At 74.8% G+C, this 44,982-nt stretch carries 36 protein-coding genes, 1 tRNA gene and 1 pseudogene; 10 read left to right on the top strand and 28 right to left on the bottom strand.

Translation table 11 applies throughout. The features are described from left to right. Window positions 1-180 (top strand): hypothetical protein (locus ACH9EU_RS09585; RefSeq protein ID WP_396413705.1); only part of this gene is annotated, 180 nt, incomplete at its 5' end. A gap of 450 nt (window positions 181-630) precedes the next feature. On the opposite strand, the gene ACH9EU_RS09580 is transcribed toward ACH9EU_RS09585, so the two are convergent. The 8 genes from ACH9EU_RS09580 to ACH9EU_RS09545 all read right to left on the bottom strand — a co-directional run bounded on the left by ACH9EU_RS09580 (window position 631) and on the right by ACH9EU_RS09545 (window position 13,926). Further along, a complete protein-coding gene (locus tag ACH9EU_RS09580) occupies window positions 631-882 on the bottom strand; it encodes a DUF6458 family protein (RefSeq protein ID WP_396413704.1) in 252 nt (83 codons plus the stop codon). 108 nt (window positions 883-990) lie between these two features. Beyond that, a complete protein-coding gene (locus tag ACH9EU_RS09575) occupies window positions 991-2,619 on the bottom strand; it encodes a stealth family protein (protein ID WP_396413706.1) in 1,629 nt (542 codons plus the stop codon). Between the two features lie 82 nt (window positions 2,620-2,701). Then, window positions 2,702-3,541: a DNA-formamidopyrimidine glycosylase family protein gene (locus tag ACH9EU_RS09570; RefSeq protein WP_396413703.1), complete on the bottom strand. Its 840-nt coding sequence runs from the start codon at window positions 3,539-3,541 to the stop codon at window positions 2,702-2,704. 21 nt (window positions 3,542-3,562) lie between these two features. Then, on the bottom strand, window positions 3,563-8,593 hold the full coding sequence (locus ACH9EU_RS09565; protein ID WP_396413702.1) for an Lhr family ATP-dependent helicase: 5,031 nt from the start codon (window positions 8,591-8,593) through the stop codon (window positions 3,563-3,565). Continuing rightward, a complete protein-coding gene (locus ACH9EU_RS09560) occupies window positions 8,583-9,278 on the bottom strand; it encodes a DUF4232 domain-containing protein (RefSeq protein ID WP_396413701.1) in 696 nt (231 codons plus the stop codon). The genes ACH9EU_RS09565 and ACH9EU_RS09560 overlap by 11 nt, the downstream gene beginning before the upstream one ends. A 268-nt stretch (window positions 9,279-9,546) precedes the next feature. Continuing rightward, on the bottom strand, window positions 9,547-12,597 hold the full coding sequence (locus ACH9EU_RS09555; protein ID WP_396413700.1) for an FAD-linked oxidase C-terminal domain-containing protein: 3,051 nt from the start codon (window positions 12,595-12,597) through the stop codon (window positions 9,547-9,549). A gap of 84 nt (window positions 12,598-12,681) precedes the next feature. Continuing rightward, window positions 12,682-13,008, bottom strand: a complete 327-nt coding sequence (locus ACH9EU_RS09550; RefSeq protein ID WP_396413699.1) for a 2Fe-2S iron-sulfur cluster-binding protein — start codon at window positions 13,006-13,008, stop codon at window positions 12,682-12,684. Between the two features lie 93 nt (window positions 13,009-13,101). Then, window positions 13,102-13,926: an acyl-CoA thioesterase domain-containing protein gene (locus ACH9EU_RS09545; protein WP_396413698.1), complete on the bottom strand. Its 825-nt coding sequence runs from the start codon at window positions 13,924-13,926 to the stop codon at window positions 13,102-13,104. Window positions 13,927-14,250: 324 nt separating this feature from the next. Here ACH9EU_RS09545 and ACH9EU_RS09540 point away from each other — a divergent pair, with 324 nt between their 5' ends. Beyond that, window positions 14,251-16,905, top strand: a complete 2,655-nt coding sequence (locus ACH9EU_RS09540) for a BTAD domain-containing putative transcriptional regulator (protein WP_396413697.1) — start codon at window positions 14,251-14,253, stop codon at window positions 16,903-16,905. A 76-nt stretch (window positions 16,906-16,981) separates the two neighbouring features. Here ACH9EU_RS09540 and ACH9EU_RS09535 read toward each other — a convergent pair whose 3' ends face one another. From ACH9EU_RS09535 to ACH9EU_RS09450, 18 genes and pseudogenes are all read right to left on the bottom strand, one after another. Further along, a complete protein-coding gene (locus ACH9EU_RS09535) occupies window positions 16,982-17,194 on the bottom strand; it encodes a hypothetical protein (protein ID WP_396413707.1) in 213 nt (70 codons plus the stop codon). A gap of 507 nt (window positions 17,195-17,701) precedes the next feature. Then, window positions 17,702-17,767, bottom strand: a pseudogene (locus ACH9EU_RS09530) (zinc-ribbon domain-containing protein); the annotation flags it as partial. 10 nt (window positions 17,768-17,777) lie between these two features. Further along, window positions 17,778-18,338: a phage tail protein gene (locus ACH9EU_RS09525; RefSeq protein WP_396413696.1), complete on the bottom strand. Its 561-nt coding sequence runs from the start codon at window positions 18,336-18,338 to the stop codon at window positions 17,778-17,780. Between the two features lies 1 nt (window position 18,339). Continuing rightward, entirely contained in the window at window positions 18,340-20,289 is a 1,950-nt protein-coding gene (locus ACH9EU_RS09520) for a putative baseplate assembly protein (protein ID WP_396413695.1), read from the bottom strand. A 4-nt stretch (window positions 20,290-20,293) separates the two neighbouring features. After that, on the bottom strand, window positions 20,294-20,701 hold the full coding sequence (locus ACH9EU_RS09515; RefSeq protein WP_396413694.1) for a GPW/gp25 family protein: 408 nt from the start codon (window positions 20,699-20,701) through the stop codon (window positions 20,294-20,296). Between the two features lie 78 nt (window positions 20,702-20,779). Continuing rightward, on the bottom strand, window positions 20,780-22,612 hold the full coding sequence (locus ACH9EU_RS09510; protein WP_396413693.1) for a VgrG-related protein: 1,833 nt from the start codon (window positions 22,610-22,612) through the stop codon (window positions 20,780-20,782). Beyond that, window positions 22,599-23,423 (bottom strand): CIS tube protein, encoded by an 825-nt coding sequence (locus ACH9EU_RS09505; RefSeq protein WP_396413692.1) that lies wholly within the window; start codon window positions 23,421-23,423, stop codon window positions 22,599-22,601. The genes ACH9EU_RS09510 and ACH9EU_RS09505 overlap by 14 nt, the downstream gene beginning before the upstream one ends. 29 nt (window positions 23,424-23,452) lie before the next feature. Further along, window positions 23,453-23,896 (bottom strand): phage tail protein, encoded by a 444-nt coding sequence (locus tag ACH9EU_RS09500; RefSeq protein WP_396413691.1) that lies wholly within the window; start codon window positions 23,894-23,896, stop codon window positions 23,453-23,455. A gap of 10 nt (window positions 23,897-23,906) precedes the next feature. After that, window positions 23,907-26,582: a hypothetical protein gene (locus ACH9EU_RS09495; RefSeq protein WP_396413690.1), complete on the bottom strand. Its 2,676-nt coding sequence runs from the start codon at window positions 26,580-26,582 to the stop codon at window positions 23,907-23,909. Between the two features lie 3 nt (window positions 26,583-26,585). Then, a complete protein-coding gene (locus ACH9EU_RS09490) occupies window positions 26,586-26,744 on the bottom strand; it encodes a DUF6760 family protein (RefSeq protein ID WP_396413689.1) in 159 nt (52 codons plus the stop codon). Continuing rightward, entirely contained in the window at window positions 26,741-27,193 is a 453-nt protein-coding gene (locus tag ACH9EU_RS09485; protein ID WP_396413688.1) for a hypothetical protein, read from the bottom strand. The genes ACH9EU_RS09490 and ACH9EU_RS09485 overlap by 4 nt, the downstream gene beginning before the upstream one ends. 26 nt (window positions 27,194-27,219) lie before the next feature. Next, the gene (locus ACH9EU_RS09480) at window positions 27,220-27,663 is read right to left on the bottom strand and encodes a phage tail protein (protein WP_396413687.1); all 444 of its coding nucleotides are present in this window, start codon (window positions 27,661-27,663) and stop codon (window positions 27,220-27,222) included. Between the two features lie 22 nt (window positions 27,664-27,685). Continuing rightward, window positions 27,686-29,245, bottom strand: a complete 1,560-nt coding sequence (locus ACH9EU_RS09475; protein ID WP_396413686.1) for a phage tail sheath subtilisin-like domain-containing protein — start codon at window positions 29,243-29,245, stop codon at window positions 27,686-27,688. 125 nt (window positions 29,246-29,370) lie between these two features. Further along, window positions 29,371-30,117 carry an eCIS core domain-containing protein gene (locus tag ACH9EU_RS09470; protein WP_396413685.1) on the bottom strand — a complete coding sequence of 249 codons (747 nt, stop codon included), beginning with the start codon at window positions 30,115-30,117 and terminating at the stop codon, window positions 29,371-29,373. Window positions 30,118-30,274: 157 nt separating this feature from the next. Continuing rightward, complete coding sequence (locus ACH9EU_RS09465; protein WP_396413684.1) at window positions 30,275-31,750, bottom strand: hypothetical protein; 1,476 nt, start codon at window positions 31,748-31,750, stop codon at window positions 30,275-30,277. 13 nt (window positions 31,751-31,763) lie between these two features. Continuing rightward, entirely contained in the window at window positions 31,764-33,842 is a 2,079-nt protein-coding gene (locus tag ACH9EU_RS09460; RefSeq protein ID WP_396413683.1) for an AAA family ATPase, read from the bottom strand. Next, on the bottom strand, window positions 33,839-34,516 hold the full coding sequence (locus ACH9EU_RS09455) for a DUF4255 domain-containing protein (protein ID WP_396413682.1): 678 nt from the start codon (window positions 34,514-34,516) through the stop codon (window positions 33,839-33,841). Before ACH9EU_RS09455 ends, ACH9EU_RS09460 begins: the two co-directional genes overlap by 4 nt. 123 nt (window positions 34,517-34,639) lie before the next feature. After that, window positions 34,640-35,263 (bottom strand): LuxR C-terminal-related transcriptional regulator, encoded by a 624-nt coding sequence (locus tag ACH9EU_RS09450; RefSeq protein ID WP_396413681.1) that lies wholly within the window; start codon window positions 35,261-35,263, stop codon window positions 34,640-34,642. Window positions 35,264-35,486: 223 nt separating this feature from the next. On the opposite strand from ACH9EU_RS09450, the gene ACH9EU_RS09445 reads away from it, so the two are divergent. The 3 genes from ACH9EU_RS09445 to ACH9EU_RS09435 all read left to right on the top strand — a co-directional run bounded on the left by ACH9EU_RS09445 (window position 35,487) and on the right by ACH9EU_RS09435 (window position 38,864). After that, window positions 35,487-36,794, top strand: coding sequence for a hypothetical protein (locus ACH9EU_RS09445; RefSeq protein WP_396413680.1), 1,308 nt, complete (start codon window positions 35,487-35,489; stop codon window positions 36,792-36,794). 184 nt (window positions 36,795-36,978) lie between these two features. Next, on the top strand, window positions 36,979-38,496 hold the full coding sequence (locus ACH9EU_RS09440; RefSeq protein WP_396413679.1) for a COG1470 family protein: 1,518 nt from the start codon (window positions 36,979-36,981) through the stop codon (window positions 38,494-38,496). A gap of 50 nt (window positions 38,497-38,546) precedes the next feature. After that, window positions 38,547-38,864, top strand: a complete 318-nt coding sequence (locus ACH9EU_RS09435) for a PAAR domain-containing protein (RefSeq protein WP_396413678.1) — start codon at window positions 38,547-38,549, stop codon at window positions 38,862-38,864. Window positions 38,865-38,930: 66 nt separating this feature from the next. On the opposite strand, the gene ACH9EU_RS09430 is transcribed toward ACH9EU_RS09435, so the two are convergent. Both ACH9EU_RS09430 and tadA read right to left on the bottom strand, forming a co-directional pair. Next, window positions 38,931-39,020 (bottom strand) — tRNA-Ser (locus tag ACH9EU_RS09430). A 29-nt stretch (window positions 39,021-39,049) separates the two neighbouring features. Next, the gene (tadA, locus tag ACH9EU_RS09425) at window positions 39,050-39,601 is read right to left on the bottom strand and encodes a tRNA adenosine(34) deaminase TadA (RefSeq protein ID WP_396413677.1); all 552 of its coding nucleotides are present in this window, start codon (window positions 39,599-39,601) and stop codon (window positions 39,050-39,052) included. Window positions 39,602-39,775: 174 nt separating this feature from the next. Between tadA and upp the strand changes: the two genes are divergently transcribed. The 5 genes from upp to ACH9EU_RS09400 all read left to right on the top strand — a co-directional run bounded on the left by upp (window position 39,776) and on the right by ACH9EU_RS09400 (window position 44,654). Then, window positions 39,776-40,411 carry a uracil phosphoribosyltransferase gene (upp, locus tag ACH9EU_RS09420; protein ID WP_396413676.1) on the top strand — a complete coding sequence of 212 codons (636 nt, stop codon included), beginning with the start codon at window positions 39,776-39,778 and terminating at the stop codon, window positions 40,409-40,411. A gap of 501 nt (window positions 40,412-40,912) precedes the next feature. Continuing rightward, the gene (locus tag ACH9EU_RS09415; protein WP_396413675.1) at window positions 40,913-41,740 is read left to right on the top strand and encodes a winged helix-turn-helix domain-containing protein; all 828 of its coding nucleotides are present in this window, start codon (window positions 40,913-40,915) and stop codon (window positions 41,738-41,740) included. 87 nt (window positions 41,741-41,827) lie between these two features. After that, on the top strand, window positions 41,828-42,367 hold the full coding sequence (locus ACH9EU_RS09410) for a histidine phosphatase family protein (RefSeq protein WP_396413674.1): 540 nt from the start codon (window positions 41,828-41,830) through the stop codon (window positions 42,365-42,367). A 100-nt stretch (window positions 42,368-42,467) separates the two neighbouring features. Next, complete coding sequence (locus tag ACH9EU_RS09405; RefSeq protein WP_396413673.1) at window positions 42,468-43,454, top strand: aldo/keto reductase; 987 nt, start codon at window positions 42,468-42,470, stop codon at window positions 43,452-43,454. 12 nt (window positions 43,455-43,466) lie between these two features. Then, complete coding sequence (locus ACH9EU_RS09400) at window positions 43,467-44,654, top strand: FAD-dependent oxidoreductase (RefSeq protein WP_396413672.1); 1,188 nt, start codon at window positions 43,467-43,469, stop codon at window positions 44,652-44,654. Window positions 44,655-44,982: the final 328 nt, after the last annotated feature.

Raw genomic sequence — 44,982 nt, 5'->3', positions numbered from 1 at the left:
TGGACCTCCCCGGCCGGACGCATCCACGTCACCTACCCCCAGCACCACCACCACCCCCTGCTCAGCCCCCTGCGCCTCCCCGACCACCTCACCGAGGACCGGTCCAGCCACGACCCGCCGCAGGACCCACCACCCCTGCCCCCCGGACCGCCGCCCCTCGACGAACCACCACCCTTCTGAGCCCCACCCTGCTGAATCCCCACGGGCAGGCCACCGACGCCGGATGCCCCGGTCGCGCAGGCAGACGACGTATCACTCACGCGACGGGGTTCTCGGACCGTCATTTTTCCCCGGGGGCGCTGCCGGCGCTCAGGCCGGCGAGGGCCTTACGGCCGGATCGGAGCTCGGAGAGGTTCCCCGGTGGACAGCCCCGGCCGGACAGGAACGGCGATCAGCTCCTTCCGACCGGACGGGGTCACGCCGGCCGCCGCCGTTGCCAGTGCTTCCCACCGCGCATCGTGCCCACGGAAAAGGTGCCCTTGCCGAATCCGGACCTGGGAGTCCTGACAGACCCCAGTGCCTCGAGCCGGAGGACACCTCTTCGCACTGCACCGTTCCAGCCGACACCTACCGTCCGCGGATCCGGGTCCTGACCCGTCGCCGAGGACGCGGCGTCCAGCGGGGACAGGCTCAGGTCAGATCCGTCTCGGAGCGCTCGATCCGCTCCCCGGTGCCGGGATCCTGCACGGTCCGGCGGGTCGAGCGCCGCCGGGACGGCGCCGCGGCGGCGATGAGGACGATCACCAGGTACACGACGCCCACCCAGAAGATGATCTGGCCGATGAGGTCCACGTTCACGGGTCCGACGGCGTCCGGCACCGCGAGCCAGAGGATCAGGCCGGCGGCGATGGTGATCAGGGGTCCTGCGAAGCTGTAGCGCATGGGGGGTCCTCTCCCGGGTTCGGACAGTGCACTGACGGCTTAAGTATCGCAAATTCCCGGCGCTGATGGGCGGCCGGTGCCGATCACCGCCGTCGGCCGCCCATCGGGTCAGCTCTTCGGGGGCCCGGCCGCAGGGTTCTCCTGCGCCTCCTCGGGATCCTTCTCCCACGGCGCCCTGACGGGGAAGTACCGTTCCAGGAACTGGCGGATGCGCTCTGCCCGCTCGGCGGCGGGGACCTCCGGGAAGCTTCCGTCGTTGAGGCAGAACATGTCCAGGTTGCGCCGTGAGAGGAGCTTGTCCATCTGCTTCAGTCCCGCGCGCGTCGTGGTGTCCACGTACTCGGTGCGGGCCGTCTCCTGGGTGACCGCTCGGCCCGTGAGCAGGGCGTAGTAGTGGTACAGGGAGTTGGTCACCGAGATGTTCTCCGCGGCGCGGAAGCGGCTGGCCGCTGTGCGCTCGAACTCCCGGGGGAAGTCCTGCTCCATCCTGGCCACGACGCTGCGGCGCAGGGGCGCGGCGCAGTGCTCCAGGTGCCGGGTGGTGATCCGCCCGAAGCGCTCCCGGAGCAGCCTGCGGTTGACGCGGGCCGCGTTCTCGAATCCCGATCGCTCGGGGTGGCCCTCGCCGAGGCCGATCCGCGTGCTGGCCTCCACGAACTTGGTGACCCCACCGGGGGAGAAGAACAGTCCGGGGCCGATCTGGCGGCCGAAGAACATGTCGTCGTTGGAGTACAGGAAGTGCTCGGAGAGCCCCTCGATCCGGTGCAGCTGCGCCTCGACGGCCTGCGAGTTGTACACGGGCAGCACCGAGGTGTCCGCGAAGAAGTCCTCGCTGCGCGCGATCCGCACGCGCGGGTGCTCGGCCAGCCAGGCCGGAGGCCTCGAGTCGGTGGCGATCCAGATGGTCCGCACCCACGGCGCGAACATGTGCACCGAGCGCAGGGCATACTTCAGCTCGTCGACCTGCCGGAAGCGGGCCTCGTGGTCGTCGCCCTCGCCCAGCACCGCATTCTGCTGGTACGACGCCCGCACCCGCCGGTACTCGGCATCGGAGCCGTCCACCCAGGAGAAGACCATGTCGATCTCGAAGTCGATGTCGCTCGCGTGGTCCGCGAACATGTTCTCGATCGTGGGCCACTGCAGGCCGAACCGCTCCACGGTGCCCGGCACCGCCTCTGTGCGCGAGACGCTGCGGCGGGTCAGGGAGTTCTCCATGGGCAGCGTGAACTCCTGCTCCCCGAACTCCCACAGCTCGATCTGCACGCCGGTGGCGGCGCCGTAGTAGAGCTTGGACTCCTTCGAGTAGTGGGGTCGGTACAGACGCAGGACGCGGGAGTTGCGGCGGTGGGAGAGCTCGCCGTCCGCGAGCAGCTCGGACGTCTTCTTCTTCGTGTCCATCGGTTTGACGTAGTACGGCTCGCCGGCGGCCGCTTCGACGAGGGCCTCCCGCAGGCGCGGCCGGTCCTTGAGGTCGACGGCGATCACCGGCCGCTCGTCGTTGCCGCGGACCAGGAGGTAGTCGACCTCGGCGCGGTCCAGGACCCCGCGCACGAACAGGAGGTTCTCCACCATGACGTCGTAGGGCGTCCGGTCGCGCAGCCGCACGGCGAAGCGGTCCTTGTAGCGCACCACGTCGTCGCGCTGGGTCAGGGCCGTCGCCGACTCGCGCGACGGGCTGCGGACGTCGTCGCCGTCCGCGCCGTCCTCGGGTGCGGGGAAGTAGGTGGGGTCGAGCAGGGTCGAGTTGATGGTGCCTCCTCAGGGTGCCGGACCGCGCGCAGGCGGCGATCTCATGATACGGCCGGAGGTGGCGAACGCGTCAGGGGAGGGGCTGGCAGCGGGCGCAGAACCACACGGCCCGGTCCCTCGACGGCCCGGCGTGCGGTTCGCCGGGGACGAGCTCGGCGTCGTCGATCCTGCTCTCGGTGACCGGCGTCCCGCACCGACGGCACGGCTGCCGGCCCCGCCCGTAGACCCACAGCTGCGCGCCGCGGCGGGCCGGCCCGCCCACCGTGGAACGCTGCGCGCGGTCCCGGTTGACGTGGAGCAGCCGCTGGGCCAGGTCGACGAGCGCCCCGGGGTCCGGGACGTCGGCCACCGGGGTGAAGGGGTGCAGGCGCCGCAGGAACAGCACCTCGCTGCGGTAGACGTTGCCGATCCCTGCGAGGTTGCGCTGGTCCATGATCGCCGCCGCGACGGCCCTGCTCGGGTGGCTGGCCAGCCTGGCGAGCGCCTCCCCCCGGTCCCAGTCCGGCCCGAGGAGATCGGGCCCGAGGTGGCCCACGACGTCGTCCTCCTCGGCGGTGGGCAGCAGGTCCAGCATGCCGAGGTCGAAGCCCACGGCCTGGGCGGCCGCGGTCTCCAGCACCGCCCGGGCCTGGTGGGCGGGCCGGCGCCACCGGACCCCGCGCGGGTAGACGTGCCACAGGCCCTCCATGAGCAGGTGGGAGTGCAGGGTCAGCGGGACCAGGCCCTCGGGGCCGCCGTCGACGCGGATCAGCAGGTGCTTGCCGCGTGGCACGACCTCCGTCACGGTGCGCCCGGACAGGTCCGCGGTCGCGACCGACGGGAACCGCAGGTCGCTGCGCTCCAGGACCTTCCCGGCCAGGGCACGGCGCAGCAGCGCGGCCTGGCGGTGGACGGTGTCACCCTCCGGCACGATCGCCCCCTCGCCCGCCGGTCACCGGCGCATCCTGAGCCCGCGCGGGGTCGAGTAGAAACCGCCCGCGACGAGGGACTCCCGCACGGCCGCCTCGAGGGGGCCCGCGCCGAGGACCTCGGCGCCGTTGACCTTCTCGACCGTCAGCTTGTCCACGGCGCCCCGGCGGACCGTGTCGGCCACGGCCGGTCCGGCCGCGGCCAGGGCTTCGGGGTCCTCCGTGAAGGCGAGGACCGTGCGGCCTCCGCGTTCCACGTACAGGACCAGCGCCCCGTCCACGAGCACGACGACGGCGCCCGCCTTGCGCCCGGGCCGGTGCCGGCCCGTGGTGCCGGACCCGCCGGCGGGGGAGGCCGCAGGCTCGGGCCACTCGAGAGCCGCCCCGTACGGGTTGGCGGGGTCGGTCGCGGCCAGGGCGAGCGCCACCGGTGCCTCGGCGCGCACCTGGTCGTCGGTGCCGAACGTGCGCAGGTGGTCCACCGTGGCGGGCTGCGCGAACTGCGCCGCGCCCAGCCCCTCGACGAAGTAGCCGCGGCGGGCCCTGCCGGAGTCCTCCAGGGTGGACAGCACCTTGTACATCGTGGCGAAGCCGCCGGGAACCTCCTCGACGGCCACGGGGCCTCGGGTCACCACGCCGTAGCGGTCCAGCAGCAGTTCCGCGGTCGCGGAGGCGCGGAGGGTGGGGTCCAGCGGATCGGGCCGCAGGGCGGACCAGCGCCCGGCCACGAGCGGCGAATCGTGGCGCTCGAGGGTCACGGCGGCCGTGCGTGGGCCGGGGCGGGATTCGGCGCCGCGCAGCCGGGCGGCACCGCGGCGGACGGTGGAACGGCCGCGGGGCGTCCGTGGCCGGTGCCGGTGCGCGGCCTGGCCGCCCGCCAGCAGGGAGCGCACCGGGTGGAAGGTGTCGTTGGTGATCAGCCCGGCCCACACGAGGTTCCACAGGGCCGTGGTCAGCTCGGCGGCCGGGACGGGCTCGTCCCCGAGCAGGCCCTGCAGCTGCGGGAAGAACCACGCACCGCCGGAGGCCATGGCCTCGAGGACGCGCCGCTCCAGGGCGGAGTCCAGGGCCACCGCGCGTGCGGCCAGGTCCTGGGCCGGCGGCAGGGTGAGCTGCGCGGCCTCGCTCAGGTGCAGCGAGACCCAGCCGTCGTCCCCGGCCAGGGAGCCGGCGCCGGACCAGAGGAGCTCTCCCGAGGCGGTGAGCTCGTCGAGCAGCTCCGGGCGGTAGTCGGCCACCCGGGCCGCGAGCACGAGCGGCTCCCAGGCCGAGGCGGGGACGGCCACGCCCGCGAGCTGGTCCACCACGGTGAGGACGCCGTCCTCCCCGCGCAGCTGGTTGCCCCGTCCCACGTGCTGCCACGCGGGGAGGAACCGGGCGTAGACCTGCGCGGGGACCGGCTCGACGTCGCGGCGCAGGGCGGCCAGCGACCGACGGCGGATCCTGCGCAGCACCTCGGTCTCGCACCACTCGGAGGCGGCGGGACCGCGTCCGCCGGAGTCGGGCCGCACCGGCCGGAACTCGCCCTCGACCACGCGCCGGTCCGCGGCGAGCCGCTCCAGCGTGGTGCGGACCACCGCCACGCCGAGTCCGAGGTGCGCGGCGGCCTCGTCCACCGTGAAGGGTCCGTGGGTGCGGGCCCACCGGGAGACGAGATCGGCCAGCGGGTCCTCGACCGGTTCCACGAACGCGAGCGGCACGCCCATGGGCAGGGGGACGCCCAAGGCGTCGCGCAGCCGGGCGGCGTCCTCGATCGCGGCCCAGTGCTCGACGCCGCGCAGGTGAACCCGCAGGGCGCGGTTGGCCGAGACGAGCCGGCCGAGCCATCCGGCGGCGACTCCCTCGGGGCACGGGGCCTCGGCGTCCTCGGGGTCCTGGAGCCTCCGGGCGGCCTCGGCGGCGGTGAGCGGGCCCAGCAGTCGCAGTAGGTCGGCCGTTCCCTCGAGCCCGCGCAGCCGCCGGTCGGGGGCGAGCCGCTGCAGCTCCGCCTCGGTGCGCTCGATGACGTCGGGGTCCAGCAGCTCGCGCAGCTCGGCGCGGCCCAGGAGCTCGTTGAGCAGGGCGGCGTCGAGGGACAGGACGGCGGCCTTGCGTTCGGCGAGGGGGGAGTCGCCCTCGTAGAGGAACTGGGCCACGTAGCCGAACAGGAGGGTGCGGGCGAAGGGGGAGGGCTGCTCGGTGGTGGTCTCCACCACCCGGATCGAGCGTCGCCCGACCGCGCGGTGGAGCTCCTTGAGCGCGGGCAGGTCGTAGACGTCCTGGAGACACTCGCGGATCGTCTCCAGGATGATCGGGAACTGCGGGTACTTCCGGGCGACGTCGAGCAGCTGCGCCGAGCGCTGGCGCTGCTGCCACAGCGGCGAGCGCCGGCCGGGGTCGCGCCGGGGCAGCAGCAGGGCCCGGGCCGCGCACTCCCGGAACCGGGACGCGAACAGCGCCGAGCCGCCCACCTCCTCCGTGACGATCCGGTCGAGCTCGTCGGCGTCGAAGAGGAACAGCTCCGCCCCCGGGGGCTCGTCCTCCATGGCCGGCACCCGCAGCACGATGCCGTCGTCGGCGGCCTGCGCGGAGCCGTCCAGCCCGTACCGTTCGTGCAGCCGCGCACCGACGGCCAGGGCCCACGGCGCGTGCACGGGCATCCCGAACGGCGAGTGCAGCACCACCCGCCAGTCCCCGAGCTCGTCGTGGAAGCGCTCGACGACGAACAGCCGGTCCGAGGGGACCTGTCCCACGGCGTCCTTCTGCTCGGCCACGTAGGCGAGCAGGTTGTCGGTGGCCCACTCGTCGAGACCGGCCTCGCGCAGGCGGGCACGGGCGTCCTCCTCGGAGGCCCCGGCGATCTCGCGGTTGAACCGGCCCACCGCACGGCCCAGCTCCACGGGCCGGCCGGGTCCGTCCCCGTGCCAGAACGGCAGCTTGCCCGGGACGCCCGGGGCGGGGGAGACGATGACACGGTCGTGGGTGATCTCCTCGATCCGCCAGCTGGAGGCGCCCAGGGCGATGACGTCGCCCACACGGGACTCGTAGACCATCTCCTCGTCGAGCTCGCCCACTCGCTTCGAGTTCTTGCCGTCCTGTGCGCCCACCAGGTAGACCGCGAACAGCCCGCGGTCCGGGATGGTCCCGCCCGAGGTCACGGCCAGCCGTTGCGCGCCGGGCCGGCCCTCGATGGTGCCGGTCTCGCGGTCCCAGACGATGCGCGGGCGCAGCTCGGCGAACTCGTCGGACGGGTACCGACCCGAGAGGAGATCCAGGGTGGCGTCGTAGGCGGAGCGGGGCAGGGAGAGGAACGGCGCGGAGCGGCGGACGGTGTCGAACCACTCCTCGACGTCGACGGGCCCGAGCGCGCTGGCCGCGACCGTCTGCTGGGCCAGGACGTCGAGCGGGTTCAGCGGGACCGCGAGCGGCTCGATCCGTCCCTGGATCATGCGCTCCACCGTGACCGCGGCGTCCAGGAGGTCGCCGCGGTGCTTGGGGTAGAACCAGCCGCGCGAGACCTCGCCGACCTGATGGCCCGCGCGTCCCACGCGCTGCAGCCCCGAGGCGGCCGAGGGCGGCGCCTCGATCTGGACGACGAGGTCCACCGCGCCCATGTCGATGCCCAGCTCGAGGGAGGACGTGGCCACCACGCAGCGCAGCCGCCCGGTCTTGAGGTCGTCCTCGATGAGCGCACGCTGGTCCTTCGAGACCGACCCGTGATGGGCGCGTGCCAGCACCGGGGCCGCGCCCTCGTAGCGTCCGGTCTGCCGCCGGAGGCCGGCAGGCTCCTCCGCACGGCCCGGCTCCGGAGCGTCCGGCTGCGGGCGGTCCGGCTGCGCCATGTCCGGCTCCGCGCGGTCCGGCGCCGCGCTGTCCGGACTCCCGCCCGGCGGACGGTCCAGGATCCCGCGGAGCACCTCGCCCACGGGCTGCGGCTGCTCGTTCCCCGCGGGCGGCGCCGGGCCGTCGTCGCCCCACGGCCCGGCCTCCGCGGGCGGGCTGTCCGCGGAGGCGTGCTCGACGCGGAAGGCGTAGATCTCGTTGAGCCGTGCCGTGAGCTTCTCGGCCAGACCCCGGGAGTTGGCGAAGACGATGGTCGAGCGGTTCTCCAGGACCAGGTCCACGACCCGTTCCTCCACGTGCGGCCAGATCGACGCGGAGCTGCGCGGCTCCAGGGCGTCGAGGTCGTCGTCGCCGAACGCCGACCCGGCGAGCGACGGCGACGCTCCCGGCCCGCCCAGCACCGTCATGTCCGGGATCGGCACGGAGACCGTGAGGTCCCACTTCTTCTCCGCCCGGGGCGCGACCACGGTCACCGGTTCCCGGCCGCCCAGGAAGCGGGCCACGGTCTCGATCGGCTCGACGGTCGCGGAGAGACCGATGCGCTGCACCGGACGCTCCAGCAGCGCGTCGAGCCGTTCGAGGGTGACCGCCAGGTGCGCTCCGCGCTTGGTGCCCGCCACCGCGTGCACCTCGTCCACGATCACCGTCCCCACGTCCGTGAGGGTCTCGCGCGCCTTGGACGTCAGCATGAGGTACAGCGACTCGGGCGTGGTGATGAGGATGTCCGGCGGGTTGGTCAGCAGGGCCCGGCGGATCGCCTGCGGCGTGTCCCCCGAACGGACGCCCACGCTGATCTCGGGCGGCTCGACCCCGGCGTGGCGGGCGGTCTGGGAGATCCCGATCAGCGGGGCCCGCAGATTGCGCTCCACGTCCACGCCCAGCGCCTTGAGCGGGGAGATGTACAGGACCCGGGTCCCGCGGCGCCCGCCCCGGCCGCCGGCGGAGCGCGCCTTGTCCCTCAGGCTCTGCCCGTCACCTTCCCGGACCGTGGGGCGGGCCGGGACCGTGCCCGCGGCACCGCTCCCGGCGCCCTCGGCCACGAAGCGGTCGAGGGCCCACAGGAAGGCCGCGAGGGTCTTGCCGGAGCCGGTGGGCGCGACGATGAGGGCGTGGCGCCGGGCCGAGATCGCCCGCCAGGCGCCCTCCTGGGCCGGGGTGGGGGCGGCGAAGGCCCCCGAGAACCACGTGCGGGTGTGCTCGGTGAAGAGGTCGAGGGCCGGTTCAGGTGCCAAAGCCCTGGATCTCGAGCTGCTGGATCTGCGGATCGGCGCAGGCCTGCGCCGGGAACGGGACCACGACGGACTCCGTGCTCTCCGGCGGGTACACGCGCAGCCCGGCGGCGGCCCGGGCGTCGCACGCGGGGTAGTTGCCGGCCTGGCCCACTCGCAGAACGGCGCTGACGGACTCGCCGGGTGCCACGGCCTGGCCGGTGCCCGGCGTGGTGGCGTCCCGCACGGCCGGTGCGCCGATCATCGCGCCGGAGGCGTCCACGAAGGACACGCCGGGGTAGCCGCCGAGCGTGCACGGGGTGTCGCTCGTGTTCGTGGCGGTGAGGTTCACGAAGACGGATCCGGCGGCGCCTCCGGCCGGCACGGCCACGAGCTCCAGCTGGCCGGCGGTGCACCAGCGGGACCCGGCGCCGGAGGCCGCGCCACCGGCGGTCGCGTCGTCGGGCTCCTCCGCGGGCGCCGGGATCCCGCCGGGGGACCGTGCGGGATCCCCGGCCGTGGCCGTGGGCGTGGGCGACGGTGCGGCCGTGGACTCCTCCGTCGGCTCGGCGGTGCTTCCGGTGGTGCTCTCGTCGGTGGGGGACGGCGTGTCCTGGTCCTGCGTCCCGCCGGAGCACGCGGCCAGGGCGAGGACGGACAGGAGTGCGAGCGCGGCGGGGAACGGCCGGGACAGGGTCGAGGGTGACATCAGGGGGATCCTCCTCGTGCGGGCGTCGTGGAGGGCCGGGCCGCGGGGCGGCGACGTCCCTCTCGGGGGCCTCCAGTGTAGGGGCGGGCACCGACACGTCAGCAGGTCCACGGCCCCGTCCCCGTGCGATCGTGCCTGCACGGTCGTCCCCGGGCGATCATTCCCGCCCGGCCGTGCCGCGCGGGCGACGACCGTTCCCGACGTTCCCGTCGACGTGCCCGCCGACGTGTCCTCGGTGCGCTTCGGTCTGCGGGCCCGACGTCGTGGGCTACTGCGCGAAGCCCTCTCCGGGTTCCTCCGGCTTCCTCCCCCGGCGGGCTCGCCGGAGCGTGTTCCGCACCCGCTGCCCGGTGCGAGACCGGCGGCCCGGACCGGATCGTGGCCGGGCCACGTGGTCCGTGTCGTGGTCGGTGTCGAGATCCGGGTCGTGGCCGGTCTCGTGGTCTCGGTCGATGTGGACCGGGGGGAGTGCGGCGCGCAGGATCTGGGCGAGGTGCACGCCGTCGGTGCCGGTGCCCTGGGCGATCTGGGTGCGGCAGGAGAATCCGTCGGCGAGCACGATGGTGTCCGGGGCGGCGGCGCGGATGGCGGGGAACAGTTCGCGTTCGGCGAGGGTCTGGGAGACCTCGTAGTGGCCGGGCTCGAAGCCCCAGTTGCCGGCCAGCCCGCAGCAGCCCCCGCCGATGACGGTGGTGTCCATGCCCAGCTTCGCCAGCACGTCCAGCTCGGGGCCGTAGCCGCCGGTGGACTGCTGGTGGCAGTGGACCTGGCACAGCGCGGGGGCGGGGGCGGTGCCGGGGGCCGGTTCCCGGAAGGGCCAGGGCTTCCCGGCGGCCAGGTGGGCGGCGGTGAAGGCGCCCAGGGTCGTGGTGAGCTCCTTCATCCGGGCGGCCCGGGGGTCGCCGGGCAGCAGCTCGGTGATCTCGTGGGTGAGCATGACCGTGCAGGAGGGTTCCAGCCCGATGACCGGGTGGCCGGCGGTCAGCAGCGGTTCCATCACGTCCAGGGTGGCGGACAGGACCTTCCGGGTCATGTGCAGCTGGCCGGTGGAGTGCCAGGTCAGCCCGCAGCAGACGTTGCCCGTGGGCATCAGCACCCGGTAGCCCATGGCCTCGAGGACCTCCACGGCGGCCTTGCCGGGGGCGTCGGCGGAGAAGTTCGTGAAGGTGTCCGGCCACAGCACCACGGTGGGCGGGCCGTCGGTGGCGTCCCCGGGCCGGTGGCCGGCCCCGGGGATGGGGCGCTGCCGGAACCAGCGGGTGAGCGGCTGGTCGGCGAAGGAGATCATCCGCCGTTTCGGCTCGATCCCGCCCAGGCGCTTGGTGAGTTCCTCGACCGGGCGGAATGACTCGGCGGCGTTGATGGCCCGGAAGGCGAAGGGGACCTTCTCGGCCAGCCGCATCAGCAGCGGCATCCAGCCCATCGTCAACTGCGCCATGGGCCGGCGGTCCGGGCCCAGGAAGGAGGCCAGCCCGTGCCGGTAGTGGTGGTGGAGGAACTCGGCCTTGTAGGTGGCCATGTCCACGTTGACCGGGCACTCGCTCACGCAGGCCTTGCAGGACAGGCACAGGTCCAGGGCCTGCAGGGTCTCCTTCGACTTCCAGCCCTCGGTGATGGACTCCCCGCGCAGCATCTCGGCCAGGGACCGGGCCCTCCCGCGGGTGGAGTGCACCTCGTCGCCGGTGGCCTGGAAGGACGGGCACATCGCCCCGACGTCGGAGCGGCACGCCCCCACGCCCACGCACCGGTTGACGGCCCCGGCGAAGGACCCGCCGTCGGCGGAGAACGCGTGCACCGGGGTCAGCTCGAAGGTCCGCGCCCCGGGGCCGGGACGGATGCCCTGATCGATGGGCTCGGGGTCCACGAGCACCCCGGGGTTGAAGAGCCCCTCCGGGTCGAAGACGGCCTTGAACTGCCCGAAGGCCTCCAGGGCCTGCCGGGAGTAGATCGTGCCCAGCAGCTCCGAACGGGCCCGCCCGTCCCCGTGCTCCCCGGACACCGACCCGCCGTAGCGGTGCACCAGGGCCGCGGCGGCCTCGATGAACTGGCGGTAGGTGCCCACCCCGGCCTCGGTGGAGAGGTCGAAGGAGATGCGGATGTGCACACACCCCTCCCCGAAGTGCCCGAAGGGGATCCCGGTCAGACCCTTCTCGTGCAGCAGGTCGTAGAGGTCGGCCAGGTACTCCCCCAGCCGCGCCGGGGGCACCGCGGAGTCCTCCCAGCCCGGCCAGGCCTCCCCGCCCTCGGGCAGCCGCGTCACGATCCCGGCCCCGGCCTCCCGGATCCGCCACAGGCCCCTGGCCTGCTCCGCGCCGGAGACGATCACGGAGTCCACCACGTGCTCGCCCACCAGCCCCGGCAGCTCCCGCGCCCGGGCCTCGGCCTCCTCCAGGGTCTCCGCCCCGACCTCGCAGTACAGCCACCCCCCGCCGGCCGGCAGCTCGGCCCCGGCCCGCTCCTGGCCCGGGCGGGTGCGCAGGGCCGCCAGCAGGTCCGAGCCCATGCCCTCGATCGTGTACACCCCCGCCACCCGCAGCGCCGGGGCCGCGGTGGCCGCGGCGATCGCGTCCTGGAAACCGAGCACGGCCAGGGCCGTGTGCGCCGGTCGGGCCACCAGACGCACCGTCAGCCGCGTGATGATCCCGCAGGTGCCCTCCGACCCGGCGAAGGCCTTGGCCGTGTCGAACCCGTTCTCGCCCAGCAGGTAGTGCAGCCCGTACCCGGAGACCTGCCGGGGGAACTGCCCCAGCTCCGTGCGCAGCACCGCCAGATGCCGGTCCCGCAACCCCCTCAGGGCCGCGTCCAGGGCGGGATCGGACGTCCCGCCCGCGGCGAGCTCGACCTCCCGGCCGTCGGCGAGCATCACCGTCACCGACACCAGGTTCTCCGCCGAGGTCCCCCACGCCACCGAGTGCGAGCCGCAGGCGTTGTTGGCCACCATCCCCCCGATCGTGCACCGCGAGTGCGTGGAGGGATCCGGCCCGTAGGTCAGCCCGAACTCCGCGGCCGCCGCGCGCAGCTGATCACACACCACCCCCGGCTCGATCGTCGCCGTGCCCGCCTCCGGGTCGATCGCCAGGATCCGGTTGAAGTACCGGGAGGTGTCGATCACCAGACCCTCCCCGATCGCGTTGCCCGCCACCGACGTCCCCCCACCGCGGGCCACCACCGGCCAACCCCGCTCCCGCGCCAGCCCCAGCAGCTCCCGGACCTCCTCCACCGTCCGCGGCTCGGCCACGGCCGCCGGCAGCCGCCGGTAGATCGACGCGTCCGAGACATAGGCAGCACGCGTCATGAGGTCGTCACGGATCTCGGTCATGGGTCCACTTCCTGCACGGCGTCGCCGCCGGTCCGTCCGGGTCTGGTCAGGGCTGTGCGGGTCGTCCCCGAGGGGACGGGCCGGTCACCACTCGGGGGCGATGGTGACCTCGGCGCCGTCGAGGTCCTCGGACCACTCGACCTGGCAGGTGAGCCGGGAGGTGTCGTGACGGGTGTCGTCGAGCATCTCCAGGAGCTCCTCCTCCTCCTCGTTCGTCCCGCCGGTCTTCTGGAACGCGGCCGGGTCCAGGTAGGAGTGGCACGTGGAGCAGGAGGCGTTGCCGCCGCAGGTGGCGAGGATCGGGTACTTGTGGCGGGTGAGCGCCTCCATGAGCGTCTCGTAGTCCTTCCACTCCACCCCCTCGGTGCGGTTGCCCTCGCGGTCGATCACGGTGATCTTGATGCTGCTCACTGGATGGCCTCCTCGGGGCGCGGTCGCCCCTGGTCTCGACGTCGGAAATCCCGCCCCATTGTACGGTCGCGGGACGAGGGCCCCGTGCGCGCCTCAGCGGGCGCCGGGCAGGGTCCGGACGGTGAGCGCCTGGGCCACCTGGCCGAGGTAGCCGGCCTCGTCGTGCAGGGCGGACTCGGTCAGGCCGGCCCCCGTCGGGCCGAACGTCACGTGGGTGTCCAGGCCCACCCAGGGGGAGACCGGCTCGCGGACCAGGTGCACGCTGAGGTCCACGTTGGGGAAGGCCAGCTCGTGGGGCCCCACCCGCACGGCGATCCCGTTGGCCGCGTCCACGGCCGCGAGGAACCGTGCGGTGACGCAGACCTCCTCGCCGTCGACGACGGCGTGGGGCGCCCGAAGCCACATGGCGGCGCTGCCGGGCCGGTGCTCCCGCACCTGCCGGGCCTCGAGGGAGCCGATGTAGCCGCCGCCCCAGCGGCCGCCCAGGTGGGCCGGCACGGCCTCGTCGACCGCGGGCATGGCCGGTCGCAGCGTCCCCGCGGCCCCTGCGGTCTCCCCGCGGACCAGCCGCCACACGCTCAGCCGGATGCACGAGCGCCCGGCGTGGCTCATGGTGGCCTCGAGCAGCTCGATGGTGCGGCCGGGGCGGACCACCCGGGTGCTCACCTCCACCTCCCCGCCGGGGATGAAGCCGAGGATGTCGTAGGAGAAGCGCACCGGCAGCACGTCCTCGCGGGGGTGGCGGACCGCCACGGCGTGGGCCAGCAGCCCGGAGGCGGCCGCCATGTGCTGCTCGTCGTCGTTCCAGGCGCCCTGCGCGTGCAGCGTCGAGCGGAACCGGTCCGGGCCCAGCCGCACGAAGTAGGCGTCCGGGAAGTCCTCCCCGCCCGCGCCCAGGTGGCCCCGGGATCCGGTCATGGCTCCTCCTCGTCGTGCGCTCGCCGGGCGTTCGTCGTCCGGGCCGTCGGAGGCGACCCTACCCACCGGCCGGACCCGTGACGTCATCGTTATGCCGGTAATGTTCGGCCCGACCCTCCGACGACGGACGAGAGCTCCTACGCTGGGAGTCGGACCGCGTCCCGCACGGAGACCCCTCGACGCTCCGGCCGGCGGTCCGGGCCGGGGGGAAGGCCGACGACGCACCGCCCATGCCACGCACGCCGAGACCTTCCGGGGGTGGACGCGATGACCGGTACAGGGGATCGTCCTGCCCGGCCGGGGCTTCCCTGCGGTGACGGCCTCGTGCGCGAGCGGCTGCTGCGCAAGCTGGACCGCGCGCTCTCGGCGCGGCTGGGCCTCGTGGTCGCGGCGCACGGCACCGGCAAGACGACCCTGCTGGCGCACTGGGCGGCCCGGCGGCCGGGTCCGGTCATCTGGCACCGGGTGGACGCGGCCGACAGCCGCCCCGAACGCCTCCTCGCCCGCCTGGCGCGGGACGTGGCCGCGCTGGTGGGCGGGCCCGAGCCGCGATCCACGGCCGAGCTGGCCGCCCTGGCCGAACGGGCGCGAGGCCCCCTGTGCATCGTGCTCGACGACGTGCACCTGATCGTCGGCACCCCCGCCGAGACGGAGCTGGAGCGGCTGCTCGTCCTCAGCCCGCCCACCGTCCATCTCGTGGTGGCCGGACGGCAGGCGCCCTCGTTCAACGTCGCCCGCCCGGAGTTCAGCACGGCCGTGCTGGTCGACGGCGAGGACCTGCGCTTCCGCGCGCACGAGGCCCACGCCCTCTTCCGCGACGTCCACGGCCGGCGCCTGGACCCCTCTCAGGTGCTCGACCTCGTACGCACCACGGACGGCTGGGCCGCCGGACTGCACCTCTTCCACCTCCACGCCGTGAACCGCAGCCCGGTGGAGCGGCACCGGGCGGCGTGTGACGCCGGCGCCCACTACGCCCGGGACTACCTGAGGCAGCACGTGACGGGCGGTCTCCGCGCGGAGGAGACCCGCCTGCTGCAGGTGGCCTCCCTGTTCGACGTGGTGGTCCCGCGGTACTGCGACGCGCTGCTGGGCACCCCGGGCACCGCAGGGCCCGCCCTGCAGGACCTGCGGCGCCGGTCCTTCCTGGCGGAGGACGACCTCGCGGGAGGCCTGCGGATGCCGGCGCTCGTGCGCCGGTTCCTCGCCGAGGACCTGCGGGCGAGCTCCGAGCGCGGCCGCTGCGCGGCGCTGCGCGGGCGGGCCGCCGCGCTGCTGGAGCGTGACGGCGACCCGGGTGGCGCACTCGCCCTCCTCGCCGAGGACGGCCGGTGGGCGGAGGCGCTGCGCCTGCTCGAGCGGTCCGGCGCCGCGGCGGTCGGACCGGGGGCCTGCGCCTGGGCCGAGCACCTCTCCCCGGAGCTGGTCGAGGCGGAACCCGCGTTCGGTCTCGCCGAGGCCCGCCGGCTCTTCGACGACGGACGCTTCGCGGCGGCTCACGCGGCGGCGAGCCGGGCGCTGGCCCGCACCGACGTCCCGGCGCACAGGGTCCTCGCGACGGAGCTGCGGAATCGGGCCGCCGACTGGGCGGTCCACGAGGGAGCGGCTCCGCCCGGTGCGGGGCCCGGGCCCGAGCGCCCTCTGCGCGCGGCGACCCGGCACGATCCGGCCTCGGTCGCCCGGGAGCTGGGCGGGCACGAGGAGGAGCTGCTCCCGGCCGGCATCGCCTGGCTGCTCGCGGGCGACCGGCGGGCCGCCCTACCGCTGCTGCGCCGGAGCGCGCGCGACCTCGACCGGGACCGGCCCTCGGCGCTGGCGGCGCAGCTCGTCCTGGCGCTCTTCGGGTCCGAGGAGACCGGGGCCGTCCCCGGCGCCGCGGCCGACGAGATGGCGGCCGTCCAGCGCCACGCCCGGTACGGCGGACTCTCGTGGCTTGCACGGCTGTCCGAGGGCATGCTCGCGGCCCTGTCGGGAGGCGACGCCGGCGCCGAGATCGCCGACGCGGTGGTCCTCGACTGCGAGGAGCGCGGCGACCACTGGGGTGCGGCGCTCCTGCGCGCCGTCACGGTCCTGGCCGGACCTCGCGGCGGTGCGTCCCCGCGGGACGAGACCGCGGCTCTCGCCGTCCGGTTCCGGGCGCTGCACGCGGACGTGCTCGCCGCGTGGGCGAGTTCCCTGGCGCCCCGTCCGGGCGGTGACCTGCCGCCCGGGGCGCTCGCGCTGACCGGGCGCGCGCCGACCGCGCCGGCGCAGGACGGACCCGGCGCGGCGTCGGTGTGCTGCTTCGGGGGCCTCACGGTGCGGGTCGGAGACGCGTCACTGGACCTCGACGGCGTGCGGCCGCGTGCCCGCACCGTGCTGCGGCTGCTGGCCCTGCACGCCGGGCGGCCCGTGCACCGGGACCGGCTCGCGGGGATACTCTGGAGCGACCTGGAGCCGGTCCGGGCGCTGCACAACCTGCAGGTGAACATCTCCGCGCTGCGCCACGTCCTGGACGAGCACGGTGGCGGCCGCGGGGCGATCGCACGCCAGGGCGACTCCTACGTGCTCTTCCCCGGAGCCGGCGCCCGGTCCGACGTCGACGGGTTCGACGCCCTCGTGCACGAGGCGGAACGGGCGCGGCGGAGCGGGGACCTGCCGCGGACGGAGACCGCTCTGGAGGCCGCGGTCGAGCTCTACGCCGGAGACCTCCTCCCCGAGGAGGGAGCCGCGGACTGGCTCGTGGACATCCGCGACCGCTACCGGTTCCGGGCGGCCCAGGCCGCGGGCGACCTGGCACGGACGAGGGCATCCCTGGGTCGCGGGGACACCGCGATCCCCGCCGCGGAGCGCAGCGTCGAGCTCGACCCGTGGCGGGACGAGTCGTGGCGTCTGCTCGTCGAGCTGCTGCAGGACGCCGGAGAGCTCGCCGAGGCCGAGCGCACGCGGCGCCGCTACCACGACATGCTGGACGCCCTCGGGATCCGCGGCGGTCCCGGATGAGCTGCGGGCGCCGGGGCGGCGGTCCCGGCACCCGTGTCCGGGGAGGGTGCCGGTCCCGTGGGGCGCCGGCCCGTACTCACAGCACGAACACCAGCAGCAGGACGAGCAGGACGAGGGCGAGCACCGCCCAGAGCACCGGGGACGGCCGGCGCCGCGGAGGCGGGGGAGGGGGCTCGGCCGGGACGGCGTGACCGGTCCGGCCGAGCTCCAGGGCGCACCGCCGGCAGAAGTGCCGCTCGGGGGAGTTCCCGGCTCCGCACCGGGGGCACGCGACCTCCCCGGGTGCCACGACGTCGGGCGCCGGGCGTGCGGGGCGGGGCGGAGGAGGGGCTCCGCCCCCGGACGGCACCCCCTCCGCGTCCCGCGAGGGCCTGACGGGGCTGGGCGCGCGCGACGTCGACGACTTCACCCTGGCCGTCCCGTCGGGAGGCGGAGGTGAGGAGTGCGACGGGTGGGGTGGGGGCGGTGCGGAGGAGCGCTGGGGCGGGGGCCGCCGCGGGGACTCCGGCGGGAACCCGGCTCGGGACGACGACGAGGACCCGGGCCGGGAGGACGACGAGGGCTCCGGCGTGGACTCCGGCGGCAGCGGGGAGACCTTGTCGCTGGTGCGCCGGACCGTCGAGGGGGAGGGGCGCCGGGCCGGTGCTTCGCGCGCAGGGGGACCCGGTTCCGCCGGCGGGGGTGGCGTGGACGGCCCGGTGCCGCCGCGGGGTGGCCGGGCACGCGGCGTGGTGCCGCCGTCGCGGGGTGGCCCGGCAGGCGGTGCGGACGGCTGGTCCTCCCACGCCAGGAACGCGTTGCAGTTGGAGCAGAACTCGGCGCCCGCCGCGTTGCGGGTGCCGCACTCCGGACAGATCTGCATGGCGATCTCCTCAGGTCCCGGTCTCGGACGTCTCGAGCACCTCGAGCGTGTGGGGCACGTGCGCCGGTTTCACGGCACGGACCACGGCGTCGAGCCGGCGGACGTCCACGTCCGCCACCGAGCGGGCGTAGGCCCGGACGTGCAGCCCCGGACGGGACGAGCCCGGCAGCTCCGTGTGCGGGGTCCGGGACCAGACCGTTCCCCCGGAGTCCTCGATGTCGACGTGGACCACGCCGGCGGCGGCGAGCCGGACGGCGTCGGCGATCCCCGCGGCGGTCCCGCGGCGCCGGTGGATGCGGGCCCCGTTCGCGACGATCTCCCGGCGCTGTGCCACGGGCCAGTGCTCGTCGACGCGCACCCCCACCCACTCGGAGAGCCAGGTGAGGAAGTCCTCGGGGGCCAGCTGCGGGTCCACGTAGGAGGCCAGGCCGTCGAGGGTCAGGAACACGGGTGCCAGCGACTCGTCGAAGCCGGCCAGGAACCGCTGCAGGAACTCGTCCTCCTGCAGCACGGCCGGGAGCCGGGAGGCCACCGGGACGGGGCTCTCGAGCCCGGGGATCAGCCCGCGCATCTCACTCGCCCTCCGCGACGCGGACTTGGTGGCCGACGGAGAACACCAGATCGTGCTTGCCCAGGTCGATCCGCTGCACGCGCTCGCCGCGCTCGCCGGTGCGGGGGTCGACCGCGAAGAGGAAGACCTCGTCCACGATCTCGGTGCCGGGGAGCCGCTGGAGCACCGCGTGCACCTCGCCCGACTGCACCGGCCGGCCGAAGGGCCAGCCGTCCCCGTCGGGGCCGCCGCGGATCGGGTCGAAGTACTCGTACAGGGCCTGGAGCGACAGCCGTTTGAGGGAGTCGGTCGCGACCTTCCGACGGGCCGTCAGACGGGCGACGACCGTCACCCCCAGGTAGCGGGGCGGCTCGACGACGACGCGGGCGCCGACCGGGCGCCGTTCGTCGAGGTACTCGGCCACGACGGTGAGGGTGTTGTCGTCGGGGACGAGGTCACCGAAGCGCAGCCGGGCCTCCTCGTCGGGGACGGCGGAGGGGACCACGAGCACCCGCACCCCGCCCGCGTCCGCCGCGGAGGTCGCCGGGATGCAGCGCACCCGGGCGATGCCGGGCGCCGCCCGGCGGGCGAGCTGCTCGTAGTCCTCGCTGGTCACCGCACGGTCGCGGGTGCGAAGGGCGAGCGGGCCACGCTGCCGGGCCTGGTCGACGGTCTCCACGGCCACGCCTCCCTGCGCGGCACGGCGGTTCTCGATCCGCACCACGAAGGGGATGGTGGAGCGCAGGACGGTCACCGTGCGCGGGGCGACGTTGCCCCGCGGTCCGCCGCCGGTCCGGTACTCCCGGACCCGCAGCGTGCTGCCCACGGGCGGAACGGCGCCGTAGCGCCGCAGGGAGCCGTCCGGTTCGCGGACGGCGGGCGGGAGCCGGACGACGCCGTCGGCGCGGTCGAGCTGGACCACCCGGTCGCCCGGGGAGCAGTTGGCGAAGGTGTCCACCTCGGTCCAGGTCTGCCATCCGGAGCCGTCGCCGACCTCGACCGAGAAGTCGCGTCCGTCCGGGACCACGGGCCGCCGGGCGAGGGGGAAGGCCTGGCCCGGGGCGCCGTCGGAGGTGCCGAGGACCTCGCCGTGGACCGTCTCGGCGTGCACCGCCGGGACGGACCCGCCGATCGTGAAGGCGGTCACGCTCCTGATCCCGGGCGAGGCGCTGTAGGGCGGGTAGCCCTCGGCCGGCAGGACCACCCGGCAGCGGAGCCAGCCGGCCCGGGTCCCGCCGACCACGGAGGCCGTGTGGGCGTGCGGCAGGTGCAGGACCACGTCGCCCGGGCGGTTGAGGCCTCCGGTCTCGTCCCGGTCCACGTCGCACCGGGTCCAGCCGGAGCGGGTCCAGGCCTCCCAGACGAGCGGCGGGTGCCGGGGGTCCACACCGACGCCGCGGACCTCGCAGTCGAACCGCAGGGCCACCGCGCAGGACGGCGCGCTGTCGTCGAGGCCCAGCATCAGCACGTCGTCGGGCAGGGGAGGCGCCCCGAAGCACGGGAAGTCCTCGCCCCCGCGCGGGCGGGCGGGCCGCACGACGGGCTCGCCCCCGTGGCTGCTGGTGCGCAGGTGGGCGAGGCTGCGCGGCGGGATCACGAGCTCACGCGCCGTGGCGAAGGCGACGGCGTCGTCCTCGTCGGTGCGCCGGGTGGCGGCCTCCGTGCCCTCCGGGACGACCACGGGGTTGGGCTGCGGCGCGGAGAGCCACAGCAGCAGCTCCACCGTGGCGGCCGTCGGCGGGTGCAGGCTCACCCCCAGCAGGTCCAGGAAGGCGATGTAGAGCCGGTCGGGGATCCGGTTGAGGCGGTAGAACAGCTCGTCGGTCATGAACGCGAACGCCTCGATGAGCGTCACCCCCGGATCGGAGACGTTGTGGTCCGTCCACTCCGGGCAGCGCTGGGCGATCATGCGCTTGGCGTCGTCCACGAGGTCCTGGAAGCGGCGGTCGTCGAGGTGCGGGGAGGGGAGCATCGGATCACGTCTCCTGGTCGTGGCGCGGGATCGTGTAGAACGGGAAGACGAGGTTGCGGGGGTCGTTGGTGCCCCGCACGGTGTACTGCACCTCGATCAGGAGGACCCCGTCCCCGGCGGTGTCGAGGTGCACGAGGACGTCCTCCAGGTTGATCCGCGGCTCCCAGCGGTCGAGGGCCACCCGGACGGCGAAGGCGATGTCGCCGGCCGTGGCCGCGTCCGCCGGGGCGAACACGTGGTCGTGCACGGCGCACCCGAACTCGGGACGCATGGGCCGCTCCCCGGGGGAGGTGGCCAGGATGAGGTAGATGCTCTCCTCGATCTCCCGCACCTCCCGGGCCAGGGAGATGCTCCCGGTCCGGTCGGTCCGCAGCGGGAACGCCCACCCGGAGCCGATGAACTCCTGTCCCATCGTCCTGCCTCCTGCTCCTGGTTGTTCCTGCTCCTGATGGCTGCCGGTGCCGGGCGGCCCCGGTCGGTGCGGCACGACCTAGTTGATGCGCACGATCCCGCCCCTGACCGTGGTCGTCGCCGAACCCGAGAGCTCGGCCGACGCGGAGGCCGCGACCTTGACGCTGGTGGCCTTCAGCTCGGCCGTGGTCCGGCCCTCGGCGGAGACCGTGGCGCCCTTGAGGGCGAGCGCGGAGCTCGCCTCGACCGTCACGTTCCGGCCCTTGAGGGTGATGTCCCCCGTGGAGGTCGTGACGTCGATGCGGTCCTTGGCGGTCACGGTGACGGGGCCCTCCGAGGCGATCTCGATCCCGGCCGCGCCCTTCTGGACGAGGGAGACCTTCTGCGCGCCGCCGGAGGTGCTCAGCGTCAGCCGCTCCTCGCCGGGCGTCTCCACGAACTCCACGAGCATCCCGGTCCGGGACACGAAGGCCCGCCGCTGGATCGCTCCGTCGGTGGAGCCGACGTGGTCGCCCCACGGCTTGTCCGGGAGGTCCTGGCCGTTGTAGAGGCCCCCGAGGACGAAGGGCTGCTGGAAGCTGCCCTGGCCGAAGGCCACGAGCACCTCGTCCCCGACCTCGGGCAGGACCACCGCCCCCCGGCCGGGACCGGCCCCGGGCTGGACCGTCCGCACCCACCCGCTCTCGTAGGTGTCGGAGAGCAGCGGGAACTTGAGCTTGACCCGGCCCTGCTGCTCCGGGTCCTGGGCGGCGGTCACCACGGCGTTGAGCACCCCCGGGAAGGCCCCGGACCGCTCGCCCCGCGCGGCCGCGCCGCCGGCCACGCCGTAGAGGGACCGCTCCGAGGCGTGGCTGACGGTGAACGACGTCCGGTACCCGGTGTCGGGGCCGAACTCGTGGCGCGAGGAGCTGAGCGTGTAGCGGCCCTCGAAGGGCTTGCCGACCCCCACGAGGGACACGGCGGCCCCCGAGCGGAGCAGGGGGTTGCCGCGGGCCACGCCGTCGAGCTCGGCGAAGCCTCCCGCGAGGCGTGCGGCCAGGGCCGTCGCGGCGGCCTCGCACTGGGCCGGCTGGTGGAACACGGTGGCCGCGGCGACGTAGCGCGGGCTCCCGAACCGCCCGGCGAGCTCCTCGGGCCGGACCTCGGGCAGCGAGGCGCTGTGGGTGAGGGCGGGGGCGACGGCCACCAGCTCCCGCTTGCCGTCGACGTCCCAGCCACGCACCTCGACGTCGGGGACCTGGTCCGCCGAGGTGACCGTGCCGCGCAGCACGATGAGGTTGACCCCCTTCTCGACGACCAGCGGGTCCTGTCGCGCTCCGCCCTCCCCCGACGGCGCCGTCGCCGCGTCGGTCGCGGTGGTGAAGTTCAGGGCGCCGTCGGAGACGCTGAGCAGGGCGCCCGCCTCGTCGGCCAGCCGGTGGAGGAAGTCCCAGTCGCTCACGCCGTCCTGGGCCACGTGCTCCAGCACGGGCCCCCTGGCGTCGATGGTGCCCGTCCTCAGACCCGCCCGCGCGGCGACCGTCCGGGCGATGTCCGCCGCGGTGCTCTGCAGGTAGGCCTCGACCCGGCGCCCGCGGAACAGCCGGTGCGAGTGGTCGAGGCCGCGCACCACCGTGTAGGCGCCGTCGCTGCCGAGCTCCGTCTCGAGCGCCGTCACCTCCCCGGACAGCAGCGGTGTGGGCCCGGACGGGCCGCTGCGCTGCACCGAGAGGACGACGGGGTCCCCGATCCGCACGGACGTCCGCTCCAGGAAGGTCGCGTTCTCGTCGCTGTAGCGCAGGACGAAGAGGTCCGGCACGTTGGCGCTGTCGTCGACGTACCCCTCCAGCAGCAGCGCCGCCAGGTCGGGCGGGAGAGGGCGTCCCTTGATCTCCACCAGCAGCGTGCTGCTGTACTCCTCACCGAAGGCCATGCCGCCCCCCTCCCACCGGCGCGCGGGTCTCCCGCGGGTGGGCGAGCTCCTCGACGGTGGGCAGCAGCACCGTGCTGCCCGGCCGCAGCCGCATCGGGTCGTCGAGACGGTTCAGGGTGGCCACCGCCCGCCACAGCGCGGGGTTGCCGTACTCCGCGTACGCGATGCCGGCGAGGGTGTCGCCCTCGACCACCAGGTGGGCCCTGCGGGGCGTGAGCCCCCCGGAGGTCGGGTTCTGACCCGGGGACTTCCCGGAGATCTCCTCCAGGGTGACCGTGCACACGGCCCGGACGGGCAGCCCGGTGGCGGTGAACAGCGTGTACTTGGCCTGCACGCTGCTGATGTACGCCAGGAACCCGGTCAGCGTGCCCCAGCGGAACAGGACCCACGGCGGGGACCCCTTGTTCTGCTCGTGGGACGTCTTCGTGGGGATGCAGCAGACGAAGAGCTGGTCCACCCGCTTCACCACACTGTCGTCCCGCTTGGCGGAGGCGTCGAAGAACATCTCCAGCGTCAGCTTCGAGGGCAGGGGACCCTTGTACTGCGGGGGGCCGCTCTTCTCGTTGCCCTTGCCGGTCTGCTTCTCCCAGGACGCGGACTTGGACAGGGTCAGTTCCTTGGGGTTGAACTGGAACTCGATCTTGTCGATCTGCGGGCCCGGCTTGTCCAGGGCGCCGTCCTTGGACGGCTCGAAGACCTCGAGGTAGGCGTGCTGCAGGTTCTCGGCGAGCGCGTCCCGCTGCGCCTGCCCGCGGGTCGGCGGGGCGCTCGCCGTGCGGGTCGCGCTCATCGCCGTGGTCGAGGACGACATGGCCGTTCACCTCCTGTCCGGTCTCGTGGTCATCCCTGGCCGGTCACGAAGCCGTGGTGGGCGATCTCCAGGGTCTCCATGACGACCTTCGGCTGGTCGGGGTTCAACGACGGGCCCTTCCACCGCACCGGCACGACGTCGATCAGCTCCCAGGACGCGATGACCGTGCCGTTGAACCGCCGCACCTCGATGACGGCGGTGCAGGGCGAGTAGCCCGCGGCCAGCCCCGCGAACCACGCCGCGATCTTCCCGGTGTCCGGTCCCAGGGGCCGGGTCAGCGTGATGTTGGGGTACTTCAGGCGGGTGGGCAGCTGCCAGACGAAGTCGTTGTTGCCGCCCTCCTCCCGGGTCTCCATGACCACCTCGCAGCCGAGTCCCTCGCACGTGCTGAACGCGCCCATGCTCTGCTTGTCGAGGGTCACGACGTAGTACAGGCTCAGCCCGGTGTCCACATCCTCGAGCAGTTGCGTCATGGCGGCCTCCTCAGCCCACGTCGATCCGCAGACCGCGGCGCTCGCGGTCCAGCAGCATGTCGGCCTTGATGCGCCGCACGATGGGGCCCACGAGCCGCTTGGCGAGCGCGTCGACCTGTTCCTGGCTCATGCCCGCCTCGCCGGGAGCCGCGGCCGCCGCGGCCGGTGCAGCCGGCGCGGGGCCGGGCTCCGGAGGCGTGGCCCCGGGCTCCTCGCCCACGCGCTGAACGGGCTCCGGGCCGCCGGAGGAGGCGTGTGCCGGGGACGGGACCGTGTCCTGCGGGACCTCCTGCCGTTGGACGGCAGGGCGGACGGTGGGCAGGACGGCGTGACGGGCGAGGGCGACGGGATCCGTTCGGGGCGATCCCCGGTCCGGCAGCGCGAGCAGCATGGCCACGGGCTCCTCACCTGCACCGCCCGTTCCGTCCGCGGCGCCGGAGTGCGCGCCCGGGGCGGGCGACGGCGCCGCCGCGCGGGCCGGCGACCCCGGGAGCCCGGGAGGATGCTGCAGGTTCTCCCGGCCCACGGCGGAGCGCTGGAGCGTGCCGAGCGGCGCCCGGGAGGGCGAGGACGCATCCGGCGGCGAGCCCTTCCCCTCCCCGGCGACCGCCACGGCCCGGGCCACCAGGACCGGCGGCCCACCGGTCTGCTGCCCCCCGCCGGCCGCACGACCGGACAGGGCAGCGGCCTCCACGGGACCGGCCCCGGCCTGCATCCCGGCGGCGGGCAGGGACACGGCGGGCAGGGATGCGGCTGGGAGGAATGAGGCCGGGAGGGACTCCGCGGACCGGGACACCGCGGGGTCGGTCGGCGGCATGGCCGGAGAGCCCGCCACGGGCAGCCCGGTCGGCGGCCGTGCGGGGCCGCCGGGTGCCCGTCCCGTGGCCGTCGCGGGGGAGTACGAGGGGTCCTGCCCGGCCTCCGCGGCGGCCCGGGCCGAGCCGGGCGCGGGGCCGTCGACGGCAGAGCGGGAGACCACGGGAAGGGACGGTCGCAGCCCGAGGGTCCGGGCCGGGTGCCCGGCCCTCGGGACGGCGCTCGGGCCGGCGGGCGGAGGCCCGTCCCCGGGCGTCGCCGCAGACGATCCGGGAACGGGTGCCTCCACCGCGCGCTGCGCCGGCCGCGGACTGTCCGATGTCGCCGACCCGCGGCCCCGTGCGGGCGAGGGGACGGCAGGGCCCCCCGCCGCGGTCGAGGTGCCGGGACCGGTCCCCGCCACGGGGAAGGACGTGGCGGCGCGGGACACCATGGGCAGGACCGCCGGCCCGCCGCCGGTGTGATCCGCCGGCGGCGACCGCCGCGGGAACTCGACCGCCGGTGCGGACGGCAGCGGCGGGGCGCCGGCACCGGCGTGGTCCGGGTGCGCGTCGCCGGCAGGCCCTCCGTCGTCGCCGGGGGCCGTGCCCGGGCCGCCGGCCGGGCCGGTGCCGGGGTCAACGCCGTCCGGGGCGCGGGAGACGACGGGCAGCGCCTCACGGTGGCGCGGGTCCGGGAGCTGGGGGCCCGCGGACAGCGGGGGATCGGCGAACGGCGCCGGGCAGTCGCCCGTGGGCGTCCCGGGCGGGGAGGTCGGCGGCGACCCGCCGGGCACGGCGCTCCCACCTCCGGGGTGCCCCGCCGGAGCATGCGCCGGCGGTTCCGCCACCGGGGACCTCGACACGACGGGCCCGACCCGGCCCTCCGCCCGCGCGGACGTCCCTGTCCCTTCCGGCACCGGCGCGGACGAGCCCTCCGTGGCCGGCGGCGCGGCGGGAACGGCCGGCGGCAGCCCCGCCGAGTCGTGCGCCCGCGCCACCAGCGGGACCGACGGCTGCCCCGAGCCTGCCGGGTCCGGGTCGTGCGCGGGCCACGGCCGGCCCAGCCCGAGCCTCTGCGGAGACGGCCGGCCGGGCGGGCGGAGCGGCGTCGAGGCGGCACCGGAGCTCGCCGTGTCGGCGGTGCGCTGCAGCGGCGTGCCCGGCCGGGGCAGCGGGACGGTCGTGGCCGTGCCGTCGAAGGTGCCGCCGGAGTCCCTGACGGCGTTCCCCCGGGAGTTCCCGCCGAGGTCGCTGCGGGGGTCGTGGCCGGGATCGTTGACGGGTCGCCCCGGTACGCTGCGCTGCACGGGCGGCGGGGCGACCGCGGGACCGGGGCCGCCCGCCGTGCGGCCCGGGTGCGGCCCGGCCGGTGCCCCTCCGGCCGGCCCGGCGGACGGTTCGGTGCCCGGCCCGGTCGGCCCCACCACGGGCAGCTGCAGCACGGCGAAGTCCCCCTCGGGGGCGCTCGTGAGGGAGCGCTGCACGGCCGGGGCGAGTCGCTGCACGGGGCGGCTCGCCCCGGCTGCGGGGGGCGCCGGCGGGGGCAGGAGCGTCATTTCGACCGAGCGGCCGGTGGATCCGGGCGGTTCGGGGGCCGGTCCGGCGTCGGGGCCGTCCAGGTCGATCAGGCCTGCCGGGGCGTCGGCGCTGATCAGGTGAGACATCGTCCCGGTGAACGAGGGGTCGTTGCGCGTCGGGAGCCGGTCCGGGAACCGGTGCGGCGCCGTCGTCGTCGCGAGCTCGCCCACCGTCCGCTGCAGGGGCGGCAGGAAGGCCCAGCCGGCCGGGGACGGGGCAGGACCGTCGGCGGCGGGGGGCACTGCCGACGAGGCCTCGGGGGGCGTCCCGGGGGCGGGTGCTTCCACCTTCCGCTGCCACGGCCAGCGCACGGCTCAGCGCTCCTCGCTCAGACGGCGGTTGATCGCGGCGATCTCCCGGACCCAGCGCAGGCGCTGGGCGTGCTCGAGGTCCAGGATCTCGTCGAGCCCCCAGTGGAAGTGGTACGCCACGTACGCGACCTCCTCGTGGATCCGGTCGGCCGCGTACGTCATGATTCCCCCAGGCGGCCACCGGCGAGATCCGCGGTGAAGCGGTGTTTGCACTCGGGGCAGGTCACCGCGATCCGGGTGTGGCCCTCGGCGTTGATCCGCCGGTAGAAGTCCTGCAGGAACGCGACGTCGGAGGCGAACATGTTTTCCACGACGGTGGAGGTGATCGACCCGAGGGTGCCGAGCGAGGTGATCACGCGGCTCAGCAGCACCACCGTGGTGTACGCGGCGTTCTCCTGCACCCGGGCGTCGTAGAGCGGGAGCAGCTCGTCGCGGGCGGTGGCCAGGCGCATCACGCCGGAGCGGTGGAGCGTTCCGTCCGGGTCCACGTAGCCGCGTGGCAGCTCGAAGGCGAACTCCGTGCGCAGCGCCGGCCGCTCGTCCGGCCCGCCCCGGGGCGGACCCGCGTCGGTCGTGGCGCCGGGTGAGGTGCTCCCGGGCGCCGGCACCACGCCGGTGCCTCCGTGACCCCGCTGCATCACTCGACCGTGGAGGTGTCGTAGCAGATCACGAACTTCTCCGTGGTCTGTTCCGTGGCCCCCGCCTTCAGGGAGTTGACCTCGACGCTGCGCACCCAGCAGTTCTCGAAGTTGTAGGTCTTGACGGTCTCTCCCTTGTAGTCGAGGAGGGCGACGGCGGCGGTCTTGCGGGCCCCGGCCACGTCACCCTCCATGACGATCTTCAGCCAGTCCGTCACGGTCTTGCTCTCCGTCAGGCCGCGGGTGACGGTGATCTCCCCGGCCTTGGGGCGTCCGATGAGCTGGCGGACGATGTACTTGCCGTCCTGGGTCTGCTGCTTGAGCTCGATCTTGTCCACCTCGTGCTTGAGGCCGCTCACCTCGATCACCCGCGGCACCTCGATGCCGTCGATGGTGACCGTGAACCCGTTGGCCGGTGCGTTGTCGAACTCTTCGAGTGCCATGGTCCTGTTCCTTTCCGGGGAATCATTCGTTCACGAGGCTGGTGCCGCCGGAGAACTGCGACAGCTGGAAGACGACGAACTCGGCCGGCTTCACCGGGGCGACTCCCACCTGGCAGACGACCTGCCCCGCGTCGATGCCCTCGGCGGGATTGGTCTCGGCGTCGCACTTCACGAAGAACGCCTCGTCGGGGGACGTGCCGAAGAGGGCGCCCTTGCGCCACTCGTTCGTCAGGAACGCACTCACGGTGCGGCGGATGCGTGCCCACAGCGCCGGGTCGTTGGGCTCGAAGACCGCGAACTGGGTGCCCTGCAGGATCGACTCCTCCAGATAGTTGAACAGGCGCCGGACGTTCACGTACCGCCAGGCGGCGTCGCTGGAGAGGGTCCTGGCGCCCCACACGCGGATGCCGCGGCCGGGGAACGAGCGGACGCAGTTGATCCCGATCGGGTTCAGCAGCTCCTGCTCCTTGCTCGTGATGTTCGTCTCGAGGCTCGTCACCCCGCGGACCACCTCGTTGGCCGGGGCCTTGTGCACGCCGCGGGTGTCGTCGTTGCGGGCCCAGACGCCCGCGATGTGGCCCGACGGCGGGACGAACCGGTGGATGCCCTCCGAGGGGTCCAGGACCTTGAGCCGGGGCCAGTAGAGCGCCGCGTACTTGGAGTCGTAGCCGGCGTCGTCGACCCGCCACTCCTTGATCTGCTGCGCGTTGAGTCCCGGCGGCGGGTCGATGATGGCCACGCGGTCGCCCATCAGCTCGCAGTGGGCGATCAGCGCGAGCTGCACGGCCTTGAGCGTCTCGCCGTCGATCGCGCCCTGCTCGAAGGCCGCGATCAGGTCCGGGACGGCGACCATGGTGACCTCGTCCACGGCCTCCAGCCCGCTGAAGCCGGTGCGGTCCGCGGCGTCGCCCACGTAGTCGTCGGCGGCCAGGGTCTCCGTCGAGGGCGGCTCGGGCTCGGGCTCCGGGAACTCCAGGCGGACGGTGCCCTTGTCCGGCTTGGTGAGGGCGCCGCCGCTGGTCGCCTCCTCGATGGTGATCAGCTTGGACTCGGCGCTCACCTTCGTGGCCACGTTGTCGGAGCCCTTCTTGGTGGTCACGCCGTCCCAGACCTCCGGCTGGCGGCCCTCGGCCGTCACGGTGACCTTGAACCGGTCCTCGGGCGCGTCGTTCCCGCCGGCGGCGTCGAACTCGACGGTGATCGGCTTCTGGTTCGCCGCCGCGGACTTCGCCGTGATGCGGTAGCCGGACACCTCCGCCGTCGGGGGACCGGCCACGGCCTTCCTGGCCCTCGGCTTCCGGCCCTCGTCGCCGGCGCCGTCGGCCCCGATCCGCACGATGTAGCAGTTCCCGCCGCCGTTGAGGAAGTAGCCGTACACGGAGTGGGCCAGGTAGGAGCCGGGCACGAAGTCGCCGAAGGTCTCCGAGAACTGGGTCCAGTTGGACACCAGGGTGGGCTCGTTGACGGGCCCCTTGGCCGCCAGGCCCACGAACGCGGCGACCGCCGTGCCGACTCCCTCGATCGGACGGGTGCCCGCCTCGACCTCGTGAACGTAGACACCGGGCGAAAGATAGGTAGGCATCGTGTCTCTCCTCGGAAGGGTCCGGAACGTGGTTCAAGGGTCGGGCCGGGGGAGAGACCGCCGGGAGGCTGGGGGGCCGCGTGTGGGGGAAGGGCGGGGTGCCCGAAGGGGCACTCCGCCCGGCGTCAGGAGGGCTCCTCCTGCTCCTCGTCCTCGTCGCGCTGCAGCGCGTTCCGCTGGGCGGTCGCGCCCTCGGCGAAGGACCCCTGCGCGGTCTCCTCGTCCTCCTCCTCGCCCTCGGCCCGCTGGACGGGCGGGGTGTCGTCGCCGGCCGAGCGCTGCACCGCCGCCGCGGGGGCCGGGCCCGAGACGACCCGCTCGGCGTTGGCGGCGGCCTCCCGCTCGAAGCGGTCCGAGGGGTCGCTGACCCGGATGCCGGTGCCCGTGGGCGTGCCGTCCACCGGACCGGAGCGCTGCTGCACCACGTGGGTGAGCTCGTGGGCGAGCATGGTGCGCCCGTCGGTGGAGGACGGGTCGTACTTGTCCCGCTGGAAGACCACGTCGGAGCCCACCGTGTAGGCGTGGGCGTTCACGCCGGCCGCGGACCTGCTGGCGGCGTCGTCGGTGTGCACCCGGACGTCCGAGAAGTCGTGGCCCAGCCGGGCCTCCATGTCCGTGCGGACGGGCTCGTCGAGCGGGCGGCCGCCCGAGGAGACGACGTCGAGCACGGGCGAGCACTCCTCGTCCGCGAGGCGCTGCGCGCCGGCGTTGCCGACGGCCCGCTGGAGGGCGAGCATCCCGGTGGGGCCGACGACGTCGGCGCGCCCGGCGGCCGCCGCACGCCACAGCTGCGGCGGGGCGCCCTCCTCGACGCGGTCCGCCCGCGGCCGCAGGCTCTCGCCCTCGTCGTGGTCGTGGTCGTGGATGTGCATGGCGAGTCCCTTCCTCTCGGGCCTTGCGGCCACCTTGCGCCCGGGCGGGCGGGCCCGCAAGCGGTCCCCCGGCCGTCGCAGGGGCAACGAGGACTGCCCCAAGGCGCAGCGTCCGGACCGTCCGGCACGCGCCCCGCTCCGCCCGCGCCGGGGCCGGTCAGAGCCAGTCCCACAGCTCGCGACCGAACGACTTGAGGCCCCCGACCACCCCGTGCTCCGCCCAGTAGTCCCCGGCCTCGCTCGAGACCTGCATGACCTTCCCGTACTCGCCGCGCTTGGACGCCTCGTGGAAGCTCTCCATCGCCGAGGTGTCGCCGGTGATCAGCCCTTCCCCCAGGGAGGTGATCGCGCCCGAGCCGCCCCGGTACATGGTCGACAGCTTGTAGTCCTTGGGCAGGAAGAGGTCGGCGAGGGCCGTCGCCGGGTTCGCCACGACCAGGGCCCCGCTGCCGGCGGTGAGCGCCGCGTCGGCGATCTTCCCCGCGCCGGTCCGGTTCTTGGTGGTCAGGTAGGCGCTGACCCCCTCCAGGAGGGCCGCGGCGCCGATCAGCGTGCGGGTCACCCAGGGGGACCTGAGCCGGCTCAGCACGGACAGGAGCTTCGCCCCCGACGCCGAGGCCTCGAGGAGCCGGAGGAGGCCGTTGATCCGCGGGACGAGGTGCTTCCCGACGACCTGCCACAGCCGGCCGGCGGCCTTCTCCTTCGCGATCCCCTCGTGCCCCATGAGCTGCCGGATCCGGGCCAGGACCCCCGACGCGGCGGCGGCCTCCGCCTTCATGGCCGCCCGGGCGGCCTGCAGTGCCGCCCTCTGCTCCACGACCAGCCGCTCCACCCGCAGGATCTCCGCCTCCACCCGGGCCAGCTCGGCCGCGACCTTGGCCCCTCCGCCGCTGCGGGAGATGCGGTTGCCCAGCGCGCGGGCCTTCTTCCGCAGCTGCCTCGCCTCGGCCAGCAATCTGCTGATGGCGCGCTCCGCCTCGAGGTGACGGTGCTGGGAGGCGAGGTAGGCGAGGATGCGGGCGGTGCGGAGCTGCTTGTAGGCGCTCTCGAGGATCTCGGAGAGCCTGCTGGGCGCCCCGGGCCGCTCCGCGGTCTCCCCGGCAGGGGCGCGGGCGCCGGCCGGCGTGCCGGCCGGCGTGCCGGCCGGCGGGGACGGCAGCGCCGTGAGGGCCACGCTCTGCTGCGCGACCGCGGCACGACCCGTCGCGAGGAGCTCGTCGAGAGGCGTCCTGCCCGTCGTGTAGGCGGTCATCGCGGCGTTGCTCTCGAACTCGACGAGCGCCACGATGGACCCGTGCTCGTCCCGCCAGATCACGGCCGCGGTGTCGTCCTCTGTCTCCGCGGGGACGAGGTGGGCGCGGACGGCGCCGGGGGAGCCGTCCGGGTCTCGCTGGGCCGCAGGGGCGAGGGGACCGTCGCCCGCTCGGCGCTGCAGCACCAGCCGCACGGCGCGGTTGCCGACCTGCCGCTGCACCTGCTGCACGGCGCGGGCACGGGCACCGAGGTCGGCCGCGCGCAGCAGCGGGAGCATGCCCGGTGACGGGAGCGGTTCCTCGCGGCGCCCTCCCGGCCCGAGGACCGGCCGGCGCCGGGCTCCCGCCCGGGCCGGGCTCGTGCCGCGTGCCCTCTGCATCACCGGTCTCCGCTCACGCGCCCGGCGACGCCGCGGAGTGGGCCGCCGTCAGCGTGCTCCAGTAGGGCCCGAACTCGCTCTCGAGGGTGAGCCGGCCGAGCTTGCGGTACTCCCGCTGCACGGCGGTGACGAGGTGGGCCATGGTCACCGCGGTGCCGTCTTCCGCGGCGAGGTACGCGGCGGTCACGGCCGCGGAGCGGATGCCCCCGCCGGCGAGCTCGAAGGCGTGTCCCAGGAAGTCGAGGTCCAGGTCGGCGGAGCGCTCCATCAGCCGGCCCAGGCAGCGGTCCCACAGCAGGGTGCGGTGCTCCGGATCGGGCAGCGGGAAGTCCACGATGACGTCGAGCCGGCGGGTGAAGGCCTCGTCGATGTTGGCCCGCAGGTTCGTGGCCAGCACCACGAGCCCGTCGAAGGTCTCCATCCGCTGGAGCAGGTAGGCGCTCTCGATGTTCGCGTAGCGGTCGTGGGCGTCCTTGACCTCGGAGCGGCGGCCGAACACGGCGTCGGCCTCGTCGAAGAGCAGGACCCCGTTGACGCCGGAGGCGGCCGTGAAGATCCGCTCCAGGTTCTTCTCGGTCTCCCCGACGTACTTGTCCACCACGGTGGCGAGATCGACGACGTACAGGTCCAGCCCCAGCTCCCGGGCCACCACCTCGGCCGACATCGTCTTGCCGGTCCCGGAGTCCCCGGCGAACAGCGCCGCGACGCCGTGGCCGCGGCCGGCGCCGGGGCGCATGGCCCAGTCCCCGAGCACCCGCTCCCGGTGGCGCGCCCGCAGGGCGAGCTCCCGCAGGGAGAGCAGGGCCGGGCCGGGCAGCACGAGGTCCGCCCAGCCGACCGCCGGGTCCACCCGGCGGGCGAGCCGGTCCAGGGCGGAACCGTTCTCGGCGCGCGCCCCGGCCTGCAGATGGGCCGCGGACAGCCGGCCGTCCGCGCCGAGGGCCGCCTGCGCCCGGGCGGTCCGCGCGGCGCGGGCGACCTGCTCGGGGCCGAGCCGGAACTGGGCGGTGGCCCCCTGGATCTCCGCGCCGGAGAGGGCGCCGTCCAGCGCCTCCAGCCACAGCCGGGTGCGCTCGGCGGCGCTGCCGGCCGGGACGTCGACGACGAGGGGCGGGCGGTCCGTCCACGCCGGGTCCCAGGCGGTGTCCCCGAACAGCAGCACGGGCTGCGGGTCGGCGCGCAGGGCCCGCAGGAGGGCGGGACGGTCGGCCACGGCCGGGACGGGGCCGGCCACGATGCCGGCGTTGCGCAGCCTCGCCTCCCGGACGGCGAGCGCCACGAGGCCGACCGCGTCGCGCTCCCCGGCCAGCCGGGTCAGGTCGAGGCCCACGACGTCGTGCCCCCGGGCCCGGAGGGCCTCGCCCGCGAGGACCCGGGCCGAGCCCGTGGCCGAGTCCCGGAGGTGGACCAGCAGCACCCCGGCGCGCAGGGCGCGCACCAGCGGCACGGGATCGCCCCACGAGACCTCGGGCGGGGTCGCCAGCACGGCGGCCAGGGCGGGGTCGGGGGTGTCGTCGCCGAGCAGGTGCCCGACCACGCGCTCCGGTACCCGCAGCGCCCGGCCGGGCAGGGGACGGTCCGGGTCCTCCACCTCGAGCAGGTCGCCCGTGACCAGTGGCCCGGACAGCAGCCGGGCGCGGGCCCCGGCGTCGGAGAGCGCCGCGCCGCACAGGGCCAGGGCCACGGACGCCGAGGGCCGGCGCCGGGTGACGTCGTCGTTGAGATAGCCGAAGAGCTGCTCGAACCTCGGGTCCAACTCGGCGGCGACCGCCACGAGCAGCAGGTCGACGTCCAGCTCGGTGAGGCCCAGGACGGCCGCCAGCTCCCGCAGCCGCAGCCGATGCCCGGCCTCCGCGGCCCGGTCGGCGGCCCGCTCGCACTCCTCCAGCCGGGCAGAGGCCGGCACGGGGCGGGAGATCGCCGGGGCGGCGCCGAGCAGCCGGTCCACGGCCTCCTCGCTGAGGTACAGGCCGCGGAACGGGTCGTCCGGCTGGGGGTCCTCCGCGCGGCGCTCGGCCACGAGCCGGCGGATCCGCTCCTCCACGACGCCCACCCGGCCGAGCAGGTGCGCGCGGCTCGCCCCGGCCGTCACCGGGTCCTCCGTCGCGCGGCGGGCCGCCGCGCAGACGCCGCGGGGACGGCTCCGGAGGCCGGCACGGGCCCCGCGCGGCGCCCGGTGTCGGCCGCCGGCCCGGCCCGGTCGGCCATGTCCACCACGGTGCCGGCCGCGGCCGGCGGGGCGATGTCGTAGACGATGCCGGTCTCGATCGGTGCGATCACCACGATGTCCAGGGACGGCTTGAGCTCCCCGCCCAGTGCGGACCACACGTCCGCGAACGCCCGGTCCTCCGGCGGGGGCAGGCCCACGGTCATCGGCACCGGTCTTCCCGGCTCGGCGAGACCGCCGGTGACGAGGTCCTCGGGCAGCGCCTCGTGGCGCAGGAAGCTGTGCAGGAGCTGGTCGAGCAGCAGGTGCTCGTCCTCCGGGCGCTGGGTCCAGGCGGTCACGAGGTAGGACAGCTTGAAGTACCGGGGGGCGGGGCGGCGGCGCAGCACGTTCCCGTCCTCGTCCCGTTCGTCCGCGAAGCCGCGCTCGCGCCGGCGCAGGTCCTCCCGGATGTCGTACAGATACAGGTTCACCGTAGGGGCGTTGCGGCGGGCGGCCCAGTCCTTCGTGGGGGCGTCGAAGGCCACCTCGACCTCCGCCCCGCCCAGGGCCTCGGTCCGGACCAGGGTGCGCAGCGCGTCGTCGACCTGGGCGATCACGGCTCTGCCCTCCTCACCATGGGGTCCACGCCACGGGATCCACTGTGGTGGCCCGCGGCGGCCGCGGGCGACCGGCGCCGGGCCGTCGTCGGGGAAGCACCGGGTGCCCGTTCGGGCACCCGCTCAGATCAGGCCCTCCCGCAGGGCGTAGGCGACGGCGTGGGAGCGGTTGCGCAGCTGCAGGCGGGTGGTGACGTCGTGGACCACGTTCTTCACGGTGCGCTCGGAGTACGCGAGGCGGCGGGCGATCTCCGCGGTGTCCAGGCCGTCGGCCAGCAGGCGCAGCACGTCGACCTCCCGCGGGGCGAGGCCGGTGAACATGATGCCCCGCGGTCCCAGCACGTGCCGCTGGAGCCTGCCCACCTGTTCCAGCAGGCGGCCCAGCAGGTCCGGGGGGACGCTGCCCTCGCCGGAGGCCGCCGCGGTGATGACGGACACCAGCCGGTCGGGGGTGGCCTCGCACCGGCGGGCGATGCCCACCACGCCGGTCTCGACGATCTTCACGAGGTCGCCCTCGTCGAGGCGTCCCGCCACGAGCACGGATCGTGCCGTTCCCTGCCGCTGCACGACCCGCAGGAGCTTCAGCGCCTCGTCGTCCACGGCGTCGGCCACCACCACGACGACGTCGGCCCGGTCCGCGTCCTGGGCGCCCACCACGCGGACCTCGGGCCGGGGCCTGAGTTCGCTCACCACTCCGGCCGCGGAGATGGGGTCCCAGGCGTGGACGTGAACGGTGACCGGTTCCATGGCTGCTCCTCGACCCGGCGCCGGGTCGTGGCCGGCGCTCCTCCATCCGATGCTTCGGCATGAAGATAGACCGGGCCGCTCAGCGTGCGCTCAACAAGGACTCAACGGGCAGGCGGAGTGCCCGGAAGGACGGCCGACCGCCGTGCCGGACGGGTCACGGGCCGTCATAATCTCGCTCCACAGGGGCCGGGCGCCGGTCCCGCACACCCCGCGAGGAGCACCCATGAGCGTGTCGGCGACCGTGGAGGTGCCCCGGACGACGCTGGAACCGGGCGGGGCCGCCTCCGTGTCCCTCACCGTGAGCAACGACGGGGACCTGGTGGACGAGTACCGGTTCCGGGTGGTCGGCTCCCTGGCGCGGTGGGCCTCGGTCGAGCCGGAGTCGGTCTCGGTGTACCCCGGCAGCTCCACGACGGTCACCCTGCTCTTCCGCGTGCCGAGGTCATGGGAGGTTCCGGCGGGGGAGGCGCCGTTCGGTGTGCAGGTGCTGCCCGCCCAGCACCCGCACGACACCGTCGTGGTCGAGGGCGTCGTGGAGGTCCTGCCCTTCTGGGAGTCCTCGGCCGAGCTGGTGCCCCTGACCTCGGAGGGGCGCGCGGGGGGCCGGCACCGGGTGGCCGTGGACAACCGGGGCAACACCACGCTCGAGGTGCAGCTCGAGGCGAAGGACCCGGAGGAGAGGCTGCAGCTGGTGCCGGGGCCCGCCACCATGCGGATCGCGCCGGGCACGGTGCAGTCCGCGGACCTTCGGGTGCACCCGCGGCGCAGGGTCTGGCGCGGCACGCAGCAGGCCCACCCCTTCACCGTCGAGGTGCGCCCGGACCGCGGGCCCCGGAGCGTGCTCGCCGGCACGCACCGGCAGGACCCGATGCTGCCGCGGTGGTCCCTCAAGGCCGGCGTCGTCGGCATCGTCCTCGCGCTGCTCGCCGCCCTGGCGGTGGTGACCGTGCCCGTGGTCGGCGGCGCCCTCGGCACCGCGGCCGGTTTCCTGCGCGAGTGCCGGGACGGAGTCCTCGCCGGCGATGCCGCCGTCTGCCTGGGCGCCGCGCCGCGGCAGGAGCAGGAGGCCCGGGAGCCGGACGCCCAGGAGCAGGAGGCCCGGGAGCAGGAGGCCCGGGAGCAGGAGGCCCGGGAGCAGGAGGCCCGGGAGCAGGAGGCCCAGGACCAGGGCGGCGCCCAGGAGGAGGTCTCTGAGGAACTCCGGGCACGGGCCGCGCCGGAGGAGACGGACCAGGACGTGTTCACCGCCGAGGACGACCTGGTCTTCACGCGTCTCGTGCTCATTTCCTCCGACGGGGACACCGGGGTCTTCCGTCTCAGCCTCGACGGGACGCCCATCAGCGAGGACCTGGCACTGGAGCAGTTCAGCGGCCGGGAACAGGCGTTCGAGGTCGTGATCCGGATGTCGGCGGGTCAGGAGCTTGCTCTGGAGCTGCTGTGCAGCAGCGCCGACGCCGAGCTCCTGGAGCTGACCGACGTCTGCGAGGTGACGGCGGGTCTCGAGGGAGTCGTCGAGCGCCCCGGCGGGTGAGGCGCAGGCCGGGGCGGCCCCGCGCCCGTGGGGGCACCGGCGGGTTGCACCAACGGGCACCAGCCGTGCCCGCAAGCCCGGCCCGTCGCCGACACGGTTCTCGCCGGCCTCCGCCGTACGCTCGTCGGGAGGAGGGAGCGGCCGGTCCCGGACGGGCGCCGGGACGCCCCGCCGGGAGGACTCGATGGACACGACGGCCACCCTGGAACCGCAGCGGACGGAGATCGACGCCGGGCAGTCCGGCACGGTCGTCCTCACGGTGCGCAACGACTCGGAGATCGTCGAGGACTACACGCTCCGGGTGGTGGGGGACCTCGCGGAGTTCTGCGCGCTCGAACCGGACCACGTCTCGGTGTACCCCGGGCAGGCGGCCACCGCCGTCCTCAGCGTCCGCCCCCCGCGCAGCCCGGACGTGCCGGCCGGCGAGCACTTCTACGGTGTGCACGTCCTGCCCGCCAAGCAGACCGGGGACGCGACCGTCCCGGAGGGCGCGGTCGAGGTCCTGCCGTTCCACGACACGGCCGCCGAGCTGTCCCCGCAGACCTCGAGGAGCAAGCGGGGAAGCCGCTACGGGGTGACCGTGGAGAACCGGGGCAACGCCCCCGTGGCCGTGGCGCTCGCCGCGAAGAGCGCGTCCGACGAGCTGGGCCTGACGCTGGGCGAGTCGGAGCTGACCGTGGACCCGGGGGCCACGGCGTCGGTGGAGATCCGGGCGGAGCCGGTGGAACGGCTCTGGCGGGGCACCCCGGTCGCGTACCCGTTCACCGTGACGGTCCGGCCCGACGAGGGGCCCGAGCTCCCCCTGGCGGGGACCCAGTACCAGGAGCCGGTGCTGCCGTCGTGGGGTCTGAAGGGCCTGGCCGGCCTCCTCGTGCTGGCGGCGGCTCTCGTCCTGGGCCTGTGGTCGGCGCAGGCCCAGCGGTTCCCGCCGTGGGAGCCGGCCGGGGACGAGACGACGTCGCCGACCGAGGGTCCGGAGCCGACCCAGGGCCCGGAGCCCACGCAGGGTCCGGAGCCCACGCAGGGTCCGGAGCCGACGCAGGGTCCGGAGCCCACGCAGGGTCCGGAGCCCACGCAGGACCCGGAGCCGACCCAGGGTCCGGAGCCCACGCAGGACCCGGAACCGTCCGTCCCGCCTCTCCCGCAGGTGATCGACTTCACCGACCTGCCGGGCGACACGGTCTCGGACGTCTTCGGACCGTGGCCCGACCAGCCGGCGACCGGTCCGTTCACCATCACGGGCCTCACCGTCGTGCCGACCGCCGGTGACACCGGCACGTTCGACCTCATGGTCATCGACGGCCGGGGCGAGCTCGCCCTCTGGGTCCAGCAGCCCCTCGCCGAGCTGGACCCCGGGGAGAGCCTCGTGCGCGAGGACGCTCAGGACGCCCAGGACGCGGGGGAGGTGGAGGACCTCGCGGACGCCATGGTGAACAGGTTCGGTGAGGACCTCACGTTCCGCGACACGGTCCAGCGCCTGCGGCTGGAGCTGCCCGGGACGGACCCCGGAGCGCCGGGTGGGGGCGGGACCGGTGCGGAGGAGGCGGCACCGACCTCGGCGCCCGTCCGGCCGTTCACGGTCGGGCCGGACGACAAAGTGGTGCTCGCCGTCCGCTGCGACACGGCGGGCATCCCGGCGGCGGGCCAGTGCTTCGAACGCGTGACGGTCTTCGGCGAGCACGAGCAGGACGGCGGCGGCTAGGGCGCCGCCCCGGCCCGCAGGACCCGCCACACCGCAGACAGGAGGCTCACGTGCCCACAGGACCCGCGCTGCGCGCCGGCGACACCGCGCTGTGCCCTCTCTCGGACGGACCGAAGCCGCACGTCGGCGGGCCGATCACCCCCGCCGCCGCCGTGGCGACCGTGCTGATCGGGGGGTTGCCCGCGGCCGTGGCCAACGGTGTCCCCGGCGGCGTCGTCTGCGTCTCGCCCGCGCCCAACGGGATCGCCTCGGGCAGCGCGACGGTGCTGATCGGCGGGTTCCCCGCCGCGAGGGTCGGTGACCTGACGCTGCACGGCACGCCCATCGCCCCCGGGCCCGGCCTGCCCACGGTCGTCATCGGGGGCTGAGCCCGGAACCGGCCGCGGCACGGGGAAGGCCCCGGCTCCCACGGGAGCCGGGGCCTTCCCGGAAAATGGCGGTGACGGAGGGATTTGAACCCTCGTTGGCTTTTACACCAAACATCATTTCGAGTGATGCACCTTCGGCCGCTCGGACACGTCACCAGCTCGCAGTACTCTACCGGCTGGCCGCGTCATGCGCCAAAAGCCGGTGAGGTGCCGGCGGCGGGGCCCTGCGGCCCGGGGTCGTCGTCGGGCGCGCCGCCGCGGCGGTGGCCGGCGAAGAAGTCGAGGAGCAGGCGCGAGCACTCCTCGGCGAGGACGCCCCCGGTGACCTCCACCCAGTGGTTGAGCCGCCGCTCCCGCAGCACGTCGAGGACGGAGCCCGCCGCCCCTGCCTTCTCGTCCCACGCGCCCAGCACCACACGAGGGACCCGGGCCAGCACGATCCCGCCGGCGCACATCGCGCAGGGCTCGAGGGTGACCACGAGCGTGCAGCCCTCCAGCCGCCACGAGCCCAGCGTCCGCGCGGCCTCCCGCAGGGCCATGATCTCCGCGTGGGCGGTCGGGTCGGCGTCGGCCTCCCGGCGGTTGCGCCCGCGGCCCACCACCGTTCCGTCCGGGCCGACGACGACGGCGCCGATCGGCACGTCGCCGGTCTCCGGTGCCGCCCGGGCCTCGGCGAGCGCGAGGCGCATCCACTCCTCCGCCCGGGCCTCGTCCCGGGTTCGCGGTGGCAGTGCCATGCCGGCTCCTCTCGTGGGCGTGGAATTCGGGCTCCGACCCGGACGTGGCCCGTCGACGACGCAGCCGCGCCGTGGACGCCCGTGGTCGCGCGGAGGCCGCGTCCGTGCGCGGCCCGGCCGGGGGGCCGTTCGAGCGCCGACGGGCGGCGCGGATCCCAGTGGTAATTTTGGCCCATGCGAGTGACCGTTCTCGACCACCCTCTGGTGGCCCACAAACTGACCGTGCTCCGCGACAAGAACACCACGTCGCCGGTGTTCCGCCTGCTCGTCGAGGAGCTCGTGACGCTGCTCGCGTACGAGGCCACCCGGGGAGTACGGGTCGAACCGGTGGAGATCGACACGCCCGTGACCCGCGCCACCGGGGTCGGGCTGTCGAAGCCCCGGCCGCTGGTGGTGCCGATCCTGCGGGCGGGCCTGGGCATGCTCGAGGGCATGACGCGGCTGGTCCCCACCGCGGAGGTCGGCTTCCTGGGCATGGCCCGCAACGAGGACACCCTGGACATCATCACGTACGCCGAGCGGTTGCCGGACGACCTCACGGGACGGCAGGTGTTCGTGCTGGACCCGATGCTCGCCACGGGCGGGACGCTGCGGGAGGCGATCAAGTTCCTCTACCGCCGCGGCGCGGAAGAGGTCACCTGCATCTGCCTCCTGGCCGCACCGGAGGGCCTCGCGGCCCTCGAGGAGGAGCTCGGCGACTCGGAGGTCAGCATCGTCCTGGCCGCGAGGGACGAACGACTCGATGAGAACGCCTACATCGTTCCGGGGCTGGGGGACGCGGGGGACCGGCTCTACGGCGTGGTGGGCTGAGGGCCGCCCCGCGCCGCCGCGGCACGAACGGAGAAGGGCTCGTCGGCACGGACGGCGGGCCCTTCGTTCCGCCCGAGACAGAGGTCCACATTGTGAGACGGCGTGTTGGGCGCAAGAGGGGTCTTGACATCACCCCGTGATTGTGCTTTAGCGGTGAGTGCGCCGATGGGCAAGCGTACTTCCTTGTGCTCCCGCCCCCGGCGGTGCGGAAAGCCCGGGGGCCCGGTGAAGGGGGTTCATTTTGCGGGGGCGTACCGGCGCCTGTCCCGGATATCTCATATAGTGAGAAAGTGGCTTGATTATTACTTGCGCCCTCACGGGGCCTGGGGGACCATGAGATCAGTGCCACTGTCAGGAATTTTTCAGCTTCTCGGGGAGGGCCCCCGGCGATCAGGGAGCGAAGGATTCGGGAGCTGATGGTGGTCGGGTCGCTCCGAGGGGCGGGGCGGCCTGGTGGACGGAGGCCCGTCTGCCGCACGACGCAGAGACGAGGGGCACCAGATGCCAGGTACACCGGGATACGTGCACATTTCTCAACGCCACCGCGCCGGCGAGGCTCGAAGTGCCCGCCGCCCGGCCGCGGCGCCCGAGCGGCCCCAGGGGGCCCCGGCCGACTACCGGAGCCTCCGCAGCACCATGGGCGCGCTGCCGTCCACGCCGGGGGAGCCGCCGCTGCCCAACCGGCTGCAGCGCGAGGCCGCGCCGCAGCCGCCGGCCCAGGAGAACGAGGCGCGCGGCTTCGTGATCTATGTGGGTCTCAACGAGGAGACGGCGGCCACCCACGGCACGTCCCTGGTGAAGCTGGTGCAGAGCATCCGGGCGTACGCCCAGCAGCTCGTCCCCGACGCGGAGTCCTACGCCGCCGTCGCCCTGGCGCCCGCACAGACCGCCGGCAGCGACCTCGAGGTCGTGCGCAACGCGCTGGGCGACCCCACCTCCGCGACCGTGCGCCCTGCCGTTCCGGCGACCCCCGCGCCGACGACCCCGGAGGCCAGGACCAACCAGTCCACCGGTGTGCTCATCGACCTCTCCCGCCGGGAGGTCTTCCTCGACGGCGGGCTGCTCAACCTCACCTTCAAGGAGTTCGAGCTGCTGAACTACCTCGTGGAGAACGGGAGCCGGACCGTCGGCCGCCACGAGCTGCTGCACAGTCTGTGGCGGGACTCCGAGGAGGTCCCCAACGAGCGGACCATCGACGTCCACATCCGCCGGCTGCGCTCCAAGCTGGGGCGCCTGGCCAACACCGTGCGCACCGTCCGCGGCCAGGGCTACCGGTTCTACGAGCACCCCGAGGTCGTCGTCTGGGCGGCCCCCGAGTACTCGATCTGATCCCTCCGCCCCGCCCCGGTTCTCCTGCCCCGAGGCGGAGGTGCCGGGGCCGCCCCGTGCCCGGCCCGTGCGTGGCATCATGAACCGATGACCCGCCACGACCGCAAGAAGCTCGTCCTCATGCGCCACGCGGAGGCGGAGCACCCCTGGGGGGTCGTCGACCACGACCGTCCCCTGACCCCCGGCGGCTCTGCCGACGCCGCAGCGGCCGGGCGCTGGCTCCTCGACCACGGCCACGCGCCGGACATGATCCTGTGCTCGAGCGCGCTGCGCGCCCGGCAGACCTGCACGTGGGTCAGCAGCGTCCTGGGCGACCTCGCGCCCACCGCCCGGCTCGACGAGTCCCTGTACGCCGCATCGGACCCGCGGATAGTCGCGGTGCTCAACCACGTGCCCGAGACGGTCCGCACGCTGCTGGTCATCGGTCACCTGCCGGGCCTGCGCGACGCCGCGCTGCGCCTGGCGACCCCCGACTCGGACTACGACGCCGTCATGGCCCTGGCCGACGGGTGTCCCACGGCCGGACTCGCCCTGCTCGAGGTGCCCGGCGAGTGGGCGGGACTGGACGGGGCCGACGCCCGCCTGGTGGAATTCACCGTGCCGCGCCCGTCCGTGGAGGAGCGCTGAGCCGGCCGGTGGTGGACCGGGCCAGGGCGCGTCGCGCGGGCTCGGGAGTGTGTCCCGAGGGCGACGGAGGAGCGCGCGCGAGCGCGAGAAGGAGCTGAGGATGCGTCAGGTGGAGTTCACCCCGTCCGGCGAGCGCGTGGGTGCCGTGGGCTTCGGGGCCATGGGCATGAGCTGGGTCTACGACCGGCACGGGCTGACCGAGCGGCAGAAGCACGACGTGCTCAATCTCGCCGTGGACCTCGGCATGACCCTCGTGGACACGGCCGTCCTGTACGGCGGCGGGGCCAACGAGGAGCTCGTGGGGTCGGCGCTGGGACATCGCCGCGACGAGGTCTTCCTGTGCTCCAAGACCGGTCTGCGCGCGGCCTCCCTGGAGCCGCCGCGCACCGAGCGGTGCGGGCACCCCGACGAGGTGCGCCGGTCCGTCGACGACAGCCTGCGGAGGCTGCGGACCGACGTCGTCGACCTGTACTACCTGCACCGCGTGGACCCCGACGTGCCGCTCGAGGACACGTGGGGCGCGATGGCCGAGCTCGTGAGTGCCGGGAAGGTCCGGCACCTGGGGCTGTCCGAGGTCAGCACGGAGCAGGCCGGCCGTGCCCACTCCCTCCACCCCGTCGCCGCGATCCAGTCGGAGTACTCACTGTGGAGCCGCAATCCGGACGGGTCCGGCACCACCGCCGACGGCGTCCCGTCCGGGGACGTCATCTCGTGGTGCGCCGAGCACGGCGCGGTGTTCGTGCCCTTCTCGCCCGTGGGTCGCGGCTACCTCACCGGGGACCTCGCCGGGCGGACGTTCTCCGCCGCGGACTTCCGCTCCCGCAACCCGCGGTTCACCCCCGAGGCCGTGGCGGCCAACGAGGACCGCGTGCTCGGCCCGATCCGGGAGGTCGCCGGCCGGCACGGGGTGTCCCTCGCCGAGGTGGCGATCGCCTGGACGGCCGTGAGGGGCGAGCACATCGTGCCGATTCCCGGGACCACGAACCCCGACCACCTGCGCCAGGACGCCGCCGCGGCGCGGCTTCGGCTCACGGCGGAGGACCTGGCCGTGCTCGACCGCGTCAGCCCCGTCGGCGACCGGTACTGATCGGAGCCCTCCGTGCGTGCCGTGGTCTGCGGGGCGGGCATCGCGGGGCTCGCCGCCGCCGTATGCCTGGGCCGGCGCGGCTGGGACGTGCTGGTCCTGGAGCGGGCCGCCGCGCCGCGCGAGCAGGGCTACATGATGGACTTCTTCGGCCCCGGCTACGACGCCGCCGAGGCCATGGGCGTGCTCCCCGCCGTCCTGGAGCTCGGCTACAGGGTCGACCGGCTCAGCTACGTCGACCACCTCGGCCGTGACCGGGCGGGACTGCCCTTCGCCCGGTTCGCCCGCGCCCTGGACGGCCGCCTGGTCAGCGTGATGCGCCCCGACCTCGAGCGGGTCCTGCGCGACCACGCGGCCCCCGTCTGCGAGCTGCGCTACGGCCGGCGCGTCGTGGAGGTGCGGACCGTTCCCGGAGGGGCCGGGCACGACGCGGCCGAGGTGGTGCTCGAGGGCGGCGCCGTGCTCCGGGCCGATCTGGTCGTGGGGGCGGACGGGCTCCACTCGGCCGTCCGGCGCTCCGTGTTCGGGCCGGAGGAACGGTTCCGCCGCCACCTGGGCCTGCACACCGCGGCCTTCCTGTTCCGCGACGAGCAGGCCCGCCGGGAGGTGGGCGACCGGTTCTGCCTCACGGACAGCGTGGACCGGGCCATGGGGTTCTACGGGTTGAGGGACGGGCGCGTGGCCGCGTTCGCCGTGCACCGGACCGACGAACCGTCGCTGCCGGCCGATCCGTGCCTCGAGCTGCGGGAGGTCCACGCCTCCCTGGGCTGGATCGTGCCGCGGGCGCTGGCCGCGTGCCCGATGCAGGTGTACTACGACGAGGTGCTCCAGATCGAGGTGCCGCGCTGGAGCTCCGGCCGTGTGGTGCTCCTGGGGGACTCCGGCCAGGCCGTGTCCCTGCTGGGCGGCCAGGGCGCGTCGATCGGCGTGGCCGGTGCGTGGCTGCTCGCCGAGCGGCTCGCCGGCTCGGCGTCCGTGGCGGAGGCCCTGACCGGCTGGGAACGGACGTGGCGGCCCGTGGTGGAGGAGAAGCAGCGCGTGGCCCGCAGCGGGGCCGAGTGGTTCCTGCCCGGTTCGCCGGCCCGGTTGCGGGCCCGGAGGCTGGCCCTGCGCCTGGCCGCGCTGCCCGGGGTCGGCGGCGTCGTGACGCGCGGGGTGACGGGCAGAGCAGGAGGCGACATCCGCGCGCTCGCCGCCGGGTGAGATCCTCGGGCGAGCGCCCGGGTGGAGGGCACCCTGTCGCCCACCCCCACGTCGGGGCCTGCTGTCCCGCCCGGCCGCCACGTCGGGGCCGCCGCCCTGCCGAGTCCCGACGTGGGGGCTGCTGCTCCGGCCGGTCCCCACGTCGGCGAGATTCGCGTGCCACGAGTCCCCATGTCGGGGCTTGCTGTCCCGCCCGGCCCCTATGTCGGCGCTGCCACCGCGCCGAGCCCCCACGTCGGCGCTGCCACCGCGCCGAGCCCCCACGTGGGAGCGATTCGTGTGCCGCGAGTCCCCACGCTCCTGCCACCTCGTGCGCCGACCCCCCAAA

This window comes from Kocuria rhizosphaerae (assembly GCF_044462265.1).
Lineage (GTDB): Bacteria > Actinomycetota > Actinomycetes > Actinomycetales > Micrococcaceae > Kocuria > Kocuria rhizosphaerae.
The sequence above is the reverse complement of the archived record's forward strand: the minus strand, read 5'-3'. Positions and strand labels throughout refer to the sequence as shown.

Coding starts and splice junctions, on each gene's coding strand:
- ACH9EU_RS09445 (WP_396413680.1), top strand. CDS start 35,487: ATGAGCGTGTCGGCGACCGTGGAGGTGCCCCGGACGACGCTGGAACCG.
- ACH9EU_RS09505 (WP_396413692.1), bottom strand. CDS start 23,423: ATGTCGTCCTCGACCACGGCGATGAGCGCGACCCGCACGGCGAGCGCC.
- tadA (WP_396413677.1), bottom strand. CDS start 39,601: ATGGCACTGCCACCGCGAACCCGGGACGAGGCCCGGGCGGAGGAGTGG.
- ACH9EU_RS09555 (WP_396413700.1), bottom strand. CDS start 12,597: ATGACCGAGATCCGTGACGACCTCATGACGCGTGCTGCCTATGTCTCG.
- ACH9EU_RS09410 (WP_396413674.1), top strand. CDS start 41,828: ATGACCCGCCACGACCGCAAGAAGCTCGTCCTCATGCGCCACGCGGAG.
- ACH9EU_RS09480 (WP_396413687.1), bottom strand. CDS start 27,663: ATGGCACTCGAAGAGTTCGACAACGCACCGGCCAACGGGTTCACGGTC.
- ACH9EU_RS09545 (WP_396413698.1), bottom strand. CDS start 13,926: ATGACCGGATCCCGGGGCCACCTGGGCGCGGGCGGGGAGGACTTCCCG.
- ACH9EU_RS09475 (WP_396413686.1), bottom strand. CDS start 29,245: ATGCCTACCTATCTTTCGCCCGGTGTCTACGTTCACGAGGTCGAGGCG.
- ACH9EU_RS09580 (WP_396413704.1), bottom strand. CDS start 882: ATGCGCTACAGCTTCGCAGGACCCCTGATCACCATCGCCGCCGGCCTG.
- ACH9EU_RS09500 (WP_396413691.1), bottom strand. CDS start 23,896: ATGACGCAACTGCTCGAGGATGTGGACACCGGGCTGAGCCTGTACTAC.
- ACH9EU_RS09510 (WP_396413693.1), bottom strand. CDS start 22,612: ATGGCCTTCGGTGAGGAGTACAGCAGCACGCTGCTGGTGGAGATCAAG.
- ACH9EU_RS09440 (WP_396413679.1), top strand. CDS start 36,979: ATGGACACGACGGCCACCCTGGAACCGCAGCGGACGGAGATCGACGCC.
- ACH9EU_RS09515 (WP_396413694.1), bottom strand. CDS start 20,701: ATGGGACAGGAGTTCATCGGCTCCGGGTGGGCGTTCCCGCTGCGGACC.
- ACH9EU_RS09520 (WP_396413695.1), bottom strand. CDS start 20,289: ATGCTCCCCTCCCCGCACCTCGACGACCGCCGCTTCCAGGACCTCGTG.
- ACH9EU_RS09405 (WP_396413673.1), top strand. CDS start 42,468: ATGCGTCAGGTGGAGTTCACCCCGTCCGGCGAGCGCGTGGGTGCCGTG.
- ACH9EU_RS09560 (WP_396413701.1), bottom strand. CDS start 9,278: ATGTCACCCTCGACCCTGTCCCGGCCGTTCCCCGCCGCGCTCGCACTC.
- ACH9EU_RS09490 (WP_396413689.1), bottom strand. CDS start 26,744: ATGACGTACGCGGCCGACCGGATCCACGAGGAGGTCGCGTACGTGGCG.
- ACH9EU_RS09450 (WP_396413681.1), bottom strand. CDS start 35,263: ATGGAACCGGTCACCGTTCACGTCCACGCCTGGGACCCCATCTCCGCG.
- ACH9EU_RS09470 (WP_396413685.1), bottom strand. CDS start 30,117: ATGCACATCCACGACCACGACCACGACGAGGGCGAGAGCCTGCGGCCG.
- ACH9EU_RS09465 (WP_396413684.1), bottom strand. CDS start 31,750: ATGCAGAGGGCACGCGGCACGAGCCCGGCCCGGGCGGGAGCCCGGCGC.
- ACH9EU_RS09525 (WP_396413696.1), bottom strand. CDS start 18,338: ATGCGCGGGCTGATCCCCGGGCTCGAGAGCCCCGTCCCGGTGGCCTCC.
- upp (WP_396413676.1), top strand. CDS start 39,776: ATGCGAGTGACCGTTCTCGACCACCCTCTGGTGGCCCACAAACTGACC.
- ACH9EU_RS09415 (WP_396413675.1), top strand. CDS start 40,913: ATGCCAGGTACACCGGGATACGTGCACATTTCTCAACGCCACCGCGCC.